Origin of the sequence: Lactococcus sp. S-13, assembly GCF_004210295.1 — a bacterium.
In the GTDB taxonomy this organism is placed as follows: Bacteria; Bacillota; Bacilli; order Lactobacillales; family Streptococcaceae; genus Lactococcus.
Genome location: NZ_SDAK01000001.1, coordinates 1,896,848 through 1,954,518, shown reverse-complemented (window position 1 = coordinate 1,954,518; position 57,671 = coordinate 1,896,848). Strand labels below are relative to the sequence as shown.

Below are 57,671 nucleotides of genomic sequence, written 5' to 3'. Positions count from 1 at the left end.
CACATTATCCTGCCCTGCTTGACGTGCCACATCATAAGCCGCAAGCTCCAAATTAGTGTAAGTCTGTAAAAGTGGTAAAACAAAATCAAAACGTGCCAAATACTCTAATAGATTTCTAGTATTTTCAGGCGCTTGAGCTTTTTCCAAAATTTCTTCATCCGTCATCTCCAGGTTAATTTTTGCATTTTTGGCCAGCTGTTTGATACAATTTAAGCTTAATGAGCCATCTAAATGGCAATGAAGTTCAACTTTGGGCATTTGAGCAATTATTTCTGGTTTAAGCACGTTTCTCTCCTTCTTTTGACTATTTTTAGGATAAATAGTCCCAAATATAAAATATTTCGAGTCGCTGACCCGAATCATCTCTTTCAAAATGTATTTTTACTATTCTACGACTTTTATTTAGAAATTGCAATTATTCTACGATATTATTTTATAATCCTGTGGATAAAGTTTATTTCCTTTAAAATAACCATTTTTTGCTATTTATCCCCAAAATCACCCTGTTTATACACAGCTTTTGGGGATAAATGGGAATTTTTGTGTATAACTTCTTTATTTTTTGTCATAAAAAAGACTATTCTTTTTACAGAATAGCCTTTTTTAGCTGTAATTTCCCTCGACATTTTCCACAGCGATACTTTTTGGTATCAATTTTACGTTGCCGCTGATAAAGTTGCCCGCATGATAAGCAACAATAAGAATATTTCATCAGTTTTTCAGCAACTTGCGGTGCGTAACGCAATCCACCCACTTGAGCTAGAAGCTCTTTAAAATCAGAGTCTTGATGCTTGTAACCTCTTTTGGCACGATAAAGGTGATAGTGGGTTAATTCATGAAGAATCACCCGATCAAAATCGGTCAAGTCAGCCATCCTAGGATTAAAATCTAAATGCAAATCACGCGGGAAAAAACGACCACCAGTTGTACGCAAACGTTGGTTCCACAAAGCTTCATGTTCAAAGGGAAGCTTGAAATAAGACAGAGAAATCTGGCGAACTTTCATTGTTAACTCTCGATTGCTCAACATTTTTCTCTCCTTTTTATTTTAATTTAGTCTAATTTTTCTCACGTGGATTAACCAAAGTCAGATTGATTTTACCACGCTGTAAGTCTAAAGATTTAACCCAGACTGTTACAATTTGTCCAACCGCCACAACATCGCTTGGATTTTTCACAAAGTTTTTACTTAAATCGGAAACGTGTGCCAATCCGTCATTTTTAATGCCGATATCAATGAAAGCACCAAAATCAACCACATTACGCACAACTCCTTCAAGCTGTTGACCGATCTGTAAATCTCCTGCTGATAAGACATCTTGGCGCAAGATTGGCGCATCAAAGTTATCACGCAAATCACGGCCCGGCTTTTGCAAATCACTGATAATATCACTCAAAGTTTCCTGACCAACACCAAGTTTTTCAGCCATCTCGAGAATATTTACTGACGAAAGTTTCGTCAGTAATTTCTCTGTACTGACATCAGTCCCTGCGCCCACTTCAACCAAAAGTTGCTCAGTCACTTTATAAGACTCTGGGTGAACGCCCGTATTGTCAAGAAAATTTTTCCCTTCTGGAATCCGTAAGAATCCAGCTGCCTGTTCAAAAGCTTTCGCCCCCAAACGCGGTACTTTTTTAAGCTCTGCTCTTGTCTTAAGAGCGCCATTTTCTTCACGATATTTGACCACATTTTGCGCCAAAGTCTTATTAAGTCCAGCAACGTGTGAAAGCAGACTTGGACTCGCCGTATTGACATTTACACCAACTTGGTTAACCACAGTTTCGACTACAAAATCGAGGTTTTCTGTTAATTTTTTCTCAGAAACGTCATGTTGATATTGACCAACACCAATGGCTTTTGGTTCGATTTTCACCAGTTCAGCCAGTGGATCTTGCAAGCGACGCGCAATCGAAATTGCTGAACGTTTTTCAACGGTCAATTCTGGAAATTCTTCACGCGCCAGCTCACTCGCTGAATAAACAGAGGCTCCAGATTCACTGACAATCACATAATAAACATCAGAAAAATTATTTTCCTTGAGCACTTCTGCAACAAAACTTTCAGATTCGCGACTGGCCGTTCCATTCCCAATCGCAATCATATTCACACCATATTCCCGAATGAACTTTGCTAAATCTTTTTTCGCTTGCGCAATTTGACCAGCATTGGCCGGTTTCACAGGATAGATGACCGTTGTCATCAATAATTTACCTGTTTCATCAACAATAGCAAGCTTAGCACCAGTCCGATAGGCTGGGTCAAAGCCCATGACTACACGTCCTTTAAGCGGAGCAACAAGTAGAAGATTTTTTAGATTTTCACCAAAAACTTCAATCGCAGCACTTTCCGCTCTCTCTGTTAATTCCGCGCGAATGGCCCGCTCCATTGCTGGAATGAGTTTTTTCTTGACGGCATCCTTAATCGCAAGCTGCATATAAGGATTATTCTGAGCGGCAAAACGCGCAGCAAAATAACGCAAGATTTTGTCTTCATTGTTTTCAAATTTAACCGCTAAAATCCCTAATTTTTCACCACGATTTAAAGCCAATACACGGTAATTTGGTAATTCTGAAACTTTTTCAGAAAACTCATAATACATCTGGAAAATCTGCTTTTCATCGACCGCACCTTTTTTCAAACTGCTTGTCAACAGACTATTATTTTTGATTTCACCAGTCAACCAGGCACGCAAACGAGCATCTTCAGAAATTGCTTCCGACAAGATATCCACCGCGCCGTCCAAAGCCTTTTGAGCTGTTGTAAAATTCTCATTCACAAATTTTTCAGCAATATCGAGATTAGCTTCATTTTTTACGATTGATTGTGCCAGGGGAAATAACCCATTCTCTTTGGCAATCGTTGCTTTTGTCCGACGTTTTTCTTTGTAGGGCAAATACAAATCTTCAACTTCTGTCAGTTTTTCAGCACCTAAAATCTGAGCTTTCAGACCGTCAGTCAACTTACCAAGCTCTTCGATTTTTGACAAAACAGCCGTTTTACGTTCTGATAATTTCGTCAGTAAATTATCTTCATCAATAATTTTTTTGATTTCAACTTCGTCAAGCGATCCTGTTGCTTCCTTACGATAGCGTGCAATAAATGGAACGGTGTTCCCCTCTGCTGTCAATTCTAATACTTTTTTAACTTGTGAATTTTTGATGTTCAATAATTCAGCAATTTTTTTAACATTTTCCACTTAGAAATAATCCTTAACTAGTTTTTATCGTCAATTTTAAGCACAATGCTTATCTCTATTTTACCAAAAAATTCACAAAAAACTCGCTCCCAGATAGGGGCGAGTTTAAAAATTATAATCAGTGGTCACAGCATTTTTTGGCTCTATACCAATACTTAGATACATTTAAAATTCTATTAACTTGCATCGTTCAAGCTATACTTTATAGAGTTACATCTGAGGCAACTCATTTCCTTATTTTATTTGACTAAGGACGCATCCATAAATAATTGTGAAATAATAATATATTTTGAATGATCATTTTTATCAATCATTTCCAAATTACCATCAGTATTAACCCTAAATTCATTAACCTTTGTTCTATTCGCAATCGCAGCTCCTCCATCTGGATTAGGAGTGTAATAAATTTTGAATACATCCGCATAAACTAAGCTATTTTCTAAACGGACATCCACACCATACGATAGGTCAAGTTTAGGGTCAGTGCCTTCACTGCTAAAAATAGCATCCTGAACAGCTACTACCCAGTATTTTATTTCTTTTTCATTTAATTTTTTTTGATCAATACTAGGAAAGTTTGTTGAAGATACCTTCATTGCTGGATAATGTTCAAAATCTAAACTCTCCAACTCGCCATTTTCATTTACCTCAAAAGTGTTCCGCGAATCAACCTGAGCCTCTGTGATTTTTGTATTTGCTACCCTCTTACCATCACTTTCTCTATTAAAAACAACAATTCTTTCTGGGCGGTTGTCAAGTGAATTTTCTCCTGCGTAAATTGCCACCCATTGTTTAAATTGTAAATCGGATAGAGTTTTAGTATCAATTACAGTGTCTTGTTGAACCGAATCGGTTGTTTGCTTTTTCGGTGACGAATCTGATGATGATAATTTCTTAGTTTGCAAACTACCTTTTATAGTTTGCGAAGAGTTTTGAGTTTTACTTGTTGTCACTTGCTTACCCGATTCCCTTGAAACATGACTTAAAATTGCAGCCGAAGCACCAGCAATTCCTAATAAAACAATTACTCCAACTCCAACAAAGACAGCTTTTCCTTTAAATTTTTTCATATCTTCTCCTTTATTCTATTCATATTATATCAAAAAAACAAAAAACTTTATTATAATTCAGATATTTTCATCTATTGATAACATCAAAGAAAATAAAAACCCAACTCCCTTCGTACCAAGGAAATTGGGTTTTATTTAATCTTAAAACAGATTACATCATTTTGTTGTAGAATTCGACGATCAATGCTTCGTTGATTTCTGGGTTGATTTCATCACGTTCTGGAAGACGAACAAGAGTTCCTTCAAGTTTATCAGCATCAAATGATACGAAGTTAGCGCGACCTTTAGTAGCTTCAACAGCTTCAAGGATTGCAGGAACTTTCATAGATTTTTCGCGAACTGAGATCACTTGACCAGGTTGTACGCGGAATGATGGGATATCAACGCGTTTTCCGTCAACGAGGATGTGACCGTGGTTTACGAATTGACGCGCTTGACGACGAGTTGTCGCAAGACCAAGACGGTAAACAACGTTATCAAGACGTTGTTCCAAGAGAGTCATGAAGTTGAAACCAACAGTTCCTTCTTGAACTTTTGTAGCAGCAACATACAAGTTACGGAATTGACGTTCAGAAACACCGTAAGAAAAACGAAGTTTTTGTTTTTCAGCCAATTGCAAACCGTATTCAGAAAGTTTTGAACGGTTGTTTGGACCATGTTGTCCAGGTACGTAGTTACGACGAGCGATTTCTTTACCAGAACCAGTAAGTGAGATACCGTAACGGCGTGATTGTTTCCATGATGGACCAGTATAACGTGACATATTTTATGTCCTCCAAATATTTTATTTGAAGAATATTGTCAGCCTCGAATGCGTGTATTTTGGATTCGCCTGATAGCTTCGGTTACTTATATGGAACCCCAAAATAGTGACGCGTTTTCTAGCTGATTGCTATATTCAACTTTTCCATTATATCAAAATCTAGCCATTTGTCAATACTACAATAAAGTTTTAACTTATTATTTTATCCTTTTTTAGTTCGCGCATCTCCTGTCTTTTCACTCTTCTCCTAGATTCTCTCTTCTTGTTTTTTAATTAAATTTAAATTATAATTCACGCTAATTTTCTGAATATACTTGACAACTTAATTTCAACGGCGTATAATGTCAGATATTATAACATGAACTTATCAAATCCATAATCGAAAGGAAGAATTATGCTATGGATGACGAAATTTTAAGTATCGGAATAGACATTGGTACTTCAACCAGTCAGATGATTATCTCCAAATTAAGAATAAAAAATGAAAAAAGCTCCTTTTCAATACCACAAATTGTCATTACTAGCCGAGAGGTTATTTATCGTAGCCCCATTATATTCACCCCTCACTCCAAAGACAACTTATTAGATATCATTATGTTGCAAAAATTCATTGATAATAATCTCAAAATAGCTCATGTAAACAAATCTAACATAACATCAGGAGCGGCCATTATTACTGGCGAATCAGCTAGAAAAGAAAATGCAGAAATGGTTGCAAAATTAATTGCTGCTTCTTCAGGCGAATTTGTTGTTTCTACTGCAGGTCCTGATTTAGAGAGCATTGTAGCTGGACGAGGAAGCGGAGCAGAAAAGTTTTCAAAACTCACTCATCAAAACACCATAAATTTTGATATTGGCGGAGGCACCACTAATCTCGCCTGTTTCTTGGATGGGCTAGTAACCGACACCGCCTGTTTTGACATTGGTGGACGTCACTTAAAATTTGATAGTCAGCAAATTATTAATTATATTTCTCCCAAAGCATTAAAAATAATTCAAAAAGAAAAACTTAATCTTTCTCTCAACAGAAAACTCGACAGCAACTCTCTTCATCAATTAGCTAAAATTTTTGTTCAAGTTTTAGAAAATGCCGTAAACCTAGGGACGCCTTCGCCTTATTTTGATTTTCTCATCACAAATAAAAGTTTAAAAAATCCTCAACCAGAAGCTATTTCATTTTCTGGCGGTATAGCAAAGATATTAAAAGAACCCCAAGAGAATCCTTATTTATACGGAGATATGGGAATTATCCTGGCAGAAGAAATTTCAAAGAGTAAGCTTATGACGCTCAAACAATTTTCAGCAAAAGAAGATATCCGCGCTACAGTAATCGGCGCCGGAACAAGTATTATGCAACTCAGCGGCTCAACCATCAGCTATAATTCATCAACTTTACCAGTAAGAAACATCCCTGTTCTATACACTTCTCCAAAAACAATTTCCAAAGACCTCAGCGAAAAACTTCCTTGGTTTGATTTAAATGAGTTTGATACCATTGCTATTAGTATGAGCGGTATTAAAAATCCTACTTTTAAAGAACTTATTCAACTCAAAAATGATTTACTGAATAACTTAACAGAATTGATTAAGAAAAAAAGGAAGTTGATTATTCTCACAAAAGAGGACAACGCCAAAGCACTAGGCCAACTCTTGCAAAATGCTTTAGCTAGAGGATATCCCTACATTTGCCTTGATGAAATTTCAGCCAAAGACGGAGATTACCTAGATATTGCAAAACCTATAGTAAACGGCAGTGTCCTCCCCGTTTCTATTAAAACACTTATTTTTGAATAGGAGTACCTATGATTTTAAAAACAAAATTATTTTCCAAAACATATAGTTTCAATTCACTTAAAGAAGTTTTAGCAAAGGCAAATGAAGAGAAATCAGGTGATAAACTTGCAGGTATAGCGGCGACAAGTTACGAAGAACGCATAGCCGCGAAAATTGTTCTTAGCCAACTTAGCTTAAAAGATTGCTTTGAAAACCCTATCGTTGATTATGACAAAGATGAAGTTACCCGCATTATCATTGACGACCTTAACTTGACAAATTATGAAAAAATAAAAAATTGGACAATCGAAAACCTCAGAGAGTATCTACTCGCAAGCACAACTGGCGATTTCGAAATCAAAGCCATTTCCAACAGTTTAACTAGCGAAATGATTGCTGCCGTCACTAAACTTATGAGTAATATGGATTTAGTTAAAGTTGCAAGCAAAATCGAAATCACAAAAACTGCTAATACAACCATCGGAAAAAGAGGAACATTTTCCACTCGCCTCCAACCCAATCACCCTACAGATGATATTGATGGTGTTCTAGCAAGTATTTTCGAAGGACTGAGTTACGGTTCGGGAGATGCAGTGATTGGTCTCAACCCTGTTGATGATTCCGTTGAAAATGTTAGCAAAATTTTAAATAAATTCGAAGAGATTCGTAGTAAGTACGAAATTCCTACGCAGACCTGTGTCCTCGCTCACGTGAAGACCCAGATGAAAGCTATAGAAAAAGGAGCTCCAACAGGCTTAATATTTCAATCTATCGCAGGAAGTCAAAAAGGAAACACCGCTTTCGGTTTTGAACAATCAGATTTAGAACAAGCACAAGTTCTTGCCGAAGAAAAAGCTATCAATAGCGGAAAAAACAAACTCTACTTCGAAACAGGACAAGGTTCCGAACTTTCATCGAACGCTCATTATGGAGCAGATCAACTAACAATGGAAGCCCGTTGCTATGGCTTTGCAAGACATTTTGACCCTTTTATGGTAAATACCGTTGTTGGATTCATCGGCCCAGAGTATCTCTATGATGGAAAGCAGGTTATTCGTGCAGGCTTAGAAGATCATTTCATGGGTAAGTTGCACGGCTTATCTATGGGTGTTGATGTCTGCTATACCAACCATATGAAAGCAGACCAAAATGATGCTGACAACCTTTTGATGCTACTCAATTCAGCAAACGTTAACTTTGTCATGGGAATACCTCACGCAGATGACGTCATGCTCAATTATCAATCAACCAGTTATCATGACGTTGCCAGCATTCGAGAAATTTCTGGTAAAGGACCCACAGCAGAATTTGAACATTGGCTCGAAAAAATGGGCATAATGGAGAATAAAAAATTGACTGCCAAAGCTGGCGATGCCTCTATTTTCTATTGAAAGAAAGGAATTAGAATGAAAAAAAATTATATCGATGATTTAACAAAAATTGATCTAAAATCTCAACTTCTCGTTAAATCCCCTAATAGCGAGCGTAACTATCGTCACATGAAGCTGACGACTCCCGCCCGCTTAGGCGTTGGCCGAGCTGGAACTTCTTATTTAACACAGACAATGCTTCGTTTTCGGGCCGATCACGCCTCAGCCCAAGACTCCGTTTGGTCCTATGTTTCCAAAGAGTTTTTATCAGAATTTAATTTTATAGAAGTTGAAACAAGATGCAAAGATAAAGAAGACTATATTACACGTCCAGATTTAGGCAGACAACTTTCATCTGAAAGTCATAGGCTTATTGATTTAGAAGTACCTAAAAAACAGAAAATTCAAATCATGGTCGGGGACGGTTTGTCTTCAGCTGCCATTGAAGCAAATATCCGTGATATGATTCCTAGCTTACAAAATGGCTTAAAAACCTTCAATCTATCATTTGATGAAGAGAGTATAATTTTTGTCAAGCACGCTCGTGTCGCCGTCATGGATGAGATTGCAGAAATCACGCAGAGCGATGTCATTTGTTATTTCATTGGAGAACGTCCAGGGCTTGTTTCAGCAGAGTCAATGTCCGCCTATATCGCATATCGCCCTACTCCTGGAATGCCAGAAGCAAGACGTAATGTTGTTTCTAATATCCACAAAGGCGGAACAGCCGTCGTCGAAGCAGGAGCCTATATCGCTGAACTCCTCGCCAATATGTTGAAATATAAAAAGTCTGGATTAGAATTAAACGAGGTATTAAATAATGGATAAAACACAAGAAGAATATTTTAAAAACAGAAGCTTAGCCAAAGGATCTGCTGGATGGATTTTACTAGCTGGTTTAGGAGTTTCCTATGTCATTTCTGGAGACTTCTCTGGATGGAATTTAGGACTATTAAAAGGAGGCTGGGGCGGTCTACTTATTGCTTTTATCCTCATGGGACTGATGTATCTAACAATGGTTTTTGGACTCGCTGAAATGAGTTCAGCAATGCCATCAGCTGGGGCAGGATACGGCTTTGCGAGACGTGCTTTAGGACGAATTGGAGGTTACATTACTGGTATTGCTATTTTAATTGAATACGCAATCGCTCCTGCTGCAATTGCCGTCTTCATTGGTGGTTATGTCGAAAGTCTTGGTTTATTCGGTATAAAAAATGGCTGGCCGATTTTTTTAGTTTTCTATCTGATTTTTGTCGGAATACATATTCACGGAGTTGGAGAAGCCTTAAAACTAATGTTTGGAATCACCGCCATAGCTGTCTTGGCACTTCTTATTTTTATCTTTGCAATGCTTCCACACTTTAATGTTAATAATCTCTTTAATATCCAACCAATCACTTCTACATTTGGGGCTTCTAGCTTTTTACCTCACGGAATTCCAGGGGCTATGTCTGCTTTAGTTTTTGGAATTTGGTTTTTCCTCGCCGTTGAAGGCGTTCCCCTCGCTGCCGAGGAAGCAAATAATCCCAAAAAAGACATGCCGCGCGGTATTATCGTTGCTATGATTGTTCTAGTAATTTCCGGTTTTTCCGTTCTTTTGCTAGCAGCTGGTGGTGCAGGTAGTAAAGTTATCGGTAACTCCGGAGCACCTTTGGTTGATGCGCTTAAAGCCATTGGTGATAAGAACATCGCAACTTTTGTCAATTACGCTGGGCTGGCGGGACTTATCGCTTCCTTCTTTTCCATCATCTATGCCTATTCACGGCAACTTTTTGCCCTTTCTAGAGCAGGTTATTTACCGAAATTTCTTTCTGTAACAAGCAAACAAAAAACACCTGTATGGGCATTAGTTGTCCCTGGAAGTATCGGCTTTTTGTTAGCAAGTTATTTACAAGTTACAGCAGGTACAACTTTTGCAGGTGATAAATTGATAGATATTGCTGTATTTGGTGCAACTGTTTCTTATGCTTTGCTAAACCTTTCTCATATTATACTGCGGTTTAAAGAACCAAATATGCCACGTGTCTACCAAACTCCGGGTGGCATTATCACTACAGGACTTTCATTCCTCCTATCCCTTATTGCAATCGTTGCAACATTTACCGTTGACACCCAAGCAGCTAGCATTGCAACTGCAGTTTTATTTGCTTTTATTCTCTATTATCTTCTTTATAGCTCAAAACATCTCGTCGCAGGAGCACCCGAAGAAGAATTTGCCTTACTTCAAGAAGCAGAAAGTGACTTAAAATGAGAATATATACAAGATTTGGTGATACAGGGAAGACAAGAACATTTGACGGGAAACTTCTTGCTAAGTCAAATCAACTATTTGAAGTTCTAGGAAACTTGGATGAGCTTAATAGTTACATCGGTTTAGCAATCAGTTTTCTCACTAAAGAAAAAGAACTCACTTTAGAATTGTTAGAGATACAACATCAACTTTTTGATTTTTCAAGTGATCTTCAAGGGATTAAACCAGAAAAAATAACAAGCAAATTCACTAGATCACTAGAGAAAAAAATTGATAAATATAGTGAGTTACTCCCCGAACTCAACCAATTTATATTACCGAATGGTCAACAAGGAGCTTCTATTTTGCATATTTGCAGAACAATCGCAAGACGAACAGAGCGTCACCTCGTTTTACTAAACCAAGAAGAAGGCGAACTCCTTAAGTTTATCAATCGACTTTCAGATTATTTTTTCACCTTGGCACGGATTGTCAATAAAAACTCAGGAGTAGGTGATATTTATTATTAATGCTCATACAAGTAACAAAATCTACTCATCAATTGATTATAAATAGCTATTTAATCAACTACGATTGTTCAATCCATACAAAAATAGATAAATCTTCAATCTCACATAGCAAATAACCAGAGGAAAACTTTATAATATGAACAATAACTTAATACACCGCCTAGCATTAATCGCTGTTTTAGCAGCGCTGTGCTCAACTCTTAGAATTTGGTTCGCATTTCTCCCTAATGTTAAACCAATCACTGCAATGTTTTTTGCTTTTTCCCTTTTTTTAGGGCTTACAAATAGTTTATGGATTATGATTATCACGATACTTGTGACTGGTGTATTTTCTTACGGAATCTGCATTACTCTATTCTCAGGAATAATCTATGGTTTTGGAACCAGCGGCTTTTTAGGGTATTACCTTTCTGGCGTTCCTTTCGACTTCGTCCACGCTTTATCTACATTCATCATATTTCCACCGTTAGCATTCTTTATGAATCGATTAAAAATTCGACGACAACACATATAATTTATATTTTTATTAAAAAGAACCCCTTTTATAGAAAACTGATGTGAACCCCAAAAGTTGGACTTTTAGATGAGAAATTACCTCATCTTTTTTGTTTTAAAAGTTAACAATATAATATTAAGCATATTTTCTAAAAATTCTTGTCGCTGACTTTCAGTTAATTTCCATCCCCAACTTTCTTGAAATTGATCAATGGGATGTTTATCAGAGACCATTAACGCTGAGCAAACGTTCATACTTAAATACCTTCCAACTGAAAATAAAGCTGACGTTTCCATATCAATTCCTACACAACCTTTGTTTCTCCATAACTTTTCTTTATAATAAGTTTGCCTATATATTGAGTCTGTGGTAATAATTGGTCTTACTATTGAGTCAGGACTTTTTTCAGAAATTACATTTAATAATTCTAAATTTGGTGTGCTATATTCAATTTTTTTATAATAATGTAATGATGCCCCTTCTTCTACATAAGCCTTACTTGGGATTACAATATCACCTACATCAACTCCCCCTACTATTGAACCCATTAAACCTATTGAAATTATGTTCTCAACACCATATGATTTGAGGACTTCAATCGTATCTACTGCCATTGGGGCACCACGTCCCCCATCTAATAAACAGACTTCACTCTCTGGAACTTTATAAATTGGGCAAGAATTTAAAAATCTAGGAAATTTTTTCGAAATTAGTTCAAGTTGATACTTTTCTTTTATAGATTCTAACCCCCTCATATACAAAAGAACGGCAGTTTTTGGCAAGGGCTTAAGATTAATATTCCCATGATTTGATTGAGCCTGCTTTTTGCCGGTGATTATTGGGCTTGTGTTATCTTCTTCAAAATACCACACTTTTATTCCTCCTTTAAACTATTGTATGAATAACTAAAATATATTTTATAATTGTTCATAGTAATATATACTGTATTGCCTGATTTTATCTAATAGATATTATTAAGTCAAATTTTTATCAATCTTTATTTATTTATTATTTCGTGGCACAGACGATACTCTATTGGAGATCTCCAGCCTAATTTCTTTTTAATTCGTTCATGATTATAATAATAAATAAAATCTTTAAGGGCTGTTTGAAGTGCTTTAAAAGACAAGAAAACATAACCATAATAAATTTCTTGCTTGAGTAACCCCAAAAAATTTTCCATCACCGCATTATCATAACAATTTCCTTTACGGCTCATAGATTGAAATATTTTATTTTTCTTGAGGAGTATAGAATATTGTTTCATTTGATATCCCCATCCTTGGTCAGAGTGGAAAGTACGTCTGTATTGACAATCTGAGGTAATTTGTACTGCTTGTTCTAAGGCATTTGAAATTGATTGATAAGTAGGAGCTTTAGAAATATTATATGCAATAATTTCGTTGTTAAAGAGGTCAAGAAAAGGGTTAAGATAAAGCTTACGTTGAACCCCATCTTCATAATATTTGAATTCTGTCGTATCTGTTGTGATTTTTTGATGAGGAATGCTAGTCCAAAAGCGACGACGAAGTTTATTTTTAGCGATTCTACCTACAGTTCCTTTATACGAATTGTACTTCCGTGACTTATGCCAGTAGGAGGACACACAAATTCCTAACTTTTTCATTAAACGTTGAACTTTTTTATGATTGATAAAGAATCCTTCCCGTCTTAATGCTTGTACCATCCGACGATATCCATAATTAGGGTTTTTATCATGGATTAAGAGAAGTTCTTGCTCTAGACTTTCATCTGTATTAGGGCGTTCAAAGCGTGCTTTCCAATAGAAGTATGTCGCTTTAGGAAACTTTGTAATCTCTAAGATTTCTTTGAGTTTGAATTTTTTTCGGAGATTGTGAATGAGTTTTGCTTTTTGTTCATTGGAACCTTGTTTCCCAATCTCCGTAGCCCTTTTAAATATTTGACCTCGATTTTGGCATAGCGAAGTTCTTTTTCTAGTTCTTTGATATGTTGTAAATATGCTTCATCTGAGGAATTAGATACGTCACTCATAGGATTTTTTAACTCCATATTCCGTCTTCGACCATGTTTTTTTGGTTCAGGAATCTCTCCATATTTTCTGTATTGATTTACCCAAGTACAAAGTAGCCCCATAGTACGAATATCTAGCTGGCAGGAAACTTCTTGATAGGTAAAATCAGTTGTTAAGTATAATTTTACTGCATTTTCTTTAAACTCGGTACTATAATTCTTTTTCTCTTTAGAATTTTTTTGAAAAGCAGCCTTTCCCCTGAGGCGATATTCTTTTATCCAACCTTCCCTCCCCCAGAAGACAAGATGTTGTATTTTTGTGCCAACTCAGCAGCGCTTATTTCCCCTTCTAAATATTCCCTTACAATTTTTAGTTTAAACTCTGGCGAGTATTTTGTCATAATAAAAGACCTCCAAATGTTAGATTTTTGGTCTAACTTTTGGGGGTCACATCAGATTTAACCATTATGAGTCATTTTTTCGTTAATTTTTCAGTATTTGAGAGATATGATAGATGATTGTTTTTATGCTATAATAATCAGTGGCGCACCTTACCAATGCAGAAATGCCTTAGGAAGGGGGTGAGATAATGCTTCTGCAAATCTTCGTATCAGTAGTCGCTCCTATTGTGGTTGGAGTAATCCTTGAGCTGGTCAAGGATTGGTTGAAAGACCGACATAAGCGCCATTAGTCCACATTCGCTCAGTTTCGCAGAACTGGGCGTTTTTTTTGCATAAAAAAACCGAGAAATTCGCAGTTCCTCGGCTTGTCTTGTGAGATACCACTCCCACAAATCTTCGTTACTTTTATTATAACATTTCAATATTCTTTGTCAACTACTTTATTCTTTGTTGTTTTTACAAATCTTCTTTTGGAGTGGCAACACTTATTCCTGTTATGGAATTTTCTTTTCTATCCATTTTTAATAGTACAGTTCAAAGTTTTTACTTATAATCAACAACACAGTGTTTAAGGCATATCTTAATCACTTTTATTTTTTAAAAATTTAATTAAGAATCGAATTATAGCTATCACCAAAGCAATAAAAACTAATAAAACAATACCAATTAGAGTCATTTCATTTACACCTAACATATAGAACAGAAATTAATCATCCCATACTTCCTTTCACACATAATCTATACCTGACTCAAGTATAAATTATAAAACGACATAAAGCAATAGTAAGCAAATGGATAGATATAAAAAATGGAAAAACTTATAACTTAACGGTTATGAGTTTTTTCAAGCTTCTCAAGCAACGTGAAATTGATTTCTTTTTTGGTTTGTCACTTAGTAGCTCTCTTTATCCTAAATCGACCTATAGCGTAGATAAATCCGCCAAAAAATATTGCTTGTAAAATTGACATGATTAAATTCTTTGGAGAGTGGAAATATGAAACAATATTTCCATCACCACTTACATAGAGCATTAGCATCCTTAAAAAATACATACTTATTCCAAATTGAATGCCAGCCAATACCCCGGCCCTCAAGACTTTTTTCTTAACTACTTTTAAGTCTGATGTTTCTACTTCAACATCATTCAACCTACTCTTTTGACTGGCAATAATTAGATATAGACTTACGGCAAATAGCCCAACAAGTATATTACTCCCAAGATAAACCCATAATGTTTGTACTGGGTATTTAAATGCGAAAAAGAGTGCTATAAAACTTGCAATAAGAAAATACCACCATAACCCCATAAAAGCATTATTTCCTATTCTATTTACTTCTTTTTCTTTATATTCATCATAATCTCCAGCAATTCCATAAAATTTTCTGATTATCCGTATTCTCAAAGGTTCTTTATTTTTCATCAGCTTTTTCCTCCCAAAATAGTTCATTTAAATCTGAATTTAATCTCTTTGCCAATTTTATACATAAATCTAATGATGGATTGTACTTATTGTTTTCTATTAAATTTATTGTTTGCCTGGCTACTCCAATTTCTTTAGCTAAGGCAAATTGTGATAATCCTTCCTTTTCTCTAAAAATTCTTACGTTATTCAAGTAATCAACTCCTTTGGTCATATATATGTGACTACATTAAAAATACCACAAAAAACTCCTTGTGTCAATTATAAGTGACATGATATTTTCTCCCAATATTGGACTAACATTGAATAAATCGCCATACAAAAAATAGATTATAAAGCAACCCCCATGAGCTTTTTAGGTCTGGTTTTCGTTGTTTTTCCAATATTTGAGAGGTAGGGTAGCTAAGCAATTTTATACTATAATAATTAGTGGCGCACCTTTCTGATGCAATTTTGCCTTAGAAAGGAGGTGAGTTTATGCTCATAACAATCTTCGTATCAGTTGTCGCTCCAATAGTGGTTGGAGTAATCCTTGAGCTGGTCAAGGACTGGTTAAAAAACCGACATAAGCGCCTTTAATCCACTATTCGTCCCTTTGGCAGAGGGACGTTTTTTTATTAAAAAATAAAAAAACCGAGGGTTTTTGGCAGTCCCTCGGTTTATGTGGTGAGAATATGCTCACTACAATCTTCGTTAATTACATTATAACACTTCAAACTTCTTTGTCAACCGCTTTATCTTTTAAAGCTTTCATAAATCGTCTTTTTTGAGTAGCGATACTTATTCCTGTTTTTCGCTCAATCATCTTGTATGTCATTCCTTGCTGCTTCAATTCATAAGCAAATTGAATTTGTTCTTCAGAAAATTTCTTTGGACGTCCCTCTTTAAAATTGGGATCATGAAGTTTAGCAAAATTTTTCCCCTCTTGAGTTCTCGTTATGATGAGATCTCGTTCAAATTGAGCAAAGGCACTAAAAACAGTAAAAATTAGTTGACCTGTTGGTGTATTATCAATGAGTCCGATATTTAAAATATGAACTTTGATGCCTTGAGCAAATAACTCTTGAACGATTTCTAGCGCTTCTCGAGTGTTTCTTGCAAAGCGATCCATTCTGGCGACAATTAAAGTATCCCCTGATTTTTAATTACTGCAACAAAATATAAAATTGAGTTCGTTCAACAGTAGCGCCTGTAAATTTTTTCAGTTCCTGCCTCTTTCAAAGTTTCAATTTGATGTTCCAATGTTTGTTGCAATGTGCTAACACGTGCATATCCGATTTTCATCTTTTCCCTTCCGCTTATAACCCTAAGTTAAGAGCCGCTCTTTTCCTTTAAATATAACACATAAAAAACGCTCACAACTTAACAGTTGTGAGCTGATTTGTTTGTATACATATCCGCTTATTTGCTATCAATCCAAATGTTTAAGCAGCGTACCAAATTGTTAATGTAGCATCATCATCCTCTGAATCGCAAGATTGAATAGTAATCACTGGCTCTCCTATTGATAAGCTGTTATAAGCATTTTCGTCGTTTGTAACACCACTCATGACATTATAAACTGTATATGTTTGATTATTTACTATAATCTTTGAACCTACAGCTACCTCTCGTACATCTATACCAATTTGGCCTTTTCTTTCAGCTAAAAGATGTAAGTGCTCTGTATAATCAAGCCACTGATAAACATATTCATCTGCAGGGACATGTCCTAGACCAGAAACCCCCCTAATATCGTAATGCTTCCCATTGAAGTTTAAACCCTCTGAACTTTGAATCGTAGTTTTTGGAAGGGAGGATTCAATTTGATCTTTTTCATTTACTTGATTCTTCGCTTGCTCTTGCGAGGAAGTATTTGACTTTGAAGAATGGGAGTCAGATGTGGAAACATCTTTTTTGTCACTTTTAATTGTAACTGATTTTAAGCTAGGCTGTGTCTCATGAAGTTCATGTGCTTTTAATTGATTAGCAATTGAAAGCTTATGAACTATAAATATTGAGCCAGCAGTCACTGCTAACAAACTTAAAGCTACCTTTTTAATAATCATTATTCAACCTTTCTTACATTGCACCTGATAAATACGGCTTATATACTTAGCAGCCTTTGGCTATTACCTAAAATGTTAGTTTATCAGTATCGATTATCCGAGTTTGGTACAGAGTAGAGGTTATATAGGTAGTCTATTTACCTTTTCCCTCAATAAATCTTAATAATGAATTTTCAACGATAATTCTCATTTTTCACTTACTTTATACTAATGATTTTATCATATAGTCTGAAACCTAACAAGACAAAATGCTCGTTTTAACAAGATGTACAACATTATAAGTGTTTTATATTTTGAAAAATAAAAAACTCATAACTATAAAGTTACGAGCTATCTAGTTTATATATCTTTCCACTTAATTAATAATAGTCCAGCTTCAATCTTGTAGCGATTTATTTATTCTTTGAGCAACTTGAGCTTTCAATATTTGCGATCATGTTTTGCAACATATCTCCTTCTTGCTACAAAAGTTGCAGTAATTCCGAAAATAAGTGCTCCCATAGTCGAAAATTTGAGTCCTTCTCTACTGCCTGTTAATGGCAACTTTGCGAGTGTTGAACGTTTAACGATTGGTCCGTTTATAGCACCAACTTTTGGTGCTGGATTTGCAACTGGTTTTGCAGTTGGTGTGGCAACTGGTGTCGCAGTTGGCGTAGCAACTGGTGTCGCAGTTGGTGTAGCAACTGGTTTTGCAGTTGGTGTAGCAACTGGTTTTGCAGTTGGCGTAGCAACTGGTTTTGCAGTTGGCGTAGCAACTGGTTTTGCAGTTGGCGTAGCAACTGGTTTTGCAGTTGGTGTGGCAACTGGTTTTGCAGTTGGTGTAGCAACTGGTGTCGCAGTTGGCGTAGCAACTGGTGTCGCAGTTGGCGTAGCAACTGGTTTATTTACTCCGATACGGCTTGTAAAAATTGTGCCAAGTTTGCGAAGCGGAAATTTATCATCATCATACTTGCCACTATTTGTTGATAATACTGATGGTTTTTGGATATATTGTGTCAAAGTTCCGTCTTGTGCTGCTGCTTGCACAGATACTTTTAAGGGTACTACATAAATAGCTGTAGGTGTTGCGAACGCTTTGGGTGTTTGTGGCAAAGGAGTTGGAATCAATGGTACTTTTGGTGTAGCAATTGGTGTTGCAACTGGTGTAGCAGTTGGCGTCGGTATTTTAGGTGCTACTGCAGCTGATGGAATACGTTTTTTCGGTACAAATTCAACTGGTGGTGCTGGTATTGCAACTGGAGTTTTTACCGGTGCTTTTGGTGTTGGTACGTTTTCGGGAGTTGCAACTGGTGTTGCAGTTGGTGCTTTTGTTACTTTAGTGGTTGTTTTAGTCGGCACTGCAACTGGTGTTGCAGCTGGTGTAGCACTTGGCGTTACAGTTGATGTTTGTTGATTTGCTTGTGGCACTGCAACTGGTGTTGCAGCTGGTGTAGCACTTGGCGTTACAGTTGATGTTTGTTGATTTGCTTGTGGCACTGCAACTGGTGTTGCAGCTGGTGTAGCACTTGGCGTTACAGTTGATGTTTGTTGATTTGCTTGTGGCACTGCAACTGGTGTTGCAGCTGGTGTAGCGCTTGGCGTTACAGTTGATGTTTGTTGATTTGCTTGTGGCACTGCAACTGGTGTTGCAGCTGGTGTAGCACTTGGCGTTACAGTTGATGTTTGTTGATTTGGTGTTTGTTGATCTGGTGTAGCAGGAGGTGTAACTGGTGGGGCTACAATGACTTGGCCCGAGGAGGGATCATATACTTTTTTACCGTCAATGATATAAGTTCCGCCGCTTGCTGTGATCAATCTATTAAGATTTTGATCAATTATAACTGAATTATTAATGGTAGTACCATGCGCAACATCTGCCGCTTTGGCATGTGTTCCAACTGCAACAATCCCAAGAGCTGCGGTTGCCAAAAGTGTGTATTGTGTAGGTTTTTTCATTTTAAAATTTTTCTTTCTAGGTAATTTTTTTGTAAATTCGTGTTTTCGAAGGGATACACTAACTCAAGAGCCTATCACTAGGTTGATAAGAACTATAAGGTAGGAATTAAAAATATTTATAAATTATTATATCAAAATTAAACATACAATGCAATAAAATTAAATTTGTATGCGTATTCTAATTAAATTCTATGATAATGTGGTCAAAAAAAAATCTTTTGTTGAGCCTCGCCTCGAAGATAAAACTAACCCCATATCATTCTAATAGAGTGATACTACGAAAGTTTGAACACAAAAACTGGTGCATAAGCTGTTTAACTCCAATATTTTTTGAAGTCGTATTGTTTTCCGGCATTGTCTGTCAAGATTTTTTGAGGACGGATTGAAAAAATCAGCATAAAAAACGCCATTAATTCTAGGTTTCAAACCATTAGACTAATTCAATCTGATGATTTTATTATACAAAAAAATGAGATATTCCTATCTCATTCATGTCGTACACCCATAAATTTGGGCCCATGTGGAAAGTCAACGAAAAACTAAATACTGATTTTTCAAAGTCTTTTGGAGAGTTGTAATCTAGAGCTGAATGCATTCTTCTTATATTGTAGTAGGTCTCAATATATATAAAAATTTCTTGGGTAGCCTCAGCTCTTGCCTTAAAATGAGCATCATTAATAAGTTCCCTCTTAGCGTCTTACAAAAAAACTTCATCATTGCATTGTCATAAAGAATTCCTTTACGACTCATGCTAGATTGAGCCCCGACTTGACGAAGGGGGGATTGATAACGTGAGCTTGTATATTGACTTCCTTGATCAATATGGGCAATCAAACCAGGCTGAGAATGTTCTTTCCCACAAGCTTGTAAGAAGCAATCCATAACCAGATCTTTATTCCTTTCTGGCAATCTAGCAGAAATTTTTGCTACGTTGTTTTCTCCTTCTACATAAAGATAAACTCGTCCTTGGCGAACACGGAAGGTTTCTTCTTTTCCTTCAATCTCCTGGTTTTGGCCTCTGCGGGGGTGCTTATGTTCAGGACAAGTTTGCCCTGCTAACAATGCCATTTCTTTAGCGCAATAACGTTCATTATTAATGTAGACAATCAGATTTAATCCTTCTTCTCGGATATTATTTAATCCAAAATCTGCATAGTCTATACTATCTATTTCTTGTTGAGTAAATGCTATTTTTGAATCTTTTAAAAATTTTTCTATATTTTTTTCATACCCCATTTTATTCTCCTTATGAAATTTTGAAATCCTTAAGATCAATTTCTTCTTCTTTCTCTTCGAATTCAATCATCTCATTTGGGTCAACAGGTTGCATTATAATAATAAAAGTTATTGCTTGTGCTAATGACCCAATGGCAAGGGCAAGGACAAAAAGTAAACCATGATTCCCTGTCATAGTTGGCACTGCAAACATCCCAGATGCAGGGATATGACTATCACACTCCCAGAACATTGCTACTGCTCCAAATACGCCACCACCAATTCCGGTTGCAATCATATTTTTTAACCAATTTTTGAAAATAATGGGAAAACACCCCTCAGTAATTTGACAGAATCCCATAGGAATAGCTGATTTTAAAGTCTCTGCATCTTGTTTATCAAAAACATTTTTTCTAAATACTTTTTGCAAAAAGAACACAAATCCGTACCCAAATGGCGTAATCATAGATGCACCAATTAAAACGGTAAGAGGGGGATAGATACCTTCTGAAAACATTGTAAAAACAACAGCAAACACAGTTTTATTGATGGGTCCCCCGTAGTCAATAGAAGACAAAACTCCAATGATTAATCCATAAATTAATAGTTGTGATGGATCAAGCTTTATTAAATAGTTAGTTAATATTTTTACTAAATAATTGATTGGTGTACCAAGAACATAGTACATAACCATTCCTCCAAGAAAAGAGGAGACAAATGGAACAATAAGTGTAGGCATAAGCCCTTCCATCCATTTCGGTACTTTTATATTTTGATAGAAAATCAAGGTAATTATCCCTACCACAAAACCCGAAGCAATTCCGCCAATAAAACCAGTATTGATTCCATGGGCTACAAAACCGACAATTAGACCAGGAGCTATTCCTGGTTTGTCCGCAATAGAATATGCAATCGCAGTTGAAACAACTACTGGCAGAAACCCTAGGCCATATCCCCCCATAGTCGATAGCGTATCTGCAAAAGCAAATGATTTTGAAAAATCAACTATACTTTTACCACCCATTATATTTCCAATTGCAAGTAAAAACCCAGCAGCACATACAACAGGAAGAAAAAAGGAAATAGCTGTCATTAAATGTTTTTTGAAACCTATAGTTTTTAAAGTATTCATGTTACGCTCCTTGGTTTATTTCTTCCAATTTTTCAATTAATTTATTAGGAGACTTTACCACTAAACTTGTGGGTACTTCTACAACTTTTTTACCTTCAAATCGTTCACGACCGCTAATTTTGATGTCTGCAGCAATAATTACTACATCAGCCTCTGAAATTTCTTTAGAATCAAGCTTTTCTTGAATTCCGGCCAAACCTTGAGTTTCAATGCGAATCCTATGTCCGTGTTCTATCCCTGCTTGAGTTAATTTTTCTTTTGCAATATAGGTATGTGCAATTCCTGCCGTACAAGCTGTAATTCCGACGATATTCATAAGTGACCTCTCCTTCTTAAAGTGACCGTTCACTAAATGCGTTTTAGATTGTCCCTTTGATTTAAGTGACGTCAAAGGGAATTTTTAGTGATTATTGGAAATAATATTTGGCTTTATCAATAGCTCCAAACAGTTTGTTTTTATGATGAACTACTTTTTCAGTTTCTTTCATCGGCTCTGGGAAGAGCACATTAGGTTCTCGTTTTTCGGAGTTACCATCATTTAATTCTTCTCGTAATTTTTCGGCAAAAACTATTTTGATATCAGAAGAAATATTTACTTTATTAATACCATGAGTAACAGCGGCTTCGATTTCTGAGTCCAAATTATTTGATGCACCATGTAGAACCAAAGGAATTCTAGTTTCTTTGACAATTTCCCCCAAAACATCAATGGCTAATTTTGGCTGTAAACCTTTTGGATAAAGACCATGAGAGGTACCAATTCCTACAGCAAGCGAGTCACAAGCTGTGCGCTCAACAAATTCTTTAGCTTGAGCAGGATTTGTATAAAGTACTTCTTGGTTTCCTCCTTCAACATTATTACCAGTGTTTCCAATCGTTCCTAACTCCGCTTCTACCGAAACTCCCACAGCGTGTGCTGCTTCGACAACTTTTTTTGTAATTGCAATATTTTCTTCAAATGGTGCCAAAGACTTATCAATCATAACCGATGTCATTCCGAGTTGAATAGCATGAATAACTTGTTCATAGCTAGCTCCATGGTCCAAATGGATGGCAATTGGTAATTTAGTTTTGTTAGCTGCATCAATACATGAAGCAACAAAGTTATCTTCCAAAAAGCTCAACTCATCTGGATGAATTGCAATGATAAAGGGGGTTTGATCTTCTTCACACGCCTGTAGTGTAGCGTTTAACAAAGGCCCCGAACCGCAATTATATGCTGGAATTGCAAAGTTTTGTTCTTTTGCGACATCGAGTAATTCTTTTCCTGTTACTAAAACCATTTGTAGGTCTCCTTTATATAAAAATATTTTTTGGCAAAATTGCCATGTTCACATTAATCAATTTTTGTCAATAACTGATATAAGTTATTGACATTTGTAACTTGAACTAGCTCTTTAAGAAAGTCATCATGTGCTAGAAGTTGAGCTACTTGTTGCAATAATAAAATATGGGTTGTTGTAGCATCTATATCCTTTACAGCAAACATAATAACTACTTTGACTGGTTCACTATCTAAAGTCTCCCATTCAATTTCATTTTCCAGTACAGCGATAGCAATTGTTGTATCTTTAACGGATGGGGATTTTCCGTGCGGAATAGCAACGCCTTGCCCAATACCTGTTACCCCCTCCGCTTCACGTAGGTAGACATCACTTATAAATTCTTGAGCATTATTTACATAGCCACTACTAGCAAGTAAACTTCCTAATTCTTTAATAACCTCTGCTTTATTTTTAGATTTTGATGGAATAATCATCAAATTTTTATGAATCACTTTTTTCAAATCTATTTCTGTCATCATTGTTCACCACTATCTTCTAAAATATAGTTTATTTTTTGAATATCATTTTCTGTTAATAACGGACTAATCATTATAATTGGAACATCTCCAATTTCTTTTATAGGAGTATCAATTGTTGTTAGTATTAAATCCGTATTTTTTTGAAGATATTCTTTATTTTTTTCAGCCTGTCGGTTACTCATTGTCCCAATAATATTTAAGTTCGGAACTTTCTTCTTAATTCTGATTTGTAATAACTCACTAGTCCCTATACCAGTTGAACACACCAACAACACTTTTTTGTTAGTTGTACTTTCTAAAAAAAATTTTTCAAAATAGAGAGTAAGATATCCCGTTTCCGCTTCATCAATTTTTGTTTCAAAAGCAAGTTCTTTATTTATTGAAACAATTATTGTTGATAGTTTTACAAAAGTATGATTGTACTTTAATTTAATTTCATCTAATAAATTATTTTCGACATGTAATCCTACTCTTAATCTAGAAATCATAGGTAAAATATGCTGGTACAGGTCCTCTTGAAGTCTATCAATTTGGTTCAAATTTCTGAAATCTGATTTGTCAAAAAAACTAAGAATTATATGTTTGATAATCTCGTGCGCCAATTCGTCATCAACTTTCAGGCTTTCTTGTCTACTGAGATTAATGGCATATAGTGTCTGAAAGAATAAAATCTGCTCTATTTCATCAAACGAAATATTAAGATATTGTGATAAGTTTTGAATAATTTTTTTTGCCAAATTTGCCAGTAACTTATTTTTAGACACAAGTTTTTCTTCTATATTCGTTATTTTCGGTATGTCCCAAGTAACCTTTCCTTCTCTTGTACGCTTTACAAGCGTAGAGAGATAGAGTTTAATAGTCCAATCATAAGGATAGCTTAGATATTGATTCATTTGTTCTTCAATCAATTCAACTTGAGAATTAATGAAGTTATTATCTCCTTCGAAAAGTTGAAGACTCATATTATTTGTCAACAGTATCAGACTATTTATCGCTTTTCTAATACTATCTTCCTCCCCATTAATCCAAACATAGTGTTGTTCAGCTTTAAAAATAAGATTATATTTTTTAAAAAATTTTTCGATTTTCTTTAATTTGATTATTTTAGCGCTAGCAGATAAATAGTCAGCTTCTAAAACATCATCCCTCCTCTTATAAGGGTGGCTAAATAAAATTGTTAACATTATCCTGTATAATTCATTGTCTTCTTGTTCGATGACCTTTAAATATTTATAAATATTTTTTCCTTTAAAATCATTTGACAGCTTAAAACCTTTGCCTGATTGAGAAATAATTAGCGTATTATCAAAGTATGCTAAGTACTCCTCATTAATCTTGGCTATCATTCTTCTAATTGTTTTATCAGATACAAGTAACTGCTTTGCTAATACTGAAGCTACAACATAATTTTCAAAATTTAGAAGACTCAATACTTGGCGTTCGCTTGTATTTAAAAACATCTCACCCTCCTGTATCCGTTCTCTTTTTATATCTTTATTTTATCTTTTTTTGATGTGGTTCACTACTTTTATTTGTCCATATCTATAGACAAGTAAAATCTAGATTACTATCAAATAATTAGATATAAAAGAAAAAGACTCATAACGGTTAAGTTATGAGCTATTCAAAGGATGAATTGCAAATTTAATTGCAATTTGAATTGACAAAATTAAAGATAACTTATTTAATTTAATTATAGATAATTAAATTAAATAAAAAAGGACTTGCGTCAACAAATCCCATTGTAGCCGATTAAAAGTCGGTGGCAACATTTAGTTCAAGAACCGTTAACTGAGGTTCTTTTATTTTTGATATTCTAAGAGCACTAACAAAAATTACCTTGATTCATTGAACTTCTGTCAAGACCTGATATACACAGTATATCAGCACTTGTTGGAGCAAAAAAACTCATCATTTGCAGATGAGTTAGAAAAAGGTTTAGATTTGAAATTTGACCAAGCATAGCTAAACGCTATCTCAAAGTTTATTTTTCTTCTTTTTTAGCTTCTTTTGTTTGTGGTTTAGCGACTGTTCTTACACCTACTGCGTTAAAGTGTTTTTTACCATTGCGTTTACCAAATTTATGTGATTTATATGCCATTGTGGCTCCTTTCATTCATGCGTGCTCTTTCGATTTATACTCTAGCCTCGCATTATTCACTTGCATTTTATCACATCTTGATAACACTTTCAAGAATTACAAACTTTTTATTTTTGAACAAAAAAACTCATCCACGAAAGATGAGTTAGGGTTAGTCGGTAGTCGGGAAGACAGGATTCGAACCTGCGACACCTTGGTCCCAAACCAAGTACTCTACCAAGCTGAGCTACTTCCCGTAGCAAATATTCAATTAGCTATTCCAACAAAAAAATGACTTACGCCATATTTTGTTTATGCAAGCGGTAGGATTCGAACCTACAACCGCCTGATTCGTAGTCAGGTACTCTATCCAGTTGAGCCACGCCTGCGTTTCTCTCAAACGACTATCTTAGTATATCAAGTTTCCTTAATCTTGTCAAGAATAAACTCGATTATTCATTAATTTTTTTATTTAAAGTCTGCCAAAGCACTGATAGCAAGCATTGGAACACTTGTTCGCTATCTCCATTAGGAGAAATTATAAAGGCTGCTTACATTTTCATAAAATCATTGGATTCGAGTAAAAGACCCTAATATGGTACAAAAAATCGCCGAAAGGCGATTTTAAAGTTTTTTATTCGTTATTTGTCTTAAAATCCAAAAATTTACTGATATTTTTGACGGCAAATTCAAGTGCTGCTTCGTTGGGATCCATTTTTTGAGAATGAAGAGGAGCTGGACTGTCTATGCCTAACCAGAACATCACTCCCGGGATTTTGCTTAGCAAGTAACCAAAGTCTTCTCCGGTCATAGCTGGGGCGATATCAATCAGGTTAACTTCTGGCTGAGCTTCAAAAAAAGTCATGAGCTTTTGAGCCAGCTCGGGATTATTTTCAACGGGTAAGTAGCCCCCTTGTTTGAGCCTTAGATCAATTTTCATATTGAAAGATTGAGCTACTCCTTGGGCAAGCTCGCGTAAACGTTTTTGAGTTAATTCATTGACTTCTTGGGTTAAACTGCGAATTGTTCCGTGGAGAAAGGCGGTTTCCGCGATGATGTTATTAGTGGTTCCAGCTTCCATTTTGCCAAAAGTGACTACAGCGGCGGCAAGTGGGTCAATATTTCGGCTGACTATGGTTTGAACTTGTGTGACAAAGTGACTTGCGGCAACTAATGCGTCATTCGCCGTGTGGGGAAAGGCTGCATGACCTCCTGTACCTGTGAAAGTCAGTTCGACTTCGCAAGTTCCTGCAAAAAGAGTGTGGCGGTTGGTTGCAATATCGCCAACTTTTAAATCTGGTCGGACGTGCAAGCCGTAAAATTCATCTGGTAGCCAGTCACCAAAGGCATTCTCGTCATACATCAGTTTTCCACCTGCTTCATTTTCTTCGGCGGGTTGGAAGAGGAAAAGGAGGTTTTCTTTGGGTTGGCTTTGGCTGAGTTTTTCGAGCAGACCAAGCGCTACTGTCATGTGGATGTCGTGACCACAGGCGTGCATTTTCCCATTTTTACTGGCAAATGTGAGCTTTGTCTTTTCTTCGACCGGCAAGCCATCAATGTCTGTACGCCAACCAATTGTCTTGGTTGGGCTTGTTCCTTGCAAGAAGACCAAAATACCCGTGCGCCAAGTTTTGAGGGCGATGTAGGTTTTATCAGCAATCAATTGATGAATGATTTCTAACAAAACTTGTTGTGTCTCAAATTCTTGAAGGCCGATTTCGGGGATTTGGTGAAGTGTACGGCGGGTTTTGATTAAATCTAACATATTTATAGTCCTATTTTTAGTGTTGCGATTACGGCATAGTGGTCTGTTAAGCCTCTGAAAGTTTTTCTATCATGCTCAAGGCTTTCAACTGCTAGGTTAGTAAAGATTCTATCGATGCGAGTGCCGGCAATAAAAGTCGCTCTTTCTTCTGGTCTATTTTTTGGCTTCACAGTATGGTAAGCGTCGTATTTTTCAGCCATTTTTTTAAATTCCTCAAAATAGTCACGTGCGTATTTATCATCATAATCTGTGTCTAAATTAAAGTCACCGATGACTAAAAAATCTTCCGCATTGGTATTATTTTTCTCAATCCATCGCAAGAGTGGCTTATGAAATTCTTCCGCAACAGAGCTAGCAGCGCAGTGAAGACCTAAAAGATTAAATTTTTTATGAGATAATAGGAGCTTTTTATTGGGGTAGCTTGGAAATTCTTCACTGTGCGCTGTGACTCTCAGTTTTTCTGTATCTTTTATTCCGATAAGGACACATGATTTAGTGCTCCCATTGTGTTTGGCATAATAGATTATGAAATGATGGGCTTCCAATTTAGTTCTAGCTGCTTCAAAGCGTTCTGGATTAACTTCCGTTAAGACAAAAATATCAGGCGATAGTTTTATCATTCGTTCGGAAATTTCCAGATTTCTTTCACTTATGAAGGCTGTTTCTTTCCCAAAACTTTTAAAATCAATATAATTTTTGACATTGAGCGTCAAAATTTTTAATATCGTCACTTTTACAGATTTCTCAGCGCGTCTTCTAGGGCTGTTTTTTGTTGAGTTTTTTCATCGATTTCTTTGATGATACGAGCTGGAACGCCTGCGACAACCACGTTTTCTGGGACGTCTTGGGTAACGATGGCACCAGCGGCAACAACGGAACCTGAGCCGACTTGGACGCCTTCGATAATGACGGCATTGGCGCCGACAAGAACATTATCACCAACACGGACGGGTTCGGCCGAGGCGGGTTCGATGACGCCTGCAAGGACAGCTCCTGCTCCGATGTGAGAATTTTTTCCAACGGTTGCTCGACCGCCAAGAACTGCTCCCATGTCAATCATGGTTGCTTCACCGATTTCTGCGCCAATATTGATAATTGCGCCCATCATAATTACGGCGTTGTCCCCAATGCTCACTTGGTCGCGGATAATCGCTCCGGGTTCGATGCGTGCATTGATGGCGCGGGTGTCAAGGAGAGGCACAGCGGAATTTCTGCCGTCAAATTCAATGGTGTAGTCTTTATCTTCAACTAATCCCTGAAGAAGAGGTTTTACCGCTTGCCAGTCACCGATGATTATTTTTAGGCTGTAATGGGTGTGGAAATCACCGAGCACTTGAATGCCTTTGTTGGCTAATGCTTTAAAATTAGGTCGGCCATTCTCAGCGAGAAACCCTGCGCTTTTAAAGCTTGGCATTCCTGAGAGCGTGACTTTTACTCGCGTTTTTTTCTCGGCTGAGCCGATGAATTGAATGATTTCTTGGGCAGATAATTTTTGTGCTTCCATATGTTCTCCTTAAATTTTTCGGTAAATTACAAATTGTCTTTATTTTTTGTATTGGTTTTATTATAGCAAATTTTGTAATTTTGGGCGAAAAAAAACAGCTCATGCTGTCTTTTTTACTGACGAATGTTCTGTTTTTTATTTTATAAAGTCTGATAAGTTTTCTTTTTTGTTATCAAACTTACGGAAAGTTCCGTCAGCATTTTTTCTAATAAAACTTGGGACAGTGGCAATAGTGTAAGTGCTTCTAAAGGCTTGTAAATCCAAATCAAGATCGGTATTCTCAGTGTCCACGTAGTAAATCGTCTGGTCAGCAAAAGCGGGTAATTGACGAGCAAAGCGACGTGTCCACGGGCAAGTGACCCGTCCAAAAAGAATCAAACTTTCTGCTGGCAAAGTTGCCAACTGCTGAGCAGATAAGGGTTTGAGTGCTTTGATGTTGGTCAAAAATTCCGTGCGAGCCTCGCTGGTGTAGGGCTGTTCAACCCACTCACCTATCACGATAAAGGTGTTGCCTTCTGGCGCAATAAAGCTGAACATATGCTTGCCGTCAACACTTGGTGTGATTGGGCTAACCGGAAGTTTTAGTGCGAGGATTTTGTCATGAATTTCATCAATAATTTCGACTGGGAGAGCGAGTGTCTCCAAAATTGGATCGTAGGTTTCATTGAGGGCGATTTCTTCTTCTAAACCAAGTTCTTTAAAGAAAATTTCGGCGTTTTCTAGACTATTTACATTCAAAGTAATCATATTCTTCTCCGCTTTTTGTCTTTTATGGCATCCTTGTCCATAGAATCAAGAGGGCAGCCATAATGATGATGCTTAATACTAAGAGATTGTCCCGATTTTGCCATTTGAGCTGGCGATATTTGGTGCGACCGTCTCCGCCTTGGTAACCACGGCTTTCCATCGCTACGGCTAAATCATCCGCTCGACGAAAAGAGCTAACAAACAGCGGAATCAAAATTGGAATGACCGATTTGATTTTTTGGAGAAGATTGCCTTCGCCAAAGTCCATTCCTCGTGCTTTTTGTGCGTTCATGATCATGGTAGTGTCGTCCATCAAGGTCGGGATGAAGCGTAAACTAATGGACAACATCAGCCCTAGCTCATGGACGGGAACTTTGATTTTTTTCAAGGGAGCCAGCCCTTTCTCAATCCCGTCTGCCAAAGTCAAGGGAGGTGTGGTCAAGGTCAAAATTGTCGACATAAAGATAATCAATACAAATCTAAAAAAGATGTAAACAGCATTGATGAGCGATTCTGTGGAGATTTTGATGAACCAAAAGCTAAAAATGACGTGTGGGCCGCTTGTAAACAGCATCTGGAAAATCACTGTGAACAAAATAAGTCCAATCATTGGGCGCAGCCCCTTGAGGAAATAGCGCACAGAAATTTTAGATAAAAAGACTCCCGCAAAAGTATAAATCAATAATAACAAGTAACCGAGCCAATCATGCGCCAAGAAAATGACGACCACAAAGGCGAGCATAACTAAAAGTTTTGAGCGGGGATCCATGCGGTGGATCAGGGAATTCCCTGGAATGTAGCGCCCCATAAGCATATTTTGCATCAGTCTTCACCTCCCGAATTTACTGACGGATTTGTTGGCTGAGGTTTTTGGTTTTGTTTTTCCGTCAGCATTTTCTCTGGAAAATTTTTGGCTTTCGTAAGCGCTGAAACAAGCTCTGCTCGTGTGATAGGGAGCTTATCAAATTGAATGGCACCTGTTTTTTGCAATTGGTCAGCAAATTGGGTAGCTTTGGGAACGCCGAGTTCATGGCTTTTCAAAAATGCAACATTTTGGAAAACGTCAGATGGATTTCCTGAGCTGATGATGCGTCCTTTTTCCAAAAGATAAACATAGTTCGCGTAATCAGCCACATCATCCATCAAGTGTGTAACCAAAACAACGGTCTGCCCCGCAGCGTGAATGCTTTCAAAAAGCTTCATCATTTCAATGCGCGCTTTGGGATCCAGCCCTGCTGTTGGCTCATCAAGAACTAACACTTCTGGCTCCATCGCCAAAATTCCAGCAATAGCCACACGGCGCATTTGCCCGCCAGAAAGTTCAAAGGGAGATTTTCCCCAAAATTCTTCGGCAAGTCCCACCATTTCTAACTTTTGGGCGGCAATTTTTTCGGCTTCTTCGCTAGAAACGCCAAAATTTTGAGGGCCAAATGCCACGTCTTTGAGGACGGTCTCTTCAAAAAGTTGACTTTCTGGAAATTGGAAAACAACGCCCACTTTTTTGCGGACAGGTTTGATTTCTTTTTGCTTACTGGTCGAGGTCACAAGGATATCCCCAACAGTGACCTTCCCTTGTGTTGGTTGCAAAAGACCGTTGAGATGTTGCAAAAGGGTTGATTTTCCAGAGCCTGTGTGGCCAATCAGCGCCGTATAACTGCCTTTTTTGACTTCTAAATCAATGTCAAATAAGGCTCGACTGGCAAAGGGGCTGTTGGGTTGGTAGGTGTAATTTACTTTTTCAAATTTAATCATTTTTCTTTTTTCATTTTTACTGAGTTGCTCAAATAAACTTTTATTGTTTGCTAACAAGCACTTTTATTTTTGCACCATTTTCATTTGAGAGTGTGGCGCTGATTTTTCCTTGGGCGTTTTTCTGGAAATCAGTGAGTTTATCATATTTTCCATCTGCAAATTTAAAAGTGATGAAATACTTATTTGCCCATATTGCACTGGTTTTTATCTCTGTATCAAAGGCGTTATCTTGTGCGCTCAAGCCTGATTTTTCTAGCTTATCACCTGCTTCAGGACTGTCGTAAAGTGCGTTGGCAAGTTTTTTGACTTCGGCTGCTGTCGCATTTTCATGAAAACCAACGTAAGAGCTGTCGGCGTGGGCATTGACATCGAAGGCAAAGATAAATTGTGAGTCGGCCTTGGCGCTCACGACATAAGCATCACCGATTGTTAATGGGGAGCGTCCGAGCTGATTACCCGAAAATCGCCATGCAAATAGGACAAAGAGCCCTGCTAGTCCAAGTACCAGCCGCCATTTCCGCGAGATTCTCGGATTAACTTTGGTAATTTTAGCTTGATTGCTCGTGCGATCACTGTCATCCAGTATTGGCTGATTGTGGCGCGCACGTTCTTCTTTTAGTATTTCCAAGGCTTTCTTACGATTGATGTTTGTCCCATTGAGCAAAACTTTGAAAATCAATGATTCATCACGATAGCCTTGACATTTTTGTAAATTTTTTAGTTGCCGATAGCGTTTATCATTTTCATCAGCGAGAATGTATTTTTCAGGATGGAGAACATCACAAATTAAATAATACTGCGTGCTACGTCCTGCAACAACCCGCTCAAGGCGCAAATCAATCATATCTTCCCAAGCAATCGGGCCGACAGGATTTTTGGCAAAAACACCTCCTGAATTGGCCGTAATCCCTGTTTCATCTGCATAAATTCGAACAAGATTTAGGCTACGAATGTAAAGCCAGACGAAAAAGATAATCCCGATAACACAGCCTATTTTTATAAAGATAGAATGGCTAAAAAGAATGGCAACTAGGCACGCGGCGATAAAAAATAGACAGGTGAGTGCTAATTTCCACCACGAAGCTTTAATTTTTAAAGGCCAGTTTTCTCTCTCAATTCCGTTCATATGAACACACTTTCTGCTGATGCTTCAATCAGCATTTATTTTCGCAAATTTTCAGCTAAAAGTTCAACTAATTCGGTTTCACTCAGGTATTTTTGAGGCAAATCAAAACCATTGGCCCGCAAATCTTTCATTAGATTTGACGAGAAGGGGACGTCCAAACCGAGTTCAACCATGTTCTCACTGGTCGCAAAGAGTTCGGCTGGCGCAGCTTCTTTGATGATTTCGCCTGCGCGCATGACTAAAACGCGATCAGAGCTTGCGGCTTCATCGAGGTCGTGGGTAATGGACAGCACGGTCAAGTGATATTTTTCTTTGATGTCGTGAATCACGCGCATGATTTCGGCACGTCCAGTTGGGTCAAGCATCGAGGTGCTTTCATCAAGGATAATAATTTCTGGACGTAGCGCAATGATACCAGCCACTGCCACACGTTGTTTTTGACCACCTGAAAGTCTGGCAGGTTCCCGCGTTTTGAAGTCCAACATATTAACCGCAAGGAGGGCTTCATCAACACGTTTGAGCATTTCGTCACGGGGAATGCCTTGATTTTCCATCCCAAAAGCCACATCATCTTCAACAGTCGCACCGACAAATTGATTATCTGGATTTTGAAAAACCATTCCGATTTTCTGGCGCAGTTGCCAGACGTTTTCAGCAGTCAAGCTCTCTCCATCAATCTTGACTGTGCCTTCAAATTCTTCAAAAAGTCCATCAATAAGGCGCGCAGTGGTGGATTTCCCTGAACCATTTTTGCCAATGATTGATAGCCATTCGCCCTTTTGGACAGAAAATGATACACCGTTAAGCTGATTGACATCACTTTCTTTTTCATATTTAAAAACTAAATTTTCTACTTCGAGAATTTTATTCATAAGCCTTATTATAGCAGAAAATCGCTTGCTTTTTCCACTTTTTTCATTTGGAAATACGGACTTGTGAAAAATTTTACTTTTTTTGGATTTCGTCAGTATTTTTTCTGGAAAAATCATGAAAAAATTTACGTCAGTAAATTCTCTTATGCTTTTATTAGCAAAAATGATCTTTTTTTTGATATAATAGAAGGGTCTTGGGGAGGTGTCCGAGAGGCTGAAGGAGCACGCTTGGAAAGCGTGTAAACGCGTAAGCGTTTCGGGGGTTCGAATCCCCTCCTCTCTATCATTCAAACGAACCTTTTGGTTCGTTTTTTTAACTAGAAAAATGAAAAGCAAATGAAAACAATATTAGTCATTGAAGAAGCAAAATACTGGGGAGATTTGAAGGCGGAACTGGCAAAGATGAATGTGCTCTTCCTTGGTTTTGACAAGAAAAAACCGAATCGCAAGGAAATTGATGAATTGGTCGCCAAGGCTGATTTTGTCGTGATGCGCAATCTCAACGTGGCTCATCACTCGATTAGTTTTGCGAAAGCCGCTTGCAAAAAGACTGGCACACCTTTTTGGATTGGGCGAAATTTTGGTTTGGACACAATTATCGAAAAATTTAATGATCAATTTCCCAAAGAAAAACTTGAACGGGTCAAAATTGCCCCAAAACCTAAGCCCAAACAGGTGACTTCACCGTCCGCAACTCCGGTGTCAAAGCACGCTAAATCCGCGAGTCAGACTGAGCAAAAAGCCTATCTCAAAGGGAAAAAGCAACATTTGCCTCTCAAAAATGCACTAAAAAATTTCCAAATCGATGACGACGAGCCTGATTTCACAAAAATCTTTCAGAAAAAACGCTGACGAAAATTCCGTCAGCGTTTTCTCTATGATTTTGACTTTTCGTCAGTAAATTCTCTCGTTCAACAATCCGTCAGTTCAATCTAAATCAATTTTTCTTTATGAATTTGCTCAAAAGCTTGCTCACCGTCATTAAGTTTTTCCCAAATGACCACTTCACCTGCTGCCCGTGATTGAGGGACATCAATAATCCGTTGATTAGAAGAGCCTCGAAATTGCAACATCAGATTTTTCTTAGATAATTCAAAACGTCCGTCAACAAGAATATCGAGTAAATCAAGCATTTCTAACTTATCATCAGTTTCAAGCATCAACTCTTCCCAAGTATAGCCTGTCCAAGACCAAATGTCTTTTTCTGGCAATTCACGACGGATTCGCTTTATAAGTGGCAGCAAGAAGGGCGTGTTCAAAAAAGGTTCGCCACCAAGCAGTGTTAAGCCCTGCACATAAGGTTGTGCCAAATCTGCCATGATGCGTTCTTCCAACTCTTGAGTGTAGGGTGTGCCATAGCGAAATGACCATGTCGCTTGATTATAGCAGCCTGCGCAATGAAACATACAGCCCGATACATAGAGCGAGCAGCGCACCCCTTCGCCATCAACGAAATTAAAGGGTTTGTAATCTGCAATGTAGTTTTGTGAGAGCTCTTCAGCTCTCCATTCGCCTGGTTTTGGATTGTTCATGCTTTATTTCTCCACAAAATATTTTGATTTTGCTTCGTCAACCTCAACTGAATCAATCAAATCACCATTAGAAAGTGCGCCAACACTGCCGTTCATATGTTTGACACGAGCAGAAATTTCTTTGTGACGTCCGTGAACCATTGGGCGCGCTTGGGGATTGCCGAGGTAGCCACAAGTTCGTTTAACAACATCACAGGTTTTAGGGTCATCATTGCCACATTGTGGACATTTGAAACCACGTTCAGTTGGCGTAAAGTCGCCTTCAAAACCACATTCGTAACAATGGTCAATTGGGGCATTTGTTCCCAAATAGCCAATACGGTCATACGCAAAGTCCCAAACGGCTTCCAGTGCTTTTGGATTTTGTTGAAGGACTGGATATTCACAGTAATGAATGAATCCACCATTGGCATAAACAGGATAATCTTTTTCAAATTCCAATTTTTCAAATGGTGTTGGGTTTTTGCGAATATCATAGTGGAAAGAGTTAGTATAGTAATCTTTATCTGTGATGTCGGCCACTGAACCAAATTTTTCCTTGTCCATCCGACAGAAACGGTCAGTCAGACTTTCTGAAGGTGTGGAATAAACAGAGTAGTGATAGCCCGATGCCTTAGACCACGCTTCGCAGTCTTCGTGCATTTTTTTAACAATTTCAAGTGTGAAAGCTTTCGCTTCAGGATTGCTTTCCCATGTTGGCCCATAGAAGGTCGTTGCCACTTCGTAAAGCCCAATGTAACCAAGGCTGACCGTAGCACGTTCGTCTTTGTAAAGGTCATCAACAGCACCGTCAGCTTCAAGTCGGCCCAAAGCGCCATTCATGAAGAGGATTGGTGCATTTTTAGGTTGGGCTTCTTTGGCACGTTCCACTCGAAAAGCAAGGGCATCATGGGCAATTTCGATGCGCTCATTGAAAATCTCCCAGAATTTTTCTTTATTTCCAGCAGCTTCAAGGGCAATCCGGGGCAAATTGACCGTCACAACGCCGAGGTTATTACGCCCTGCTGTCACTTCATTGCCTTGCGCATCTTTCCAGCCTTGTAAAAAGGAACGGCAACCCATAGAGGCTTTGAATGATCCAGTCAATTCGACAATCTTGTCATAACTCAAAATGTCTGGATACATTCTTTTAGTGGAACATTCGAGGGCAAGCGCCTTGATATCATAGTTTGGTGTGCCTACTTCCAGATTAAGTCCCCGTTTGAGTGTAAAGATGAGTTTAGGGAAAATGGCTGTCCGATGTTCTGAACCAAGTCCACCAATACGGACTTTCAAAATCGCTTTTTGAATTTCACGCGCATACCAGTCTTCTCCAAGTCCAAAACCAACAGTAACAAATGGTGTTTGACCATTTGAGGTGAATAAGGTATTGATTTCGTATTCAAGAGACTGCATGGCATCATAGATGTCTTTAGTCGTTTTTTCACGCGCGTATGCTTCACGCTTTTCTGGATCTTCAATCCATTTTTGGGCATCTTTTATATGCTTGTCATAGTTGAGCTTAGCGTAAGGTGCAAGGACTTCATCGGCACGGTCAAAAGAACAGCCACCATATTGGCTACTTGCGACATTGGCAATGATTTGACTGGCTTGAGCCGTTGCAGTTTGGATTGATTTAGGGCTGTCGACTTGGGCGTTACCAAGTTTGAAGCCATTTTCAAACATATTTTTGAAATCAATCAAACAGCAGTTTGACATTGTAGTAAAGGGTGAATAGTCCAAATCATGGTAGTGAATATCCCCTTTTTGGTGAGCATTGGCCACGTGTGGGGGCAAGATTTTCAGCCCAATCGCCTTAGACACTGCTCCTGCGGTCAAGTCACGCTGGGTGTTGAAGACGTTAGAGTCTTTGTTGGCATTTTCATTGACAACGGTTTGGTCACGATTGATGAGTTTTTCAATGGTAAAATTGATGTCTGTTGCTTTTGCGCGCGCTAAATCACGATTGGCCCGGTAGCTGATATATTCTTCAGCAAGTTTTGTTTCGCCCGATTCCAATAATTCTTGTTCAACGATGGATTGAATTTCGTAAATTTTGACATTGTTTGAGAAACGTTCTGAGATTTCACCGACGACTTTTTCAGTGAGTGCTGAAAGGATCGATAAGTCTGTCAACTCGATTTTTTCAGCAGCTTTGGTCAGAGCGTCAAAAATCTTCTGGCTGTCAAATTTAACCGACCGTCCATCACGTTTGATAACAGTGATTTCCTCTGTTTCGGTAGCTTGATATTTGACTTGTGTTTTCATTTTATTTCCCCTTCGACTCATGACTTTTGAATTCTATTTTAGCAAATTTTTCAGCTTAACACAACATATAGTATTAAATTATGTAAAGCACTACAAGATGTTGTGTTGCCAGCTTTCTTAGCTTTTTCAGCTCTGTGAAAGACAAAATGAGCTGTTTTGTCCAAAAAAATTACTTTTTTACTGACGTAAATTTGCGTCAGCATTTTCTCTCTATTTTTTAATCGTTCCCAAGTTTTGGGGGCAAAATTTTGCTTTTCCAAGAAAAACGTTTACAAAACGCCATAGAATTGACATGATTCTTCTCATTTTTTTGTCATTTTGTTATCATTTTATAGAATACAAATGTTAAAATAGGGAGAGCACTAATCTGCGATTAAATCACTTCAAGAAAGGAAGTTTCCCTTATGCCCGTATCTCGCGTTAAAGTTAAAAATAGACACCTCAAAAAGAAGGCAAAAAAACCAATTACTTTTCATAAGCCTGCTTCCAAATTCGCTGGTGCCGTTTTGATTGCTGGCAGTTTAACGACTGTCCACGATTTGCTCATTCAGCAAGACAAATCAGTTGTTCAGGCCTCTACATCGTCCTCAGCTGCCTTTATCGAAAATATCGCAAGTTCCGCAAAACCAATTGCCGATGCAAATGGACTTTATCCTTCTGTCATGATTGCTCAGGCGATTTTGGAGAGTAATTGGGGAACCAGCCAGCTTGCTAGAGCACCTTACTACAATTTATTTGGGATTCAAGGCTCTTATCAAGGAAAGAACGTCATTTTTAAAACGCAGGAATTTCTCAACGGCAAGTGGATTACCAAAGATATGCCGTTTCGAGTTTATCCTTCTTTCATCGAGAGTTTCCGCGACAATGCCTACGTTTTGAAAACAACTAATTTTGGGAGCGGGCCTTATTATAGCAAGGCTTGGCGTGCAAATGCTGCAACTTATCAAATGGCAACCGCAGCATTGACTGGAAGATATGCCACTGATCCCAATTACGGCTCATCCCTCAACCGCATCATTTCACAGTACAATTTGACGCGTTTTGACGGCGGCTCCGTAGCAGCAAGCGGCACGGCAACTCCCCCCGTAGCCACCAATCCTGCGACAAGCACTCCTTCAACTACCAGCACCACAATTTACACCGTCAAATCAGGGGATACTTTGTGGGGCATTTCTCAGCGCTACGGCATCAGTGTTTCTCAAATCCAAAGCGCCAATCGCCTGCAAGGCACGGTGATTTATATCGGACAAAAATTGACCCTAAGCAGTGCAACCTCAGCAACGGCAACGCCCACAACACCTGCCCAAGCTCCCGCTACGACAACACCGACAACCTCAATCACCCCAGCCAAACCAAGCGCGCAAACTAGAATTACTGTCAAATCTGGCGATAACCTCTGGACACTTGCCATGCGCTACAAAACCAGTGTCGCTCAACTCAAAACTTGGAATAATTTACGCTCAGATTTGATTTATGTCGGGCAAAATCTGATTGTTTCGATGACCGCAGGGACAACAAGTACGCCTACGGCTACCCCAGCAGCTCCAGCGGCAACACCAAGCACGCAAAACACAATTCATAAAGTTGTTTCTGGAGATACCCTCTGGGCGCTTTCGCAAAAATCAGGAAGTCCTGTCGCCTCAATCAAAGCGTGGAACCACCTTTCAAGCGATTTGATTTTGGTCGGACAATATTTAAGAATCAAATAAAAAAAGAATGAAATGATTTCATTCTTTTTTCATTTGATAACTGAATTTTCCATTTCGTCAGTAATTTTTGCTGACGAAACTTTACGTCAGTAAATTCTCTGACTTTTTTAAGCATTTTTGATTTCAACTTGGCAAGAACGCAGTGTTTCAAGAGCTGCCAAATGTTTTTCAAGAGAAACACCTGCACAGCAGGCAGCGTCAACGCTGATTTTAACTTCTGGTGCGTAAGTTTTAATCAAAATCGCATTGGTCACCACACAAATATCCGTGCAAATCCCAATCAATTCAACTTCGTCAATCTGTTCTGAGCGGACAAATTCTGCCAGTTCCACTGAGCCAAAAGTTGATTTTTCAAAAATTTGGGCATAGCCAACTTGCGCTTCTTGACGCATTTGCCAGCCCACACTTCCTTTTTGACAATGAAGAACGGGAAGATTTTTCCCCTCTTGCGTCGTCAAATAATCCTCAAAATGAGTATCCAAAGTTGCCAATCGATTTTCAGGTGCATACTGATCTAATTTTTCAAGCACAGCAGGGACAATCGCTTGCGCCTCACTTGTCCCCAGACTTCCGTCAATAAAATCATTTTGAAAATCGATCAAAACAAGTATTTTTCTCATTTTCTCCTCATTTCTGTCAGTATTTTCTCTGCAAATGAGAGCTTTCGTCAGTAAATATTCTTAAAAATCAACTTCATCTGGATTCGTAGCAAGCCCTGCTTTACCATGCAATCCGTCAATCAGCGCAATATCCTCAATACTCAAATCGAAATCGAAAATGTCAGCATTTTCCTTGATTCGGCTCGCTGTAACTGATTTTGGCAAAGGCAGATAACCTTTATGCAAAGACCAACGCAAGACAAGTTGAGCCACCGTTTTGTTGTATTTTTTAGCCAAATCAACCAACTCTTCCACAGTGAAAATCTTTCCTGTTCCAAGCGGGCTATAAGCTTCGGTCAAAATATTATTGTCGATGTTGAAGCTGACAATTTCTTCTTGTTGATCACTTGGGTTGACCAGAATTTGATTGACCGCTGGTTTAATTTCAGCGACTTTCAAAAGAGGTTTCAAATGATGCGGATGGAAATTCGAAACACCAATTGCGCGAGTCTTACCAGCCTTTACAGCCGCCTCCATAGCTTTCCAAACTGCCGCATTACGAGATTCAAAATCCGGACGAAAAGCCTTTGGATTTGGCCAATGAATCAAGTACAAATCGACATAATCAAGTCCTAATTTTTCCAAAGATTCATCAAGCGCCTTTGCCGCATCCTCAGTCGTGCCAACGCCCCAGAGTTTTGTTGTGACAAAAAGCTCTTGACGCGGAATTCCTGAATCAGCGATTGCTTTTCCGACAGATTCTTCATTTTTGTAGACTGCCGCCGTATCAATATGGCGATAACCAGCATCCAACGCCGTTTTCACAGCATTATAAGCTTCCTCACCACTTGCCGACTGCCAAGTGCCAAAACCAACTTTGGGAATTTTTACGCCATTATTGAGCGTGTAAGTATCTGTTAAAGTCATGCTTTTTCTCCTTTATAAAAACTTTCTAAGGTCATTTTATCACTTTCCAATGAAAATAAAAAAAGATTTTACTTAAAAAATGGTAAAATAGAATCAGAAAATTAAATAAAGGAGGGATACTGAAGCGAGCAAGCTCACATAGCAAGTCTCAGTATCAGATAATTTTATGGCAGAAGTAGAATCTTTCCAACTCGATCACACCGCCGTTTTGGCGCCTTATGTCCGCTTGATTGGCAGCGAAACTGGCCCTAGTGGCGACGTCATCACTAACTTTGACGTCCGCTTTGTCCAACCCAACGCCAATGCTATTGGCATGGCGGCTTTGCACACGATTGAACACAGCATGGCAAGCCTCATTCGCGACCGCATCGCTGGCATGATTGACTTTTCACCATTTGGCTGCCAAACAGGTTTTCACATGATTATGTGGGGCGAACACTCCGCTGAAGAAATCGCGAAAGTCATCAAAGCTTCACTCGAAGAGCTTGCAAGTGATGCTTTTGGCTGGGAAAATGTTCCAGGCGTTGCCGAAAAAGAATGTGGCAACTACCGCAACCATTCCCTCTTTGGCGCGAAAGAGTGGGCGAAAAAAATCCTTGCCGAAGGCATTTCTAGCGACCCTTACGAACGCAAAATCATTTAATTTTAAAAAAGAAAAAGGAAGAAATGGGTAGTCTTGCTACCTCAAAAACTTATGGGAAAATATCAACTTGACAACAAAGGGCAGAAAGCTGTCGGAAAATTTCACGAAAAAAATTCAACAGTAGGTGGCAAAGGCATCAATACCAAAAATGCCACCCAAGCTAAAATCGAAGCCCTCCGAATAAAAATGGAGCAAAAAAAGAATGACAAAAAAGCTTAATATTGCCTATGTTGGTTTTGGTAAATCAACCAATCGTTATCACATCCCTTTTGTGAAAACGCGCGAGAACATCGTCATCAAACGCATCGTCAATCGCACCCTAGGCAAGCGACCAGAACAAGCCGAACTTGAGGCGACAGGAACCCTTTTTTCAACGGATATCAACGATATCATCTCCGATGAAACAATTGATTTAGTCGTTATCGTTACGCCTGCCTTTGCTCACTATGACTACGCCAAACAGCTCCTTTTAGCGGGCAAAAATGTCCTTTGTGACAAACCCTTGGTCGAAACATTGGCTCAAGCTCAAGAGCTAGTTTCAATTGCCCAAGAGAAAAAACTCTTTTTCATGCCCTTTCAAAATCGCCGCTTTGACAGTGATTTCTTGACCATCAAAAAAGTCATTGATACAGGTTATTTAGGTGATTTAATTGATATCACGGTCAATATGGATCATTTCCGTCCAGCTGATGCGAGCCAAGGCGAAAATTTTGACGGAGCTTGGTATGGGCATGGCGTCCATATGGTTGACCAAATGGTGTCTCTTTTTGGCAAACCTCAAGAGGTTCAATACGACATTCGTGCCACGCGCGATTATGACAGCGTTGATGATTACTTCTCAGTCAACTTGCTCTATCCCAACCTCCGCGCAACCGTTGCCGCGACAGAACTCGCAGCCTTACCTCATCCAAAATGGGTACTTTATGGCACACGCGGAACTTTTATAAAAAATGACGTTGACCAGCAAGAAAATGACTTAAAAGTCGGCTTACTTCCTGGCACAGAAGGTTTTGGACAAGATAGCCCAGCTGATTTTGGTCAATTGACCTACTACAATCAAAATGGTGACCGCATCGTCAAAACAATTCCGACAGTAGCTGGCGATTATGCTCGAGTTTATGATGCGGCTTATGATTGCCTTATCAACGGCGCTGAAAAATTGATTACTGACGAACAAATCCTCACCGTCATTGAAATTTTGGAAAATGGTTTTAAAAAATAAAAAAGAAAAAGACTTAGGATTAAGTCTTTTTTTTGTGTGAAATTTATGATTTTTTCTTGAGCTTTTGAGCTTTTTTAAGTAAATTTTTGAATTGACCTTCAAAAGTGAGAACATTGTTAAAAATATCTTCACCTTCATTGAGCATTTTGACCGTGACCCAGCCCAATGTTTCTGTAATTGTCGTTGCCACAGTCGCATTGATGAGACCACCCGTCACTGTCCCTACTGCCGGAATAAATTTGAGTGTGTTGCCGACCACACTTCTTCCTAAACTCACCACCACTAATTCTTTGGTGATACCTTGCGCAAGGCCTTCTGACCAAGAGGCACCAAAAATTTTATGCAGGCGCAACATCATTGTCAGCTGAATAGGCACCAACAAGAGCGCGTCTGAAAAAGGAATCGGAGAAAAGGCCACAATCGCGGCCGCTAGGGTCGCAAAATGAATGGTTTCGTGACATTTTTTACGTGTTTTTTCATCAAGACCAACTAAAAATTCATCAAATAAGTGATCAAACTTCTGGCTATTTTTGTTCACAAAGCTTTCAGCTTTCACTTTGGTTTTTTCTAAAGAGGATCGGATGAGTGCTGCCGATTGAGCGGGCATTCTCATCAGAACTTGACTAAAAAAGGCGTCAAATCCTTCGGTATTTTCCTTCAAATCGGGTGTTTTGCTCATATTTTTCTGAACATCGTGTTTTCCATTTTTGAACATTTTTGCTCCTTTCAGCCTACTTTTAACTCATTATAACAAAAACTTTCTTGAATCCGTCAATAATTGGCGCAAAAAACCTACCAGCATCATGAGCACTGGTAGGAAAAGAATAGGAGACACATTTAACTTTGCTCAAAAGAGGAACAAGAGAACTTGTAAAAGCCCTGCTAGAGCGTAAAAGCCGTAAGAGAATTTTAGGATTTGTCGGTGCGTCCTCATTTTTTGGCTACTCATGAGGAGTAAACCATAGAGAATGAGCGCGACAATCAGTCCTGAAGCGTGCAAGACCGCTGTGGTTGCTGGCTGGAGCATGAAATACTCGGCCAATGAAGCAATCACCGCAACAGGCAGTAAGCTTGCGAGTGTCCAATGATAAGTCACACCGTAGCTAAATCCTGTGGCATTGCGACTGGAGCGCCATTTGGCAATGGCGTAGTGAAGACTTGCGAGGACGACTGAAAATAGAATCGGCCCTGTCCAGAGAATGAACTGGCTGAATGCTGAAAATTCTCGTTGCGTCTGTAATAGCGGCCACTGGATCATTAGCGTTAGCATCATAAAGGTCATCACAGAGCCCGCCATTCCAACTCGGGTGAGTTGAAGTTTTTTATTAACTAACTTGTAAGAACTTGTAAACATCGTTTTCTCCTTTCGCTTAGAGGTTGAATTGTTCTTTAATCTATTTCTTATATTTTTATTATACTATTCTTATTTCAGAAAAGAAAATGATATGCAAGAAAACAAGCGACAAATTTGTCACAAGAAAGTCATCGGTTGATTTTTCATTTGGCAAATTGTGACTGGTAAAGCTTGGCATAGATGCCATTTTTAGCCAGCAAATGGTGATGGTTGCCCTGTTCTACGATATTTCCTTGATCCATCACCAAAATTTGATGGGCATCGCGAATCGTAGATAAACGGTGGGCGACTACAAAGCTCGTCCGTCCTTTGAGCAAGCGGTTCATGGCCGATTGAATCAGTCGTTCGGTGCGGGTGTCCACGCTAGATGTGGCTTCATCCAAAATCAGAATTTCAGGGTTGACCAGAAAAGCGCGCGCAATGGTCAAAAGTTGACGCTGACCTTGCGAAATGTTGGATGCTGATTCGTTGAGCAGGGTTTGGTAGCCTTGGGGTAAACTGCTGATGAAATCGTCCGCGTGCGCCATTTTTGCGGCTGCAATCACTTCATCGTCGGTCGCATCAAGTTTTCCATAACGCAAATTATCCATGATTGTCCCTGAAAAAAGCCAGGTTTCTTGCAGCACCATCGCTATCCTACTGCGGAGTTGATTGCGGGAGATTTGGCGAATGTCTTTTCCTTCCAGTAAAATTTTTCCCGCAGTGACTTCATAAAAGCGCTCCAGTAGGTTGATCAATGTGGTTTTTCCAGCACCAGTTGGGCCCACGATTGCCACCATTTCACCCTTATTGACCGATAGATTGACGGAGGTCATCAGCGGCTGATTCTCCTGATAAGCAAAAGCAACTTGCTCAAATTCAATGAAAGCTGGCTGATTTTCGACTCCGTCAGTGCGCCGTTTGTGCTTTTGATTTGCGTCAGCATTTTCTCTAGCATTGACAGCTAAGTTTACACTTTCGTCAGCATTTTCTCTGGGTTTTGAGAGAAGCTCGGCCATTTCAGGCTCGTCTAGCACTTCAAAGATTCGCTCGGCAGAGGCTACGGTTGCCTGAATGGTATTGAGCATATTGGAAATGTTGGTGATGGGTTGGGCAAATTGATTGGTATACTGCAACATGGCTTGGACGTCGCCCAGATTGACCGTGCCCGAAACGACTTTGATGCCACCGATGACCGCCATTGCTAAATAGTCCAGATTGTTGATAAATCGCATGGTGGGGTAAATTAAGGTCGATACAAATTGTGCTTTCCAAGCGGCTTGGTAAAAGGCTTCATTTTGTTTGGCAAAATTTTCCTCCGCACTTGCTTCGTGGTTGAAGCTTTTGATGACTGTATGTCCAGAATAAATTTCCTCGATTTGATTATTTAAAAGGCCCAGTTTTTTTTGTTGCTCGGCGAAAAATTTTTGCGATAAAGGAGCAACGATTCGCACGGTAAGCATTGCCAGAGGAACTGTGATAAAGGCCACTAGCGCCAACTGCCAAGAAATTGTGAGCATAAAATAAATCGTCCCGACAAACTGCAAAATGCTGGTCACTAACTGAATCAGCGTTTGGTTGAGTGTGCCTGAAATATTGTCCATATCGTTAATCATCCGACTCATCAAATCGCCGTTAGGATGACGATCATAATAAGAAACTGGCAATTTTCTCATTTTTTCCTTAAATTCACGACGTAAGGCGTAAACCGTGCGCTGCGAAATGCGCGTCATGATCGTCTGTTGCAGGATTCCTGCCACAAAAGCAATCAGATAAATCATCATGACGTAAAGCAAAATTGACCCTACTTTTGTCATGTTAATCTGGATACTGGTCTGATTTTTCAAACTCTGGCTTACGCCGTCAAAGATGACTGTTGTCGCATTTCCAAGGATTTTGGGTGCTTGGACTGACAAAATGACCGCGAGTGTCGCAATGAGCATTGAAAAAATGACGCCCCACCTATCACGGCGCATATATTTGAACAACCGCACAATTGTCGGGAAAAAATTTTGCGCTCGTCGGGCTTTCTGAAAGCGTCCTGCGCCTTTTCCACCACGATTGAGATAATTTCCACGCATCATTGGCGCTTTCCTCCTTTCATCAGTTGTGAAGGGCCTGTGTTTCCACTTCTGTCATGAGTTTTTGATGAGATTTCCTCATTTTCAAGGCTTATTCCCATTTTTGCCAAATCTTCATCGGACAATTGTGAACGCATAATTTCTTGATATTGTGGGCAAGTTCGTGCCAGTTGTTCATGATTTCCAAGGCCCACAGTGCGCCCATTTTCCAAAACTAAGATTTGCTGTGCATTCATGACCGTTGCAATGCGCTGTGCGACAAGAACTTTAATTTTGTCTTGATGCCGCACAGAAGCGTTCAACGCCTTTCGCAATCGGCTATCCGTAGCAAAATCGAGCGCCGAAAATGAATCATCAAACAGATAAATTTCTGCAGGTTTTATCAGCGTGCGCGCAATGGAGAGCCGCTGGCGTTGCCCTCCTGAAAAATTAGCGCCATTTTGCTCAACCGCTAAATCCAAGCCTCCTTGCTCCCTAACAAAATCTGCTGCCTGCGCAATTTCTAGCGCTTGCCACATTTCAGAATCACTGGCATCAGCCTTGCCAAACCGCAAATTTGAGCGCACCGTTCCAGAAAACAGCATCGCTTTTTGTTGGGTCAGTGCCACTTTTTCATGCAAATCCTGTTGACGCATCTGACGAATATCTTGCCCGTCAAGTTCAATTGACCCTTGCGTCACATCCATCAGCCGCGCCAACAGATTCAATAAAGTCGACTTGCCCGAACCCGTTCCGCCAATAATTGCAAGCATTTCGCCAGCTTTCACTTTCACTGACACATCCTGAAGAGCTGGTCTTTGCGCCTCGTCAAATTTAAAACTGACATTTTTTAACTCCAAACGAGGCATTTTATTTACGTCAGTATTTTCTTCTATGTTGACAGCTAGGTTGACAATTACGTCAGCATTTTCTCTCATGTTGACAACTGGGTTGACAATTACGTCAGTATTTTCTCTCATGTTGACAACCGGGTTGACAATTGCGTCAGTATTTTCTCTCATGTTGACAACTGGGTTGACAATTACGTCAGCATTTTCGTCAGTAATTTTGTCCACACGGTTCAAAACTTCACGAACTCGAGTCGCTGAAACTTGCGCTCGCGGTACCATGACCGCCACCGCCGAAAGTTGCATAAAGGACATCAAGATTTGTGTGGCATAAGTCAAAAAAGCCACCAATGATCCCATTCCCATCAAATTTTGCCCAATGAGCTTCGCCCCAAACCAGACAATTCCAACATTTGTAAAGCTCAAAATCACCGTCATAATCGGCATCAGCAGGGCAATTGTCGTCAAAACCACTCGACTCGTCTTGGTCAAATCACGATTGGCATGGTCAAATTTTTCAAGCTCGTACGCATCCCGATTAAAAGCACGAATCACTCGTACTCCCGTCAGCCCCTGCTGAAAAATCAAATTGATTTTGTCAATTTTCTTTTGCATTGAGCGAAAACGTGGCATGGCAATCGCAATATTAACCGCGACAGCGACCGTTAAAATTGGTAAAGCAATTAAAAAAACCACCATCAAATCATGTGACAATTTCCACGCCATAAAAATTGACCCAATCAGCATCATTGGCGCCATTAACATCATCCGCAACATTGTTTGATAGAGATTTTGCAGCTGCGTCACATCATTTGTCGTCCGCGTGATGAGCGTCGCATCGCCAAAATCCTGAAAATGCCGCTCATCCATAAACAGTACTTTTTTAAACAAATCTCGCCGCAATTTCATTCCCAAACCTTGCGACTGTTTGGAAGCAAAATAAACATTACCAATCGCAGAAAACCAGCTCAAAAGAGCCACCAGAAGCATTATTGCCCCCATAGACCAAATATACTTCATATCCGCCTCAGCAATTCCACGATTGATAAGATCAGCTGTAATCGTTGGAAGCCAAAGGTTCGTCACCACTTGAATCACCAACAAAAAAAATGCCCAAAAAACTGGCCAAAAATTCAGATAGCGCCGTCCAATAGCAAGCATTTCATCTCCTTTTCAAAAACTACAAAGCGTAGTTTTTATTAACTATCATTAGTTCTCTAACAAAATTATACACCTTTATCTCAAATAGTCAAAAAAAAGCCACCAAACTCAGCAGTGACTCTTCGCAAAAACACATTTATTTCTAATCCACATCCACCGCCGGATAAACTTCCTTATAAAAAGCATCATCTGCGCCAAAATAAGTCACCGTCCGTGCCGTAAAATCCACCTCATAATGCGTCACACCAGCCTCCCAAGCCGCCAGCAAAAATTGCCCAAACGTCATTTTTCCCGCTTGATCCGCTCGCAAAGTCCGAATCAAAGCCTCCTCATCAAAGGCAGGCACCTCGTAAGTTCCCGTCACCAAAGGCACATTCGTCATCACAATTGACCCTTTGACCGTCCAAAAAGCACTTTGCGCCGCAGGCAACGTCCAGACATTTTTCAAGACCCCGGCCTGCCGCAAACACTCTGCCAGATAAGGAAAACCGCCCACCTTTGGTCGGATTCCTTCTGCTTTTTGTAACGCTTTTTGCACTAATTCCACTGCATTCATTTTGATTTCCTCATTTCTACCTTTATTTTTAAAAATAAACTGACCAAATCACTGACGAATAGCTCCAAAAACTTTGCGTCAGCATTTTTTCTAGCTGATTACAACTTTTTTTATTTACGTCAGTAATTTCTCTCATATTTTTTCATAAATTTCGGTAAAAGTTCAATAATTTGACTTGGCAACACCACATAAGCCTCTTTTGCCAAATCTGACGCAATCAAACTATGTAAATAAGTGGCCGCCCCGACAACTTCGCTCAGCTCTCCTTTGAATTGTCCCAAGAAAGCACCAATTATTCCCGCTAGCGTATCACCCATACCACCCGTCGCCTGCGCTGCCGTCCCAATCGTCAACAGTTGAGTCACTTTTTTAGGCGCAAAAATTCTCGTTTTCGCCGACTTGGCAACGATGATCGCTCCCAAATCCTCAGTAAATTTTTGCACCGCCAAAGCCTCTTGCGCTCCAATCTCCAAGCCCGATAAGCGTTGCAATTCCATTTCATGAGGCGTGAAAATCACATTTTCAGAAACAGGCAAAGTCAATTTATTTTCCGCAAACAAACTAATCGCCGACCCATCCATCACCAAAAATTGCCGTTTATCCAGCACTTCCAAAACCAGCTTCAGCAAGTCCACACCCAGTGCTTCCAAGCCCAAGCCGCAGCCAATCACTACCACATCCGAAAGCAAAATCTGATTTTTCACCGCCGCAAGATTCGCCGAGTCCAAGACCATCGCCTCCGGCAAACGAGCGTGCAAAGCCCCATGATTCACCTTCGCACAAGCCACAGTGACTAAGCCCGCCCCCGCGTAAACCGCTGCAGAAGCCGCCAAAATTCCCGCGCCACCAAACTGTTGATTCCCGCCTATGATTAAAACACGCCCAAAAGTCCCTTTATGAGAATTTTCAGGACGCTTACTAATCACTTTTCTAAGCACTGCTTCATTTAATTCATCCATAAGACCATTTTAGCGCAATTTAAGCAAAATAGAAAATCTCCTGAACCATTTATTCGCCCAAGCCACAGCCCTTTACCAATCCCACCCCGCCCTTTTTTTGCTATAATAAAAAGATGACCAAAACAGTTAAAAATTTTGACGTAATCGTCGTTGGCGCAGGCCCTTCAGGCATGATGTCAGCCATCTCTGCCGCCCAATCCGGAGCCAAAGTCGCTCTGATTGACAAAAATAAAAAAGTCGGGAAAAAATTGCTCATGACAGGCGGCGGACGTTGCAACGTGACCAACGCTCACTCCGTTGACGATATTTTGAGCAACGTCCCTGGTAATGGACGCTTTTTGTATTCCGCTTTTTCACAGTTTTCCAACCTCGACATTATCAAATTCTTTGAAAACAACGGTGTAAAGCTCAAAGAAGAAGACCATGGACGAATGTTTCCCATCACTGACAAGTCCAAAACCATTGTTGACGCCCTGTTCAACAAAATCCTAAGCTTGCACGTGAGCTACTTTCCTAGTCAAACCATTACCCAACTTCTTTTTGAAAATCAAGCCGTAGTAGGTCTCGAAACCGAGTCGGACACGTTCAAAGCCCCATCTATCATCCTCTCAACTGGTGGACGAGCCTATCCCTCCACTGGCTCCACAGGTGACGGCTACCGCTTTGCACGCTCAGCTGGTCACCAGATTTCTCCACTCTATGCCACCGAATCCGCACTCGTCTCTGACGAACCTTTCATTCTGGACAAGACTTTACAAGGCATCTCCCTTCGGGAAGTCCAACTTTCTGTCCTTAATCCCAAAGGAAAACCTATTATCTCCCATCAGCATGACCTGCTGTTTACCCACTTTGGTCTTTCAGGCCCAGCAGCCCTGCGTTGCTCCTCTTTCATTAACCAACAGCTCAGCAAAAATAAGGAAAATTTTGTCTTTGTCAGTCTCGACCAATTCCCCACAAAAAGCCCAGCTCAACTCAAAACAGAACTCAACAAGGCTTGCCAAACGGAAAAATCTGTCAAAAACGCCCTTGCCAGCCTCACGCAAGAACGAATGCTCCTCTTTATGCTAGAAAAAGCAAACATTCCAAGTACTCTTCCAGCTAAAAATCTAACCCCTCAACAAATTGAACAATTGACCCAATTTTTCAAAAACTGGCAAATTAAAATCACCCAAACCTTCCCCATTGAAAAATCCTTCGTCACAGGTGGCGGTGTTCTCCTTAAAGAAATCAATCCCAAAACCCTTGAAAGCAAGCTCACCTCAGGGCTTTACATCACTGGTGAACTTCTTGACATCAACGGCTACACTGGTGGCTACAACATCACTTGTGCTTTTGTCACAGGCCATGTTGCTGGACTCCATGCCGCCGAAACTGCCAGCTTTTTTAAAGCATAACAGCTCTCTAAAAATAAGCTGAGACTTGCACAATTCCGTCAGAAATGATATGATATTAAAGTAACATTTCGCGGTGGTGGCGGAATTGGCAGACGCGCAGGATTAAGGATCCTGTCGGGAATTTTCTTGGTGCGGGTTCAAGTCCCGCCCACCGCACTAACCAACTCAGCTAAGGCTGAGTTTTTTTTATATCAAAAAAGCACCTCATGGTGCTTTTAATATTTTTCGTAGTGTGCAAAGAGATATTTCAAATCCTCAATGTTTTTTAACAACTCTTCACCGATATTTGTATCTTTCACGCGCTTTCTATGAGAAACCTCCTCAACAAGCCGTTTGGCACTAACAATATCACTTCCCTTTTCAACCGCAGCCTCTACCGTTGAAAAAGGCTGATGAGCGACCAGCTGAATCCCAAAACTATTATAAAGTAAAGTATAACCAGCAATTCCCGTTTGCTTCTGATAAGCTTTTGAAAAGCCACCATCAATAACAATCAACTTACCATCCGCTTTAATCGGATTTTCTCCATTTTTTTCTTTGATTGGCGTATGACCATTGATGAGATGACCTTCCACTCCCAAACCAAAATTCTCTAAAATTCTGGCAATAATTTCTGGTTGCTCCCGCAATTGATAATAAGCATTTTTCTTTTCAATATGCGTTTCTTTCTCTTTGATATAATAGCGTTCAAAAGTGGTCATCGCCGTTTTTCCAAACAAAGAAGAACACTCTCCTACCCACAAATACCACATCAAATCCGTCGCCAAATCATCAGAAATTTCGGGATGCGCCAAACAGCACCTCACCTTCTCATCAAAGAAATCTAATAAAGCTCGACCAGAAAAAGAGTGATGACCAATACGTAAAGACTTAAAATCTCCATTTTGATGAAGAGGCAAACACCCATGAATAAGTAAATTGCCATTATAAGTCAAATACATCGAACCTTTCTCCTGTAAAAAAGCCATATGCCGCTTAAGTTTATCAGAAGCCTTAAAATTTTTCAAAAGTTGAGCTAAAATTTCCTTCTCTTCTTCTGTCAGTTGAGCAGGATACTCTGGGTCAACCGTTGGAGCTTGGAAATCACTTAAATGATATTCTTGATTATTGAGGCAGATTGTTTTCTGCTCAAAATCAATAAAATTCAGGACATCTCGATGTTCAAGATGAAAGTCTGGACGTCGAGCAATCAATTGACTTTCCAGTTTAAATTGTAAGATTGCTGAAGCCTGTTGCAATTTATTGAGCGACTGACTTTCTTCCAGCGAAAGATGAACACCTTCCACCAAACGTGGCGCAAAAACTGGACTCGCTTCATAATAGCGCTCTGCGTAGTCAAAAACATTTCGCAAGCTAATCCCATAACGCTCCTCCAGAATATCAATATTACCATAACGAGCGCAAATTCGTATAACATTCATCATTGCCAAAGGCGATCCAGAAGCTGCTGCCATCCAAACAATATCGTGATTCCCCCACTGAATATCCACAGATGGCATCTTCATTAAACGATCAATAATTTTGTCAGGATAAGGCCCGCGATCATAAATATCGCCAACAATATGAAGATGATCGACAGTCAATCTACGGATTGTATCCGCAAGCGCGATAATCAAGCTCGGCAACTCTTCCAACTGGTACAAAGTCTGCAAAATAGAGTCAAAATAATTCTGCTTATCCGTTGTTGCCTCCACTTCATTAATCAATTCTTCCAAAATATAACGGAACTTCACCGGAAAAGCCTTACGAACCTTTGAACGTGTGTATTTTTGCCCCACAAATTTGGCAAGTTGCAACAAACGAATTAAATTTTTCTGACAGTAATCCGCAAAATCCTCTTTTACTTTCCGCTGGCAAACCGAACCCAGTTTTTCCTGTGGATAATAAATCAACGTTGCAAGTTTAGAAATTTCCTCAGAGGAAAACTCTGGGAAACAATCCCTTAATTTTTCCTTAATACTGCCTGAACCATTACGAAGAACGTGATTAAAGGCGTCGTACTCCCCATGCACATCACTCATAAAATGCTCCGTTGCCTTTGGTAACTCACAAATCGCACTTAAATTAATAATTTCTGTAAGTACAGCTTCTTTTGAAGAAAATTGTTTTTTCAACAGTTGATAATATTTTTCATCCATAATAAAAGCAAAATAGGTTTCAGCCCTATCTCATTGACACACTTTCTATTTTTAATTTAAAAGTTTTGACATCTATCCCTGTATTTTAGCACATCTAAAAACCCCTGTAAAGCGCTTTCCGCTTTTGATGAAAATAAATCTGTCAACTGACAGATTTATTTTTTAATCTTAACAAAGAGAACTTTTAGATAATTTCCTTCTGGGAAACTGTCAGCAATGTGAAAATCAGCGGGTAATTTTTCTTCTTGGAAAATGGTAAACTTTACGCCTTTATTTTTGAGCGCTTCTTCAACCATTTGACGGAACTTTTTATCCGAAACATTCGCTGCATTGGTCGAAGCAATCAATGTCCCCTTATTTTCTAAGATATCCACAGCCTCTTGCACAAGCTCGCCATAATTTTTAGCCACTGAAAAGGTCTTTTTACCATTCCGAGCAAACGAAGGAGGATCAAGGACAATCATGTCATAAGCCAATTTCTTTTTCTTGGCATAATTAAAATAACCAAAAACATCCATCACATAGATTTTTTGACTTTCCGGTTCAATGCCATTGACCAAAAATTGTTCTCTCGTTTTATCAAGCGAACGTTTCGCCAAATCTACCGACGTGGTTTGACTACTCCCTCCAAAAGCTGCTGCAACTGAAAAAGCCCCAGTATAACTAAACATATTGAGTAGCGTTTTACCCATCGCTAACCCATTCACAAGTGCCCCGCGAACATTTTTTTGATCAAGAAAAATTCCTGTCATTAATCCTTCATTGAGATAAGTCGCATAAGTCACACCGTTTTCCATGACTAACAAAGGTTCAGGTGCTTCTTCACCAAAAATATGTTGACTTTCTAAAGCAGCCTCAGAAAAACGAAGTTTTTCATAAGCCCCTTTAATATCTGGGAAAACAACTTGAAAAGCCTTAACAATCGCCTTTTTTTGACTATATATAAATGGATTATACCAAGAAAAGACAGCAAAACCATTATAAAAATCAATTGTTAAGCCACCTAATCCATCTCCTTCGCCATTAAAAAGACGAAAAGCGTTCGTTAATTCATCCTGATAAAAATTCGCACGTAAAGCCCGGGCAGCCACAAATTTTTCCACATAAAAATGGTGGTCAATTTTTACTGACGAAGCAGCTAAAAGCCAACCCACTCCTTTATTTTGTTTCGAAAGATAGCCTGTCCCCAGTTCTTTCCCTTTTTCATCAACAAATTGGGCAAAATCATCCGCTGGCACTTCTCCCACCAAATCTTCTGCTACCACGAGAGGATAAGCTGCTCGCATTTTTTTCGCCGCTTTCTGACGCACTGTAATTTTTTTCATGGTCTTATTATATCATAACTCCTCACACGATATTTAATAATAATGACCTTCAAAGGATGAAGATAGCTTTATGTCATCTATAAATTTCCACACCTTGAAAAAGCAACATAATATAGTATAATAAGAAAAACTATTTCGAAGGAGCAAATTTATGGCCTGTACAACATTTCTCGTAGGAAAAAAAGCCTCATTAGATGGCACAACTTTAATTGCACGAAACGAAGACGGTGGAGATAAACCTAACCCACAACGTTTTGTTGCCATTAGTCCTAAAGACCAGCCAAAACACTACCGCTCTGTCACAACAGGTTGTGAGTTTGACTTACCAGAAAATCCGTTAGCCTATACCTCTACTCCCGATGCCGATGCCACTTATGGGATTTGGGCTGCAGCTGGGATTAACAGCGAAAATGTTGCTATGACTGCGACAGAAACTTCTACCACAAACAGCCGAATCTTAGGATTGGATCCTTACGTTGAAACAGGACTGGGCGAAGAAGATTTCACAACAATCACCCTTCCCTATATCCAGAGTGCGCGTGAAGGAGTTGAACGAATAGGCCAACTCTTAGAAAAGTATGGTACTTATGAGTCAAACGGGATGGCTTTTTCTGACAAAGATGAAATTTGGTGGCTGGAAACACTTGGAGGTCACCAGTGGGCTGCTATGCGTATTCCTGACGATGCTTATGTCATTGCTCCCAATCGTCTTAACATTGATTGGTATGATTTTGAAAGTTCAGAAACTCTTTGTTCTAGCGGTTTGAAAGCCTTCATTGATAATAATCATCTCAATCCCGACTTTGAAGGTTATAATCTCCGTCACATTTTTGGTTCAAGCACCATAAAAGATACCCGTTACAACAATCCACGCGCTTGGTATGTACAAAACTATTTTTCTCCGGAAACAACTGAAAACAATGATCCGTTTAACCAAGATTTACCCTTCATCTGCCATGCCAATCGCAAAATTTCCATTGAAGAAATTAAGTTTGTCATGTCAAGCCATTACGAAAACACTGCTTATGACCCTTACAGCAGCACCTCAAGTCCAGCAGAGCAAAAGCTGATTCGCCCGATCGGACTTAATCGTAATCTGGAACTCCATGTTTTGCAAATTCGAGATAATGTTGCTGCTGAACTTTCTGGAATCCACTGGTTAGCCTTTGGGGCTAATACTTTCAATAGCCTTGTTCCTTTCTATGCCCATGTAACCGACACACCCGCTTGTTATCGGGATACAAAATCAGATTTTGACCCTACCAAAATGTATTGGCTCACTACACTGACCGCTGTTTTAGGAGATAGTAATTTCCAAAGATACGTAGACAAACGAGACAATTTCGATTTGACAACAATGGCCAAATTAAGAGCTGTTCAAAATGAAACAGATCGAGCAAGCGAAAAACAATCCCTTGAAGCAGTCAACGAAAAACTTGCACAGATTGCTCTAAGCGCTCAGACCGAACTTCTTGGAAAAATGGTGATTTCTGGATCAAATCATATGAAGCTCCGCTTTGATTTTAATGATTAAAAAATACGGTTAATCAACCGTATTTTTTGTTTTTAAAGTGGTGTCCTGCTTCTTCAAACTTTGGCGCACATCAAATATCTCATTCTAATCAGCGTTTAGTGTTGCAGAGCGCGTGAGATTACTTGTGGAGCTTTTTCCATTCGTGTATGTCGTTCGCCTAAAATTGATGGAGACTGTCTTTCTGTTATTCGTAAAATTTACAGAGTAGTTTAACTTCACATAGTCCGTCCCGTTCTTAACCAATGCATTCAAAACATTTGTTGCATTTTGCAAAGTCATTTTATCAGTATTTAGAGTGGAAGTATCAGACGCTAAAGTTTTTTGATATTGTTCGAGTAGTGACTGGTGCTGTGCCGAATCAAGTCCATGTTGCTTATCAGCTGTAATAGCTGCATTTGCCTGATCAACTAACTTTTGAGTCTCGCTGACTTTTGTCATTTGGGTATTGACCGTAGCTTGAGCATTGCTAACAGCTAAAGTATCTTTGGACTTCGTATTAACCCAGTTTTGACGTGCCTGCATATCTGCGTAATCCGCACTTTTGGCATCGGCTTGCAACTGGGTATTGAAGTTGAAGACCGCATCATTATAAGCGTAGAAAGCATTATTCCCAGAGTATGTCGTCGTCCGCCCCTCGGTTGAGGTTAAATAGTCAAACTGCGGAAGATGAACATCTGTTTCCTGCCCAGAATAGCTATAGGTAACCGTATCATAGTACCAGTTATACTCTGCTCCTGAGGCGTAAAAGGCCACGCCCTCATATTTCCAGCCTTGGCGCGGAAGAACGTTTTTCTCATAAGCATCTGTGGTGTAAAGGTGAGAGCCAAGCTGAGGATTATACAGACGATAAACTGGTATATTACCTGCAGAATAAGCGAAAATCCCTTCATAATGCCAGCCTATTCTTTGGAGGCTATTGCGCTCATTCGCAGCTGTCGTATAGAAATGTTCTCCACTTTTGGGATTATACATTCGATAGATTGGAGTTTTCCCAGAAGATGCTTCCGACCAAGCCAAACCTTCATACTTCCAACCGATATGAATCAGGCTTTGTTTTTCATTCCCATCACTCGTCCAAAAATGTTCCCCACTTTTAGGGTTATACATTCGATAAACGTTGGTATTAGCGTGAGCTAAGTTTGCCCCCATAAAAAAAGTCAGAGCTACACCAGTAGATATTAAAATTTTAAGATTCTTCTTTTTCATCATAATCTTACCTTCCTATTTCCTAATTCAAAACATTAAGAAAAATTTTTAACTGCCTTTTGATTTTTATTAAGGACAAAAGCCATTACAAATGCCGCTCCTTCAATCAAGAATATGATACCCCCTAAAATATTCAGGCTTAGTAGGCAAATAATCGCCCAAAGCAGCGCTAAAATCCCTATTATCAGAATAATTTTCCACCATATTTTTGCATGATTGCCTTCTATTTTTCTAAATGCTTGAAGTGCAACAAAAGTTGGAAGAGACACTACCGATACCGCCATAATAAATGCAATAGCAAAAGCAAAGAAATCACTCCAATTAGCAATTTTCATAGAAGTCCATGCCCCAATACTATTCTTTATCAATTCAACAATTAGTTTAATCGCTGAAATGATAATCCCAACTAAAACCAATTTTTTTGGATTACTCATTTGCTGTCTTCCACCTTTCCATAAGCTCATCATATAACTGACTAAGAGGGATTTTAAGCTCTCCAGAATTTATCAAGATAGCCCCATGTTCTTTTGTTTTTATTGTAATTGAACCCGATCCCACCTTAAAATTTGTCCAAGGGATGATAATTTGATTGCCATTTAACTTTATATTTTCTACCTCTTTCCAACTATAAAATTTCTTATGTTTAGATTCCGGGAGATATGTCATTCCTGTTGATTCAAGGTACAAAATATTTTCACCTTTTTTAGACATTAAACTGAGAATAGTGAGTATAAACCCTAGCAAACATACGATAAAAACAAGGCCTCCCCAACTTCTATTCGAAGTATAATTTCCCAATTCAATATCTCCTCCTTTCACATATAAGTAAAAGTATGCTCCTATTAATAAACCAGAAATTGAAAGAATCATTGTTAAAAGAGAATTTATTTTTGAGTTTGACTTAATATATATGTCTGACTTCATTTTAATCCCCCTCGCTTGTATTCGCTTTATGATTAGAAGCATAAGTTTCTATTTTATCCCTTACCTTCTATTTCTTTCAAAATAAAATCTATCATTCTTATTCTCTTAACCCCTGTTATAAACATCAAGA

General features: G+C 39.0%; 54 protein-coding genes, 4 tRNA genes and 4 pseudogenes (2 of these 62 running past the window's edge). 17 read left to right on the top strand and 45 right to left on the bottom strand.

Annotation, left to right across the window (positions count from 1 at the left end; genetic code table 11):
* The 5 genes from add to rpsD all read right to left on the bottom strand — a co-directional run.
* Positions 1-285: the 5' end (the start) of an adenosine deaminase gene (gene add / locus EQJ87_RS09810; protein ID WP_223804528.1), read on the bottom strand. 750 nt of this gene lie to the left of the window's left edge; 285 of the gene's 1,035 nt are visible here — the first part of the coding sequence; the start codon lies at positions 283-285; its stop codon lies beyond the left edge, outside the window.
* Between the two features lie 301 nt (positions 286-586).
* Entirely contained in the window at positions 587-1,030 is a 444-nt protein-coding gene (locus EQJ87_RS09805) for a SprT family protein (protein WP_130124410.1), read from the bottom strand.
* A gap of 28 nt (positions 1,031-1,058) precedes the next feature.
* Positions 1,059-3,197 (bottom strand): Tex family protein, encoded by a 2,139-nt coding sequence (locus EQJ87_RS09800; protein WP_130124409.1) that lies wholly within the window; start codon positions 3,195-3,197, stop codon positions 1,059-1,061.
* A gap of 239 nt (positions 3,198-3,436) precedes the next feature.
* Positions 3,437-4,267, bottom strand: coding sequence for a hypothetical protein (locus EQJ87_RS09795; RefSeq protein WP_130124408.1), 831 nt, complete (start codon positions 4,265-4,267; stop codon positions 3,437-3,439).
* 151 nt (positions 4,268-4,418) lie between these two features.
* Entirely contained in the window at positions 4,419-5,030 is a 612-nt protein-coding gene (gene rpsD / locus EQJ87_RS09790; protein WP_130124407.1) for a 30S ribosomal protein S4, read from the bottom strand.
* Between the two features lie 399 nt (positions 5,031-5,429).
* Between rpsD and EQJ87_RS09785 the strand changes: the two genes are divergently transcribed.
* The 6 genes from EQJ87_RS09785 to EQJ87_RS09760 all read left to right on the top strand — a co-directional run bounded on the left by EQJ87_RS09785 (position 5,430) and on the right by EQJ87_RS09760 (position 11,447).
* Entirely contained in the window at positions 5,430-6,824 is a 1,395-nt protein-coding gene (locus tag EQJ87_RS09785) for an ethanolamine ammonia-lyase reactivating factor EutA (protein ID WP_130124406.1), read from the top strand.
* An 8-nt stretch (positions 6,825-6,832) separates the two neighbouring features.
* Positions 6,833-8,194 carry an ethanolamine ammonia-lyase subunit EutB gene (locus EQJ87_RS09780; protein WP_130124405.1) on the top strand — a complete coding sequence of 454 codons (1,362 nt, stop codon included), beginning with the start codon at positions 6,833-6,835 and terminating at the stop codon, positions 8,192-8,194.
* Between the two features lie 15 nt (positions 8,195-8,209).
* Complete coding sequence (gene eutC, locus EQJ87_RS09775) at positions 8,210-9,001, top strand: ethanolamine ammonia-lyase subunit EutC (protein WP_130124404.1); 792 nt, start codon at positions 8,210-8,212, stop codon at positions 8,999-9,001.
* Positions 8,994-10,424 carry an ethanolamine permease gene (gene eat, locus EQJ87_RS09770; RefSeq protein ID WP_130124403.1) on the top strand — a complete coding sequence of 477 codons (1,431 nt, stop codon included), beginning with the start codon at positions 8,994-8,996 and terminating at the stop codon, positions 10,422-10,424. Before eutC ends, eat begins: the two co-directional genes overlap by 8 nt.
* Positions 10,421-10,933: a cob(I)yrinic acid a,c-diamide adenosyltransferase gene (locus EQJ87_RS09765; RefSeq protein WP_130124402.1), complete on the top strand. Its 513-nt coding sequence runs from the start codon at positions 10,421-10,423 to the stop codon at positions 10,931-10,933. The genes eat and EQJ87_RS09765 overlap by 4 nt, the downstream gene beginning before the upstream one ends.
* Positions 10,934-11,069: 136 nt before the next feature.
* Entirely contained in the window at positions 11,070-11,447 is a 378-nt protein-coding gene (locus EQJ87_RS09760) for a hypothetical protein (protein ID WP_130124401.1), read from the top strand.
* A gap of 77 nt (positions 11,448-11,524) precedes the next feature.
* Here EQJ87_RS09760 and EQJ87_RS09755 read toward each other — a convergent pair whose 3' ends face one another.
* Together EQJ87_RS09755 and EQJ87_RS09750 are read right to left on the bottom strand one after the other, a co-directional pair.
* The gene (locus tag EQJ87_RS09755; RefSeq protein ID WP_130124400.1) at positions 11,525-12,301 is read right to left on the bottom strand and encodes a nucleoside phosphorylase; all 777 of its coding nucleotides are present in this window, start codon (positions 12,299-12,301) and stop codon (positions 11,525-11,527) included.
* 125 nt (positions 12,302-12,426) lie between these two features.
* Positions 12,427-13,822, bottom strand: a pseudogene (locus EQJ87_RS09750) (IS3 family transposase).
* A 188-nt stretch (positions 13,823-14,010) separates the two neighbouring features.
* Between EQJ87_RS09750 and EQJ87_RS09745 the strand changes: the two are divergent.
* The gene (locus tag EQJ87_RS09745) at positions 14,011-14,112 is read left to right on the top strand and encodes a type I toxin-antitoxin system Fst family toxin (RefSeq protein WP_130124399.1); all 102 of its coding nucleotides are present in this window, start codon (positions 14,011-14,013) and stop codon (positions 14,110-14,112) included.
* A 598-nt stretch (positions 14,113-14,710) separates the two neighbouring features.
* Here the strand turns inward: EQJ87_RS09745 and EQJ87_RS09740 are convergent.
* On the bottom strand, positions 14,711-15,244 hold the full coding sequence (locus EQJ87_RS09740) for a DUF3278 domain-containing protein (protein WP_190289073.1): 534 nt from the start codon (positions 15,242-15,244) through the stop codon (positions 14,711-14,713).
* Positions 15,234-15,437 (bottom strand): helix-turn-helix transcriptional regulator, encoded by a 204-nt coding sequence (locus EQJ87_RS09735; RefSeq protein ID WP_130124397.1) that lies wholly within the window; start codon positions 15,435-15,437, stop codon positions 15,234-15,236. Before EQJ87_RS09735 ends, EQJ87_RS09740 begins: the two co-directional genes overlap by 11 nt.
* A 284-nt stretch (positions 15,438-15,721) precedes the next feature.
* Between EQJ87_RS09735 and EQJ87_RS09730 the strand changes: the two genes are divergently transcribed.
* Positions 15,722-15,823 (top strand): type I toxin-antitoxin system Fst family toxin, encoded by a 102-nt coding sequence (locus tag EQJ87_RS09730; RefSeq protein WP_021722009.1) that lies wholly within the window; start codon positions 15,722-15,724, stop codon positions 15,821-15,823.
* A 133-nt stretch (positions 15,824-15,956) separates the two neighbouring features.
* Here EQJ87_RS09730 and EQJ87_RS09725 read toward each other — a convergent pair.
* From EQJ87_RS09725 to EQJ87_RS09635, 19 genes and pseudogenes are all read right to left on the bottom strand, one after another.
* Positions 15,957-16,528 (bottom strand): annotated as a pseudogene (locus tag EQJ87_RS09725) (recombinase family protein).
* A gap of 140 nt (positions 16,529-16,668) precedes the next feature.
* Positions 16,669-17,292: a hypothetical protein gene (locus EQJ87_RS09720; RefSeq protein WP_130123078.1), complete on the bottom strand. Its 624-nt coding sequence runs from the start codon at positions 17,290-17,292 to the stop codon at positions 16,669-16,671.
* Between the two features lie 420 nt (positions 17,293-17,712).
* Positions 17,713-19,227: a hypothetical protein gene (locus EQJ87_RS09715; protein ID WP_130124396.1), complete on the bottom strand. Its 1,515-nt coding sequence runs from the start codon at positions 19,225-19,227 to the stop codon at positions 17,713-17,715.
* A 550-nt stretch (positions 19,228-19,777) separates the two neighbouring features.
* Positions 19,778-20,115: pseudogene (locus tag EQJ87_RS09710) on the bottom strand (IS3 family transposase); the annotation flags it as partial.
* A 358-nt stretch (positions 20,116-20,473) separates the two neighbouring features.
* Positions 20,474-21,574, bottom strand: a complete 1,101-nt coding sequence (locus tag EQJ87_RS09705) for a PTS fructose transporter subunit IIC (protein WP_130124395.1) — start codon at positions 21,572-21,574, stop codon at positions 20,474-20,476.
* Between the two features lies 1 nt (position 21,575).
* Entirely contained in the window at positions 21,576-21,890 is a 315-nt protein-coding gene (locus EQJ87_RS09700) for a PTS fructose transporter subunit IIB (protein WP_130124394.1), read from the bottom strand.
* 91 nt (positions 21,891-21,981) lie between these two features.
* Entirely contained in the window at positions 21,982-22,857 is an 876-nt protein-coding gene (locus EQJ87_RS09695) for a ketose-bisphosphate aldolase (RefSeq protein WP_130124393.1), read from the bottom strand.
* A 53-nt stretch (positions 22,858-22,910) separates the two neighbouring features.
* Positions 22,911-23,378 carry a PTS sugar transporter subunit IIA gene (locus tag EQJ87_RS09690; RefSeq protein WP_130124392.1) on the bottom strand — a complete coding sequence of 156 codons (468 nt, stop codon included), beginning with the start codon at positions 23,376-23,378 and terminating at the stop codon, positions 22,911-22,913.
* Positions 23,375-24,838, bottom strand: a complete 1,464-nt coding sequence (locus EQJ87_RS09685; protein WP_130124391.1) for a BglG family transcription antiterminator — start codon at positions 24,836-24,838, stop codon at positions 23,375-23,377. Before EQJ87_RS09685 ends, EQJ87_RS09690 begins: the two co-directional genes overlap by 4 nt.
* Before the next feature lie 803 nt (positions 24,839-25,641).
* Positions 25,642-25,715, bottom strand: a tRNA-Pro gene (locus EQJ87_RS09680).
* A gap of 58 nt (positions 25,716-25,773) precedes the next feature.
* Positions 25,774-25,847, bottom strand: a tRNA-Arg gene (locus EQJ87_RS09675).
* 245 nt (positions 25,848-26,092) lie between these two features.
* Positions 26,093-27,223, bottom strand: coding sequence for an N-acetyldiaminopimelate deacetylase (locus tag EQJ87_RS09670; RefSeq protein ID WP_130124390.1), 1,131 nt, complete (start codon positions 27,221-27,223; stop codon positions 26,093-26,095).
* A gap of 2 nt (positions 27,224-27,225) precedes the next feature.
* On the bottom strand, positions 27,226-27,954 hold the full coding sequence (locus tag EQJ87_RS09665) for an endonuclease/exonuclease/phosphatase family protein (protein WP_130124389.1): 729 nt from the start codon (positions 27,952-27,954) through the stop codon (positions 27,226-27,228).
* Between the two features lie 2 nt (positions 27,955-27,956).
* The gene (dapD, locus tag EQJ87_RS09660; RefSeq protein ID WP_130124388.1) at positions 27,957-28,727 is read right to left on the bottom strand and encodes a 2,3,4,5-tetrahydropyridine-2,6-dicarboxylate N-acetyltransferase; all 771 of its coding nucleotides are present in this window, start codon (positions 28,725-28,727) and stop codon (positions 27,957-27,959) included.
* A 135-nt stretch (positions 28,728-28,862) separates the two neighbouring features.
* Complete coding sequence (locus EQJ87_RS09655) at positions 28,863-29,474, bottom strand: thiol-disulfide isomerase (protein WP_130124387.1); 612 nt, start codon at positions 29,472-29,474, stop codon at positions 28,863-28,865.
* A gap of 22 nt (positions 29,475-29,496) precedes the next feature.
* On the bottom strand, positions 29,497-30,297 hold the full coding sequence (locus tag EQJ87_RS09650) for an energy-coupling factor transporter transmembrane component T family protein (RefSeq protein ID WP_130124386.1): 801 nt from the start codon (positions 30,295-30,297) through the stop codon (positions 29,497-29,499).
* Between the two features lie 89 nt (positions 30,298-30,386).
* Positions 30,387-31,226, bottom strand: a pseudogene (locus EQJ87_RS09645) (energy-coupling factor ABC transporter ATP-binding protein); the annotation flags it as partial.
* 40 nt (positions 31,227-31,266) lie between these two features.
* Positions 31,267-32,352: an STM3941 family protein gene (locus tag EQJ87_RS09640; protein WP_130124385.1), complete on the bottom strand. Its 1,086-nt coding sequence runs from the start codon at positions 32,350-32,352 to the stop codon at positions 31,267-31,269.
* Positions 32,353-32,387: 35 nt separating this feature from the next.
* Positions 32,388-33,224: an energy-coupling factor ABC transporter ATP-binding protein gene (locus tag EQJ87_RS09635; protein ID WP_130124384.1), complete on the bottom strand. Its 837-nt coding sequence runs from the start codon at positions 33,222-33,224 to the stop codon at positions 32,388-32,390.
* A gap of 196 nt (positions 33,225-33,420) precedes the next feature.
* Here EQJ87_RS09635 and EQJ87_RS09630 point away from each other — a divergent pair.
* A tRNA-Ser gene (locus EQJ87_RS09630) sits at positions 33,421-33,507 on the top strand.
* Positions 33,508-33,560: 53 nt separating this feature from the next.
* On the top strand, positions 33,561-34,076 hold the full coding sequence (locus EQJ87_RS09625) for a DUF2325 domain-containing protein (protein ID WP_130124383.1): 516 nt from the start codon (positions 33,561-33,563) through the stop codon (positions 34,074-34,076).
* An 80-nt stretch (positions 34,077-34,156) separates the two neighbouring features.
* On the opposite strand, the gene nrdG is transcribed toward EQJ87_RS09625, so the two are convergent.
* The 3 genes from nrdG to EQJ87_RS09610 are packed head-to-tail and all read right to left on the bottom strand — an operon-like array spanning position 34,157 to position 37,263.
* Positions 34,157-34,756, bottom strand: coding sequence for an anaerobic ribonucleoside-triphosphate reductase activating protein (gene nrdG, locus EQJ87_RS09620; protein WP_130124382.1), 600 nt, complete (start codon positions 34,754-34,756; stop codon positions 34,157-34,159).
* Between the two features lie 3 nt (positions 34,757-34,759).
* The gene (gene nrdD / locus EQJ87_RS09615; protein WP_130124381.1) at positions 34,760-37,003 is read right to left on the bottom strand and encodes an anaerobic ribonucleoside-triphosphate reductase; all 2,244 of its coding nucleotides are present in this window, start codon (positions 37,001-37,003) and stop codon (positions 34,760-34,762) included.
* Positions 37,004-37,053: 50 nt separating this feature from the next.
* Positions 37,054-37,263, bottom strand: coding sequence for a hypothetical protein (locus EQJ87_RS09610; protein WP_130124380.1), 210 nt, complete (start codon positions 37,261-37,263; stop codon positions 37,054-37,056).
* Positions 37,264-37,407: 144 nt separating this feature from the next.
* On the opposite strand from EQJ87_RS09610, the gene EQJ87_RS09605 reads away from it, so the two are divergent.
* Positions 37,408-38,712, top strand: coding sequence for a LysM peptidoglycan-binding domain-containing protein (locus tag EQJ87_RS09605; protein ID WP_130124379.1), 1,305 nt, complete (start codon positions 37,408-37,410; stop codon positions 38,710-38,712).
* Between the two features lie 107 nt (positions 38,713-38,819).
* On the opposite strand, the gene EQJ87_RS09600 is transcribed toward EQJ87_RS09605, so the two are convergent.
* Entirely contained in the window at positions 38,820-39,332 is a 513-nt protein-coding gene (locus EQJ87_RS09600) for a cysteine hydrolase family protein (RefSeq protein WP_130124378.1), read from the bottom strand.
* A 60-nt stretch (positions 39,333-39,392) separates the two neighbouring features.
* A complete protein-coding gene (locus EQJ87_RS09595) occupies positions 39,393-40,238 on the bottom strand; it encodes an aldo/keto reductase (protein WP_130124377.1) in 846 nt (281 codons plus the stop codon).
* Between the two features lie 166 nt (positions 40,239-40,404).
* Here EQJ87_RS09595 and EQJ87_RS09590 point away from each other — a divergent pair, with 166 nt between their 5' ends.
* From EQJ87_RS09590 to EQJ87_RS09585, 3 genes are read left to right on the top strand one after another with little or no spacing between them, the layout of a single operon-like run.
* The gene (locus tag EQJ87_RS09590) at positions 40,405-40,881 is read left to right on the top strand and encodes an S-ribosylhomocysteine lyase (RefSeq protein WP_130124376.1); all 477 of its coding nucleotides are present in this window, start codon (positions 40,405-40,407) and stop codon (positions 40,879-40,881) included.
* 51 nt (positions 40,882-40,932) lie between these two features.
* Positions 40,933-41,100 carry a hypothetical protein gene (locus tag EQJ87_RS11580; protein ID WP_190289072.1) on the top strand — a complete coding sequence of 56 codons (168 nt, stop codon included), beginning with the start codon at positions 40,933-40,935 and terminating at the stop codon, positions 41,098-41,100.
* Complete coding sequence (locus EQJ87_RS09585; RefSeq protein WP_130124375.1) at positions 41,084-42,103, top strand: Gfo/Idh/MocA family oxidoreductase; 1,020 nt, start codon at positions 41,084-41,086, stop codon at positions 42,101-42,103. The genes EQJ87_RS11580 and EQJ87_RS09585 overlap by 17 nt, the downstream gene beginning before the upstream one ends.
* Positions 42,104-42,146: 43 nt before the next feature.
* Here EQJ87_RS09585 and EQJ87_RS09580 read toward each other — a convergent pair whose 3' ends face one another.
* From EQJ87_RS09580 to EQJ87_RS09555, 6 genes are all read right to left on the bottom strand, one after another.
* On the bottom strand, positions 42,147-42,782 hold the full coding sequence (locus EQJ87_RS09580; protein WP_130124634.1) for a YcjF family protein: 636 nt from the start codon (positions 42,780-42,782) through the stop codon (positions 42,147-42,149).
* Positions 42,783-42,950: 168 nt separating this feature from the next.
* Positions 42,951-43,457 (bottom strand): hypothetical protein, encoded by a 507-nt coding sequence (locus tag EQJ87_RS09575; RefSeq protein ID WP_130124374.1) that lies wholly within the window; start codon positions 43,455-43,457, stop codon positions 42,951-42,953.
* 143 nt (positions 43,458-43,600) lie between these two features.
* On the bottom strand, positions 43,601-45,520 hold the full coding sequence (locus EQJ87_RS09570) for an ABC transporter ATP-binding protein (RefSeq protein WP_130124373.1): 1,920 nt from the start codon (positions 45,518-45,520) through the stop codon (positions 43,601-43,603).
* On the bottom strand, positions 45,517-47,505 hold the full coding sequence (locus EQJ87_RS09565; RefSeq protein ID WP_130124372.1) for an ABC transporter ATP-binding protein: 1,989 nt from the start codon (positions 47,503-47,505) through the stop codon (positions 45,517-45,519). Before EQJ87_RS09565 ends, EQJ87_RS09570 begins: the two co-directional genes overlap by 4 nt.
* A gap of 142 nt (positions 47,506-47,647) precedes the next feature.
* Complete coding sequence (locus EQJ87_RS09560; RefSeq protein WP_130124371.1) at positions 47,648-48,061, bottom strand: DUF1398 family protein; 414 nt, start codon at positions 48,059-48,061, stop codon at positions 47,648-47,650.
* Positions 48,062-48,180: 119 nt separating this feature from the next.
* Positions 48,181-49,020, bottom strand: coding sequence for an NAD(P)H-hydrate dehydratase (locus tag EQJ87_RS09555; protein WP_130124370.1), 840 nt, complete (start codon positions 49,018-49,020; stop codon positions 48,181-48,183).
* Positions 49,021-49,133: 113 nt separating this feature from the next.
* Between EQJ87_RS09555 and EQJ87_RS09550 the strand changes: the two genes are divergently transcribed.
* Entirely contained in the window at positions 49,134-50,414 is a 1,281-nt protein-coding gene (locus EQJ87_RS09550; protein WP_130124369.1) for a BaiN/RdsA family NAD(P)/FAD-dependent oxidoreductase, read from the top strand.
* Positions 50,415-50,484: 70 nt separating this feature from the next.
* Positions 50,485-50,570, top strand: a tRNA-Leu gene (locus EQJ87_RS09545).
* 59 nt (positions 50,571-50,629) lie between these two features.
* Here the strand turns inward: EQJ87_RS09545 and EQJ87_RS09540 are convergent.
* A complete protein-coding gene (locus tag EQJ87_RS09540) occupies positions 50,630-52,552 on the bottom strand; it encodes a fructose-1,6-bisphosphatase (protein WP_130124368.1) in 1,923 nt (640 codons plus the stop codon).
* 155 nt (positions 52,553-52,707) lie between these two features.
* Positions 52,708-53,877, bottom strand: coding sequence for a class I SAM-dependent rRNA methyltransferase (locus tag EQJ87_RS09535; protein WP_130124367.1), 1,170 nt, complete (start codon positions 53,875-53,877; stop codon positions 52,708-52,710).
* Between the two features lie 151 nt (positions 53,878-54,028).
* Here EQJ87_RS09535 and EQJ87_RS09530 point away from each other — a divergent pair, with 151 nt between their 5' ends.
* A complete protein-coding gene (locus EQJ87_RS09530; protein ID WP_130124366.1) occupies positions 54,029-55,411 on the top strand; it encodes a C69 family dipeptidase in 1,383 nt (460 codons plus the stop codon).
* Positions 55,412-55,495: 84 nt separating this feature from the next.
* On the opposite strand, the gene EQJ87_RS09525 is transcribed toward EQJ87_RS09530, so the two are convergent.
* The 4 genes in view from EQJ87_RS09525 to EQJ87_RS09510 are tightly spaced (at most 53 nt apart) and all read right to left on the bottom strand, a layout consistent with a single transcriptional unit that may run on beyond the window.
* Positions 55,496-56,620 (bottom strand): hypothetical protein, encoded by a 1,125-nt coding sequence (locus EQJ87_RS09525; RefSeq protein ID WP_130124365.1) that lies wholly within the window; start codon positions 56,618-56,620, stop codon positions 55,496-55,498.
* A gap of 32 nt (positions 56,621-56,652) precedes the next feature.
* Positions 56,653-57,051, bottom strand: coding sequence for a hypothetical protein (locus EQJ87_RS09520; protein ID WP_130124364.1), 399 nt, complete (start codon positions 57,049-57,051; stop codon positions 56,653-56,655).
* The gene (locus tag EQJ87_RS09515) at positions 57,044-57,541 is read right to left on the bottom strand and encodes a hypothetical protein (RefSeq protein WP_130124363.1); all 498 of its coding nucleotides are present in this window, start codon (positions 57,539-57,541) and stop codon (positions 57,044-57,046) included. Before EQJ87_RS09515 ends, EQJ87_RS09520 begins: the two co-directional genes overlap by 8 nt.
* 53 nt (positions 57,542-57,594) lie before the next feature.
* A protein-coding gene (locus EQJ87_RS09510) for a hypothetical protein (protein WP_130124362.1) crosses the window boundary here: on the bottom strand, positions 57,595-57,671 show its final stretch. It continues 514 nt past the right edge of the window; the window shows 77 of its 591 coding nt (coding positions 515-591); its start codon lies beyond the right edge, outside the window; its stop codon occupies positions 57,595-57,597.

What these genes read in the sequence shown, in the direction of transcription:
- EQJ87_RS09650 (WP_130124386.1), bottom strand. Translation starts at nt 30,297, where the DNA reads ATGCAAAATATGCTTATGGGGCGCTACATTCCAGGGAATTCCCTGATC.
- EQJ87_RS09705 (WP_130124395.1), bottom strand. Translation starts at nt 21,574, where the DNA reads ATGAATACTTTAAAAACTATAGGTTTCAAAAAACATTTAATGACAGCT.
- EQJ87_RS09550 (WP_130124369.1), top strand. Translation starts at nt 49,134, where the DNA reads ATGACCAAAACAGTTAAAAATTTTGACGTAATCGTCGTTGGCGCAGGC.
- EQJ87_RS09555 (WP_130124370.1), bottom strand. Translation starts at nt 49,020, where the DNA reads ATGGATGAATTAAATGAAGCAGTGCTTAGAAAAGTGATTAGTAAGCGT.
- EQJ87_RS09690 (WP_130124392.1), bottom strand. Translation starts at nt 23,378, where the DNA reads ATGATGACAGAAATAGATTTGAAAAAAGTGATTCATAAAAATTTGATG.
- EQJ87_RS09515 (WP_130124363.1), bottom strand. Translation starts at nt 57,541, where the DNA reads ATGAAGTCAGACATATATATTAAGTCAAACTCAAAAATAAATTCTCTT.
- EQJ87_RS09565 (WP_130124372.1), bottom strand. Translation starts at nt 47,505, where the DNA reads ATGCTTGCTATTGGACGGCGCTATCTGAATTTTTGGCCAGTTTTTTGG.
- eat (WP_130124403.1), top strand. Translation starts at nt 8,994, where the DNA reads ATGGATAAAACACAAGAAGAATATTTTAAAAACAGAAGCTTAGCCAAA.
- EQJ87_RS09520 (WP_130124364.1), bottom strand. Translation starts at nt 57,051, where the DNA reads ATGAGTAATCCAAAAAAATTGGTTTTAGTTGGGATTATCATTTCAGCG.
- EQJ87_RS09720 (WP_130123078.1), bottom strand. Translation starts at nt 17,292, where the DNA reads ATGATTATTAAAAAGGTAGCTTTAAGTTTGTTAGCAGTGACTGCTGGC.
- EQJ87_RS09685 (WP_130124391.1), bottom strand. Translation starts at nt 24,838, where the DNA reads ATGTTTTTAAATACAAGCGAACGCCAAGTATTGAGTCTTCTAAATTTT.
- EQJ87_RS09525 (WP_130124365.1), bottom strand. Translation starts at nt 56,620, where the DNA reads ATGATGAAAAAGAAGAATCTTAAAATTTTAATATCTACTGGTGTAGCT.
- EQJ87_RS09795 (WP_130124408.1), bottom strand. Translation starts at nt 4,267, where the DNA reads ATGAAAAAATTTAAAGGAAAAGCTGTCTTTGTTGGAGTTGGAGTAATT.
- EQJ87_RS09765 (WP_130124402.1), top strand. Translation starts at nt 10,421, where the DNA reads ATGAGAATATATACAAGATTTGGTGATACAGGGAAGACAAGAACATTT.
- EQJ87_RS09730 (WP_021722009.1), top strand. Translation starts at nt 15,722, where the DNA reads ATGCTCATAACAATCTTCGTATCAGTTGTCGCTCCAATAGTGGTTGGA.
- EQJ87_RS09535 (WP_130124367.1), bottom strand. Translation starts at nt 53,877, where the DNA reads ATGAAAAAAATTACAGTGCGTCAGAAAGCGGCGAAAAAAATGCGAGCA.
- EQJ87_RS09605 (WP_130124379.1), top strand. Translation starts at nt 37,408, where the DNA reads ATGCCCGTATCTCGCGTTAAAGTTAAAAATAGACACCTCAAAAAGAAG.
- EQJ87_RS09635 (WP_130124384.1), bottom strand. Translation starts at nt 33,224, where the DNA reads ATGAATAAAATTCTCGAAGTAGAAAATTTAGTTTTTAAATATGAAAAA.
- EQJ87_RS09805 (WP_130124410.1), bottom strand. Translation starts at nt 1,030, where the DNA reads ATGTTGAGCAATCGAGAGTTAACAATGAAAGTTCGCCAGATTTCTCTG.
- EQJ87_RS09595 (WP_130124377.1), bottom strand. Translation starts at nt 40,238, where the DNA reads ATGACTTTAACAGATACTTACACGCTCAATAATGGCGTAAAAATTCCC.
- EQJ87_RS09740 (WP_190289073.1), bottom strand. Translation starts at nt 15,244, where the DNA reads ATGAAAAATAAAGAACCTTTGAGAATACGGATAATCAGAAAATTTTAT.
- EQJ87_RS09760 (WP_130124401.1), top strand. Translation starts at nt 11,070, where the DNA reads ATGAACAATAACTTAATACACCGCCTAGCATTAATCGCTGTTTTAGCA.
- EQJ87_RS09580 (WP_130124634.1), bottom strand. Translation starts at nt 42,782, where the DNA reads ATGAGCAAAACACCCGATTTGAAGGAAAATACCGAAGGATTTGACGCC.
- EQJ87_RS09575 (WP_130124374.1), bottom strand. Translation starts at nt 43,457, where the DNA reads ATGTTTACAAGTTCTTACAAGTTAGTTAATAAAAAACTTCAACTCACC.
- EQJ87_RS11580 (WP_190289072.1), top strand. Translation starts at nt 40,933, where the DNA reads ATGGGAAAATATCAACTTGACAACAAAGGGCAGAAAGCTGTCGGAAAA.
- nrdD (WP_130124381.1), bottom strand. Translation starts at nt 37,003, where the DNA reads ATGAAAACACAAGTCAAATATCAAGCTACCGAAACAGAGGAAATCACT.
- EQJ87_RS09530 (WP_130124366.1), top strand. Translation starts at nt 54,029, where the DNA reads ATGGCCTGTACAACATTTCTCGTAGGAAAAAAAGCCTCATTAGATGGC.
- EQJ87_RS09560 (WP_130124371.1), bottom strand. Translation starts at nt 48,061, where the DNA reads ATGAATGCAGTGGAATTAGTGCAAAAAGCGTTACAAAAAGCAGAAGGA.
- EQJ87_RS09600 (WP_130124378.1), bottom strand. Translation starts at nt 39,332, where the DNA reads ATGAGAAAAATACTTGTTTTGATCGATTTTCAAAATGATTTTATTGAC.
- dapD (WP_130124388.1), bottom strand. Translation starts at nt 28,727, where the DNA reads ATGGAAGCACAAAAATTATCTGCCCAAGAAATCATTCAATTCATCGGC.
- EQJ87_RS09780 (WP_130124405.1), top strand. Translation starts at nt 6,833, where the DNA reads ATGATTTTAAAAACAAAATTATTTTCCAAAACATATAGTTTCAATTCA.
- rpsD (WP_130124407.1), bottom strand. Translation starts at nt 5,030, where the DNA reads ATGTCACGTTATACTGGTCCATCATGGAAACAATCACGCCGTTACGGT.
- EQJ87_RS09570 (WP_130124373.1), bottom strand. Translation starts at nt 45,520, where the DNA reads ATGATGCGTGGAAATTATCTCAATCGTGGTGGAAAAGGCGCAGGACGC.
- eutC (WP_130124404.1), top strand. Translation starts at nt 8,210, where the DNA reads ATGAAAAAAAATTATATCGATGATTTAACAAAAATTGATCTAAAATCT.
- EQJ87_RS09715 (WP_130124396.1), bottom strand. Translation starts at nt 19,227, where the DNA reads ATGAAAAAACCTACACAATACACACTTTTGGCAACCGCAGCTCTTGGG.
- EQJ87_RS09590 (WP_130124376.1), top strand. Translation starts at nt 40,405, where the DNA reads ATGGCAGAAGTAGAATCTTTCCAACTCGATCACACCGCCGTTTTGGCG.
- EQJ87_RS09640 (WP_130124385.1), bottom strand. Translation starts at nt 32,352, where the DNA reads ATGAACGGAATTGAGAGAGAAAACTGGCCTTTAAAAATTAAAGCTTCG.
- EQJ87_RS09670 (WP_130124390.1), bottom strand. Translation starts at nt 27,223, where the DNA reads ATGTTAGATTTAATCAAAACCCGCCGTACACTTCACCAAATCCCCGAA.
- EQJ87_RS09655 (WP_130124387.1), bottom strand. Translation starts at nt 29,474, where the DNA reads ATGATTACTTTGAATGTAAATAGTCTAGAAAACGCCGAAATTTTCTTT.
- EQJ87_RS09785 (WP_130124406.1), top strand. Translation starts at nt 5,430, where the DNA reads ATGGATGACGAAATTTTAAGTATCGGAATAGACATTGGTACTTCAACC.
- EQJ87_RS09540 (WP_130124368.1), bottom strand. Translation starts at nt 52,552, where the DNA reads ATGGATGAAAAATATTATCAACTGTTGAAAAAACAATTTTCTTCAAAA.
- nrdG (WP_130124382.1), bottom strand. Translation starts at nt 34,756, where the DNA reads ATGAACAATCCAAAACCAGGCGAATGGAGAGCTGAAGAGCTCTCACAA.
- EQJ87_RS09700 (WP_130124394.1), bottom strand. Translation starts at nt 21,890, where the DNA reads ATGAATATCGTCGGAATTACAGCTTGTACGGCAGGAATTGCACATACC.
- EQJ87_RS09625 (WP_130124383.1), top strand. Translation starts at nt 33,561, where the DNA reads ATGAAAACAATATTAGTCATTGAAGAAGCAAAATACTGGGGAGATTTG.
- EQJ87_RS09745 (WP_130124399.1), top strand. Translation starts at nt 14,011, where the DNA reads ATGCTTCTGCAAATCTTCGTATCAGTAGTCGCTCCTATTGTGGTTGGA.
- EQJ87_RS09585 (WP_130124375.1), top strand. Translation starts at nt 41,084, where the DNA reads ATGACAAAAAAGCTTAATATTGCCTATGTTGGTTTTGGTAAATCAACC.
- EQJ87_RS09695 (WP_130124393.1), bottom strand. Translation starts at nt 22,857, where the DNA reads ATGGTTTTAGTAACAGGAAAAGAATTACTCGATGTCGCAAAAGAACAA.